General features: G+C 72.8%; 48 protein-coding genes and 1 pseudogene (1 of these 49 running past the window's edge). 17 read left to right on the top strand and 32 right to left on the bottom strand.

The features are described from left to right. The coding region (locus NUM_RS18805) for a glycosyltransferase family 39 protein (RefSeq protein ID WP_207126184.1) at positions 1–1,036 on the bottom strand (1,036 nt) is incomplete at its 3' end. Between the two features lie 195 nt (positions 1,037–1,231). Here NUM_RS18805 and NUM_RS18800 point away from each other — a divergent pair. Further along, positions 1,232–2,815, top strand: a complete 1,584-nt coding sequence (locus NUM_RS18800; protein ID WP_207126183.1) for an FAD-dependent oxidoreductase — start codon at positions 1,232–1,234, stop codon at positions 2,813–2,815. 7 nt (positions 2,816–2,822) lie between these two features. On the opposite strand, the gene glgC is transcribed toward NUM_RS18800, so the two are convergent. The 3 genes from glgC to NUM_RS18785 all read right to left on the bottom strand — a co-directional run bounded on the left by glgC (position 2,823) and on the right by NUM_RS18785 (position 4,975). Then, positions 2,823–4,049, bottom strand: coding sequence for a glucose-1-phosphate adenylyltransferase (glgC, locus tag NUM_RS18795; protein WP_207126182.1), 1,227 nt, complete (start codon positions 4,047–4,049; stop codon positions 2,823–2,825). A gap of 181 nt (positions 4,050–4,230) precedes the next feature. Next, positions 4,231–4,584: a VOC family protein gene (locus NUM_RS18790; RefSeq protein WP_225918684.1), complete on the bottom strand. Its 354-nt coding sequence runs from the start codon at positions 4,582–4,584 to the stop codon at positions 4,231–4,233. Positions 4,585–4,636: 52 nt separating this feature from the next. Continuing rightward, the gene (locus tag NUM_RS18785; protein ID WP_207126181.1) at positions 4,637–4,975 is read right to left on the bottom strand and encodes a hypothetical protein; all 339 of its coding nucleotides are present in this window, start codon (positions 4,973–4,975) and stop codon (positions 4,637–4,639) included. 142 nt (positions 4,976–5,117) lie between these two features. On the opposite strand from NUM_RS18785, the gene NUM_RS18780 reads away from it, so the two are divergent. From NUM_RS18780 to NUM_RS18770, 3 genes are read left to right on the top strand one after another with little or no spacing between them, the layout of a single operon-like run. Beyond that, complete coding sequence (locus NUM_RS18780; RefSeq protein WP_207126180.1) at positions 5,118–6,041, top strand: helix-turn-helix domain-containing protein; 924 nt, start codon at positions 5,118–5,120, stop codon at positions 6,039–6,041. Continuing rightward, positions 6,038–6,229 carry a DUF397 domain-containing protein gene (locus NUM_RS18775; RefSeq protein WP_263975133.1) on the top strand — a complete coding sequence of 64 codons (192 nt, stop codon included), beginning with the start codon at positions 6,038–6,040 and terminating at the stop codon, positions 6,227–6,229. Before NUM_RS18780 ends, NUM_RS18775 begins: the two co-directional genes overlap by 4 nt. Before the next feature lie 42 nt (positions 6,230–6,271). Beyond that, on the top strand, positions 6,272–7,147 hold the full coding sequence (locus tag NUM_RS18770) for an LLM class F420-dependent oxidoreductase (RefSeq protein WP_207126178.1): 876 nt from the start codon (positions 6,272–6,274) through the stop codon (positions 7,145–7,147). A 106-nt stretch (positions 7,148–7,253) separates the two neighbouring features. On the opposite strand, the gene NUM_RS18765 is transcribed toward NUM_RS18770, so the two are convergent. Next, on the bottom strand, positions 7,254–7,784 hold the full coding sequence (locus NUM_RS18765) for an anthrone oxygenase family protein (RefSeq protein WP_225918683.1): 531 nt from the start codon (positions 7,782–7,784) through the stop codon (positions 7,254–7,256). A 75-nt stretch (positions 7,785–7,859) separates the two neighbouring features. On the opposite strand from NUM_RS18765, the gene NUM_RS18760 reads away from it, so the two are divergent. Further along, positions 7,860–8,786, top strand: coding sequence for an AraC family transcriptional regulator (locus NUM_RS18760; protein ID WP_207126177.1), 927 nt, complete (start codon positions 7,860–7,862; stop codon positions 8,784–8,786). A 38-nt stretch (positions 8,787–8,824) separates the two neighbouring features. Here the strand turns inward: NUM_RS18760 and NUM_RS18755 are convergent, their stop codons facing one another. The 6 genes from NUM_RS18755 to NUM_RS18730 all read right to left on the bottom strand — a co-directional run bounded on the left by NUM_RS18755 (position 8,825) and on the right by NUM_RS18730 (position 17,169). After that, positions 8,825–9,268: a hypothetical protein gene (locus NUM_RS18755; protein ID WP_207126176.1), complete on the bottom strand. Its 444-nt coding sequence runs from the start codon at positions 9,266–9,268 to the stop codon at positions 8,825–8,827. Between the two features lie 122 nt (positions 9,269–9,390). Next, a complete protein-coding gene (locus NUM_RS18750) occupies positions 9,391–10,746 on the bottom strand; it encodes a radical SAM protein (protein ID WP_207126175.1) in 1,356 nt (451 codons plus the stop codon). A gap of 189 nt (positions 10,747–10,935) precedes the next feature. After that, positions 10,936–11,541 carry a class I SAM-dependent methyltransferase gene (locus NUM_RS37945; protein ID WP_370467019.1) on the bottom strand — a complete coding sequence of 202 codons (606 nt, stop codon included), beginning with the start codon at positions 11,539–11,541 and terminating at the stop codon, positions 10,936–10,938. 1,515 nt (positions 11,542–13,056) lie between these two features. Next, entirely contained in the window at positions 13,057–13,815 is a 759-nt protein-coding gene (locus NUM_RS18740; RefSeq protein WP_207126173.1) for an SDR family NAD(P)-dependent oxidoreductase, read from the bottom strand. Further along, positions 13,815–14,708 (bottom strand): DMT family transporter, encoded by an 894-nt coding sequence (locus NUM_RS18735; RefSeq protein ID WP_207126172.1) that lies wholly within the window; start codon positions 14,706–14,708, stop codon positions 13,815–13,817. The genes NUM_RS18740 and NUM_RS18735 overlap by 1 nt, the downstream gene beginning before the upstream one ends. Positions 14,709–14,712: 4 nt before the next feature. After that, the gene (locus tag NUM_RS18730; RefSeq protein WP_207126171.1) at positions 14,713–17,169 is read right to left on the bottom strand and encodes a WS/DGAT domain-containing protein; all 2,457 of its coding nucleotides are present in this window, start codon (positions 17,167–17,169) and stop codon (positions 14,713–14,715) included. 280 nt (positions 17,170–17,449) lie between these two features. Here NUM_RS18730 and NUM_RS18725 point away from each other — a divergent pair, with 280 nt between their 5' ends. Together NUM_RS18725 and NUM_RS37940 are read left to right on the top strand one after the other, a co-directional pair. Next, positions 17,450–18,730 carry a nicotinate phosphoribosyltransferase gene (locus NUM_RS18725; RefSeq protein WP_225918682.1) on the top strand — a complete coding sequence of 427 codons (1,281 nt, stop codon included), beginning with the start codon at positions 17,450–17,452 and terminating at the stop codon, positions 18,728–18,730. A 182-nt stretch (positions 18,731–18,912) separates the two neighbouring features. Further along, positions 18,913–19,168 (top strand): annotated as a pseudogene (locus NUM_RS37940) (helix-turn-helix domain-containing protein); the annotation flags it as partial. Between the two features lie 471 nt (positions 19,169–19,639). Here the strand turns inward: NUM_RS37940 and NUM_RS18715 are convergent. Both NUM_RS18715 and NUM_RS18710 read right to left on the bottom strand, forming a co-directional pair. Beyond that, positions 19,640–20,269 carry a ClpP family protease gene (locus NUM_RS18715; RefSeq protein WP_207126169.1) on the bottom strand — a complete coding sequence of 210 codons (630 nt, stop codon included), beginning with the start codon at positions 20,267–20,269 and terminating at the stop codon, positions 19,640–19,642. 2 nt (positions 20,270–20,271) lie between these two features. Further along, positions 20,272–20,892, bottom strand: coding sequence for a ClpP family protease (locus NUM_RS18710; protein ID WP_207126168.1), 621 nt, complete (start codon positions 20,890–20,892; stop codon positions 20,272–20,274). A gap of 224 nt (positions 20,893–21,116) precedes the next feature. Here NUM_RS18710 and NUM_RS18705 point away from each other — a divergent pair, with 224 nt between their 5' ends. Next, complete coding sequence (locus NUM_RS18705; RefSeq protein WP_207126167.1) at positions 21,117–21,707, top strand: isochorismatase family protein; 591 nt, start codon at positions 21,117–21,119, stop codon at positions 21,705–21,707. 76 nt (positions 21,708–21,783) lie between these two features. Here the strand turns inward: NUM_RS18705 and ctaD are convergent, their stop codons facing one another. Together ctaD and NUM_RS18695 are read right to left on the bottom strand one after the other, a co-directional pair. After that, entirely contained in the window at positions 21,784–23,517 is a 1,734-nt protein-coding gene (ctaD, locus tag NUM_RS18700; RefSeq protein ID WP_207126197.1) for an aa3-type cytochrome oxidase subunit I, read from the bottom strand. A 234-nt stretch (positions 23,518–23,751) separates the two neighbouring features. Further along, positions 23,752–24,144, bottom strand: a complete 393-nt coding sequence (locus NUM_RS18695) for a hypothetical protein (protein ID WP_207126166.1) — start codon at positions 24,142–24,144, stop codon at positions 23,752–23,754. A gap of 126 nt (positions 24,145–24,270) precedes the next feature. Here NUM_RS18695 and NUM_RS18690 point away from each other — a divergent pair, with 126 nt between their 5' ends. Together NUM_RS18690 and NUM_RS18685 are read left to right on the top strand one after the other, a co-directional pair. Further along, on the top strand, positions 24,271–25,194 hold the full coding sequence (locus NUM_RS18690) for a diacylglycerol/lipid kinase family protein (protein ID WP_207126165.1): 924 nt from the start codon (positions 24,271–24,273) through the stop codon (positions 25,192–25,194). A 308-nt stretch (positions 25,195–25,502) separates the two neighbouring features. Beyond that, on the top strand, positions 25,503–25,757 hold the full coding sequence (locus NUM_RS18685; protein ID WP_207126164.1) for a WhiB family transcriptional regulator: 255 nt from the start codon (positions 25,503–25,505) through the stop codon (positions 25,755–25,757). A 266-nt stretch (positions 25,758–26,023) separates the two neighbouring features. Here the strand turns inward: NUM_RS18685 and NUM_RS18680 are convergent, their stop codons facing one another. The 6 genes from NUM_RS18680 to NUM_RS18655 all read right to left on the bottom strand — a co-directional run bounded on the left by NUM_RS18680 (position 26,024) and on the right by NUM_RS18655 (position 33,448). After that, a complete protein-coding gene (locus NUM_RS18680; RefSeq protein ID WP_225918681.1) occupies positions 26,024–26,803 on the bottom strand; it encodes a sirohydrochlorin chelatase in 780 nt (259 codons plus the stop codon). Then, positions 26,800–27,498, bottom strand: coding sequence for a phosphoadenylyl-sulfate reductase (locus tag NUM_RS18675; RefSeq protein ID WP_225918680.1), 699 nt, complete (start codon positions 27,496–27,498; stop codon positions 26,800–26,802). Before NUM_RS18675 ends, NUM_RS18680 begins: the two co-directional genes overlap by 4 nt. Further along, a complete protein-coding gene (locus NUM_RS18670; RefSeq protein WP_207126162.1) occupies positions 27,495–27,650 on the bottom strand; it encodes a hypothetical protein in 156 nt (51 codons plus the stop codon). Before NUM_RS18670 ends, NUM_RS18675 begins: the two co-directional genes overlap by 4 nt. Next, positions 27,647–29,356 carry a nitrite/sulfite reductase gene (locus tag NUM_RS18665; protein ID WP_207126161.1) on the bottom strand — a complete coding sequence of 570 codons (1,710 nt, stop codon included), beginning with the start codon at positions 29,354–29,356 and terminating at the stop codon, positions 27,647–27,649. Before NUM_RS18665 ends, NUM_RS18670 begins: the two co-directional genes overlap by 4 nt. Before the next feature lie 415 nt (positions 29,357–29,771). Continuing rightward, a complete protein-coding gene (locus tag NUM_RS18660) occupies positions 29,772–32,504 on the bottom strand; it encodes an ATP-binding protein (protein WP_225918679.1) in 2,733 nt (910 codons plus the stop codon). 320 nt (positions 32,505–32,824) lie between these two features. Then, positions 32,825–33,448 (bottom strand): TetR/AcrR family transcriptional regulator, encoded by a 624-nt coding sequence (locus NUM_RS18655; protein WP_207126160.1) that lies wholly within the window; start codon positions 33,446–33,448, stop codon positions 32,825–32,827. A gap of 64 nt (positions 33,449–33,512) precedes the next feature. Here NUM_RS18655 and NUM_RS18650 point away from each other — a divergent pair, with 64 nt between their 5' ends. Further along, complete coding sequence (locus NUM_RS18650) at positions 33,513–33,944, top strand: VOC family protein (protein WP_207126159.1); 432 nt, start codon at positions 33,513–33,515, stop codon at positions 33,942–33,944. Then, the gene (locus NUM_RS18645; protein ID WP_207126158.1) at positions 33,941–34,939 is read left to right on the top strand and encodes an aldo/keto reductase; all 999 of its coding nucleotides are present in this window, start codon (positions 33,941–33,943) and stop codon (positions 34,937–34,939) included. Before NUM_RS18650 ends, NUM_RS18645 begins: the two co-directional genes overlap by 4 nt. A gap of 132 nt (positions 34,940–35,071) precedes the next feature. Here the strand turns inward: NUM_RS18645 and NUM_RS18640 are convergent, their stop codons facing one another. The 4 genes from NUM_RS18640 to NUM_RS18625 all read right to left on the bottom strand — a co-directional run bounded on the left by NUM_RS18640 (position 35,072) and on the right by NUM_RS18625 (position 40,544). Beyond that, on the bottom strand, positions 35,072–37,312 hold the full coding sequence (locus NUM_RS18640) for a hypothetical protein (RefSeq protein WP_207126157.1): 2,241 nt from the start codon (positions 37,310–37,312) through the stop codon (positions 35,072–35,074). Then, on the bottom strand, positions 37,312–38,430 hold the full coding sequence (locus tag NUM_RS18635) for a CU044_5270 family protein (protein ID WP_207126156.1): 1,119 nt from the start codon (positions 38,428–38,430) through the stop codon (positions 37,312–37,314). Before NUM_RS18635 ends, NUM_RS18640 begins: the two co-directional genes overlap by 1 nt. 1 nt (position 38,431) lies before the next feature. After that, on the bottom strand, positions 38,432–38,986 hold the full coding sequence (locus NUM_RS18630; RefSeq protein ID WP_207126155.1) for an RNA polymerase sigma factor: 555 nt from the start codon (positions 38,984–38,986) through the stop codon (positions 38,432–38,434). A 79-nt stretch (positions 38,987–39,065) separates the two neighbouring features. Then, positions 39,066–40,544: a sensor histidine kinase gene (locus NUM_RS18625; RefSeq protein ID WP_207126154.1), complete on the bottom strand. Its 1,479-nt coding sequence runs from the start codon at positions 40,542–40,544 to the stop codon at positions 39,066–39,068. A gap of 140 nt (positions 40,545–40,684) precedes the next feature. Between NUM_RS18625 and NUM_RS18620 the strand changes: the two genes are divergently transcribed. From NUM_RS18620 to NUM_RS18610, 3 genes are read left to right on the top strand one after another with little or no spacing between them, the layout of a single operon-like run. Next, entirely contained in the window at positions 40,685–41,515 is an 831-nt protein-coding gene (locus tag NUM_RS18620) for a DUF2785 domain-containing protein (RefSeq protein WP_207126153.1), read from the top strand. Positions 41,516–41,572: 57 nt separating this feature from the next. Then, on the top strand, positions 41,573–42,340 hold the full coding sequence (locus NUM_RS18615; protein ID WP_207126152.1) for a dioxygenase family protein: 768 nt from the start codon (positions 41,573–41,575) through the stop codon (positions 42,338–42,340). 34 nt (positions 42,341–42,374) lie between these two features. Continuing rightward, a complete protein-coding gene (locus tag NUM_RS18610; RefSeq protein ID WP_207126151.1) occupies positions 42,375–43,082 on the top strand; it encodes a hypothetical protein in 708 nt (235 codons plus the stop codon). A 65-nt stretch (positions 43,083–43,147) separates the two neighbouring features. On the opposite strand, the gene NUM_RS18605 is transcribed toward NUM_RS18610, so the two are convergent. Genes NUM_RS18605 through NUM_RS18590 form a run of 4 tightly spaced genes read right to left on the bottom strand, consistent with a single transcriptional unit; the run spans position 43,148 to position 46,788 of the window. Continuing rightward, a complete protein-coding gene (locus NUM_RS18605; RefSeq protein ID WP_207126150.1) occupies positions 43,148–44,116 on the bottom strand; it encodes a glycine betaine ABC transporter substrate-binding protein in 969 nt (322 codons plus the stop codon). An 8-nt stretch (positions 44,117–44,124) separates the two neighbouring features. Next, positions 44,125–44,916: an ABC transporter permease gene (locus NUM_RS18600; RefSeq protein WP_207126149.1), complete on the bottom strand. Its 792-nt coding sequence runs from the start codon at positions 44,914–44,916 to the stop codon at positions 44,125–44,127. Beyond that, positions 44,913–46,088, bottom strand: a complete 1,176-nt coding sequence (locus NUM_RS18595; protein WP_370467018.1) for an ABC transporter ATP-binding protein — start codon at positions 46,086–46,088, stop codon at positions 44,913–44,915. The genes NUM_RS18600 and NUM_RS18595 overlap by 4 nt, the downstream gene beginning before the upstream one ends. A 52-nt stretch (positions 46,089–46,140) precedes the next feature. Beyond that, complete coding sequence (locus NUM_RS18590; RefSeq protein ID WP_207126148.1) at positions 46,141–46,788, bottom strand: ABC transporter permease; 648 nt, start codon at positions 46,786–46,788, stop codon at positions 46,141–46,143. Between the two features lie 384 nt (positions 46,789–47,172). On the opposite strand from NUM_RS18590, the gene NUM_RS18585 reads away from it, so the two are divergent. Continuing rightward, positions 47,173–48,171 carry an ABC transporter substrate-binding protein gene (locus NUM_RS18585; protein WP_207126147.1) on the top strand — a complete coding sequence of 333 codons (999 nt, stop codon included), beginning with the start codon at positions 47,173–47,175 and terminating at the stop codon, positions 48,169–48,171. 21 nt (positions 48,172–48,192) lie between these two features. On the opposite strand, the gene NUM_RS18580 is transcribed toward NUM_RS18585, so the two are convergent. Both NUM_RS18580 and NUM_RS18575 read right to left on the bottom strand, forming a co-directional pair. Beyond that, a complete protein-coding gene (locus NUM_RS18580; protein WP_207126193.1) occupies positions 48,193–49,233 on the bottom strand; it encodes an SIS domain-containing protein in 1,041 nt (346 codons plus the stop codon). 332 nt (positions 49,234–49,565) lie between these two features. Continuing rightward, complete coding sequence (locus NUM_RS18575; RefSeq protein WP_207126192.1) at positions 49,566–49,787, bottom strand: biotin/lipoyl-binding carrier protein; 222 nt, start codon at positions 49,785–49,787, stop codon at positions 49,566–49,568. Between the two features lie 229 nt (positions 49,788–50,016). Between NUM_RS18575 and NUM_RS37935 the strand changes: the two genes are divergently transcribed. After that, a complete protein-coding gene (locus tag NUM_RS37935; protein ID WP_369814844.1) occupies positions 50,017–50,091 on the top strand; it encodes a 50S ribosomal protein bL37 in 75 nt (24 codons plus the stop codon). Between the two features lie 123 nt (positions 50,092–50,214). Here the strand turns inward: NUM_RS37935 and rsrA are convergent, their stop codons facing one another. Continuing rightward, positions 50,215–50,236: the final stretch of a mycothiol system anti-sigma-R factor gene (gene rsrA / locus NUM_RS18565; protein WP_207126145.1), read on the bottom strand. The gene runs 251 nt beyond the window's last position; only the last 22 of its 273 coding nucleotides appear in the window; its start codon lies off the right edge, out of view — the gene reads right to left on this strand; the stop codon is at positions 50,215–50,217.

The following is a 50,236-nucleotide window of genomic DNA, read 5'->3' as shown; positions in this document are numbered from 1 at the left end:
CGGGCCGGCCCGCGGTGTCGGCGCCGTCGGCCGGCGAACCGGACGACCGGGCACCCGCGGGTTCGAGGCCGGCGGGGTCGGGGTCGGGGTCGAGCACGGCGCAGCCGATCGCGAAGAACGCGACGACCAGCCCGATCACGTAGTCGGGCCGGCCCCCGCCGAGCAGCGCGACCAGCCCGGCGGCCGGGTACGCGACGACCAGGCAGCGCACCGGGCGCCAGGCGGGGCGGCGGGCGAGGGCGCGCAGCCCCGCCCACCAGATCGGTACCAGCAGCGGTCCGAGCAGGACCAGCTGGAACGGCACGAACTCGATCCGGTTCTCGGTCCCGTCGTGGGCCGACAGCGCGGACGCCATGGCGAGCTGCGGGAACCCGTGGGTGAGCTGGTAGATGATGCTCGGCGCGCCGAGCACCGCGGCCACCGCGACCCCGAGCCACAGGTACCGGTCGCGCAGCGTACGGCGCGGGCCGACCACGGCGAGGCCGACCGCGAGGCCGATCGCGAGCAGCACGATCAGCTGCTTGTTGAGTAGGCCGATCCCGGCCACCACGCCCACCGCGAGCCACCAGCGCCGGTCGCGCAGCAGCGCCCGTACCGAGCACAGGACGGTGCCGAGCCAGATCGGCAGGTCGATCGACGAGGTGAGCAGCACGTGCCCGCTGATCAGCGGGAACACCCCGGTGGCGGTACCGATCGCGGCGAGCAGTTGGCCGCGGCGGCCGGCACCGAACTCGGCGGCGAGCGCCGCGGCGAGCAGTGCGGTACCGGCGGCGGCGAGGGCGGCCGGCAGCCGCAGCGCGACGAGGTTGTCGCCGAACACCGCGGTGGCCACCCGGGCAAGCGCCGGGGTACCGACGGGCTGGTCGACGTAGCCGAGGGCGAGATGCCGGCCGAGCAGCCGGAAGTAGAGCTCGTCGCGGTGGTAGCCGTACCGGGTGGCGAGCGCGAGCAGCGCGGCGACCAGTACCAGGGCGATCGGCAGCAGGGCCCGCCAGTACAGCGGGGTCGGCCGCGGCAGCGGCGGCGCACCGTCCATCCGCGGATCGTAGGGCGCCGGGCGGCCGGCGTCCGACCCGCACCGCAGACCCCCGCAAACCGGGACGCGGCGCGCCGGCCCCACCGCGCGCTCGACGGCGCGGGGCGTGGACGCCGGCGGGGAGCGGCAGCGGGCTGCCAGCGCTGTCAGGCGACGGTGCGGGTGCTGCCAGCGGTGGGCCGCAGGCTACGACGCATGACGAACGCAGACGTGGTGGTGGTCGGTGGCGGTCCGGTCGGCCTGATGGTGGCCGGCGAGCTGCTCACCCGAGGTGTGTCGGTGACGGTGCTGGAGCGGTTGACCGAGCCGAGCGAGACGATCAAGGCGGGCTCGATCAGCGGCCGTACCGTCGAGGTGCTGGAGCGGGCCGGGCTCGGTGCCGAGCTGGCGGAGATCGAGCAGCGGATCATGGCGACGGTGGCGAAGCCGGCCCGGGGCGGGGGCACGCCGGGCGGGGGCAGGCCGGGCGCGCGCGGCCACTTCGCCGGCATCTTCAAGCTCGGGTTCACGCCCGAGGAGCTGCCGATGGCGATGGAACTGCTGGAGCTGCGGCCGCGCGGGCTGTTCGAGGCCGGCGAGGCGGGTCGGGCGTCGATCGGCCGGCCGATGATGATCATGCCGCAGCTGGAGCTGGAGCGGGTGCTGGGCCGGTGGGTCGCCCGGCTCGGCGGTACGGTCCGGCGCGGCGCCGAGGTCACCGGCGTCGTCGCCGACGACGACGGGGTGACCGTCACGCTGGCTGGCGGCGAGCCGGTGCGGTGCCGGTACCTGGTGGGTTGCGACGGTGGTCGCAGCGCGGTGCGGCGGCTCACCGGCTTCGCGTTCCCCGGTACGGCGCCGACCATGACCGGGCACCAGGCGATCGTGGAGCTGACCGGTGCGGACGGGCTGGCGATGGGCTGGAACCGCAACGACACCGGCCTGATGGTGTACGGGCCGTTCCCCGGCCGGGTGCTCACGGTCGAGTTCGACGGGCCGCCGGCGGACCGGGACGCGCCGGTCACCGCCGCCGAGGTGCAGGCGAGCATCCGCCGGGTCAGCGGCGTCGACGTCACGGTCACCGCGATGCGCACCGGCACCCGGTTCACCGACAACGCCCGGCTGGCCGACGGGTACCGGCGGGGCCGGGTACTGCTCGCCGGCGACGCCGCGCACGTGCACTCGCCGTTCGGCGGGCAGGGGCTGAACCTGGGGCTGGGCGACGCGGCGAACCTGGGCTGGAAGCTCGCCGCGGTGCTGGCCGGCGACGCCGACGAGACGCTGCTGGACAGCTACAGCGCGGAGCGGCACCCGGTCGCCGAGCGGGTGCTCGCGAACACCCGGGCGCAGCTGGCGCTGCTGCGGCCGGACCCGCAGTCGGACGCGTTGCGCGCGCTGTTCACCGAGCTGATGGACCTGGAGCAGGTCAACTGGTACCTGACCTCGATGATCGGCGGGCTGGACGTGCGGTACGCGAGCGACGGGCATCCGCTGCTCGGCCGGTTCTGCCCGGATCCGGGCCTGGTCACCGCGGACGGCCCGGTGCCGCTGGCGGAGCTGACCACCGACGGCCGCGGCCTGCTGCTGGACCTGGCCGACGACCCCGCGGTCGTCGCGGCCGCGACCGGGCACGCCGACCGGGTCCGGGTGGTCACCGCGCCGGCCAAGAACCTCGGCGACGTCACCGGCCTGCTGGTCCGCCCGGACGGCCACCTGGCCTGGGTCGCCGACGCCGCCGCGCCGGCCGACCTGGACGCCCTGTCGACCGCGCTGGCGACCTGGTTCGGCCCGGCCCGCTGATCGGCGGTCAGCGGTGCTGGTGGACCGGTTCGCCCTTGCCGAGCACGACGATGCCGGAGTCGGTCACGGTGTGGAACTCGCGGTCGCGGCCCAGGTCGGTACCGAGGTGGGCGCCGGCCGGCACGACGACGTTCTTGTCCAGGATGGCGTGCTGGACCACCGCACCGCGGCCGACCCGTACCCCGTCGGAGAGCACCGAGTCCTCGACCCAGGCGCCGTCCTCGACCATCACGTCGGGCGACAGCACCGAACGGGCGACCGTACCGGTGACGATGCAGCCGGCGGACACCAGCGACTCGTACGCCCGGCCACCGAGCACGAACTTCGCCGGTGGCAGCGGCGGCACGTGCCCGCGGATCGGCCAGTCGCTGTTGTACAGGTTGAACACCGGGTGCAGCGAGACCAGGTCGAGGTGCGCGGCGTAGTACGCGTCGATGGTGCCGACGTCGCGCCAGTAGCCGCGGTCGCGTTCGGTGGCGCCGGGCACGTCGTTCGCGGCGAAGTCGTACACGGCGGCGTCGCCCTTGTCGACCAGCATCGGGATGATGTTGCCGCCCATGTCGTGCGCGGACGCCGGGTCCTCGGAATCGGTGCGCAGCGCGTCGATCAGCGCGTCCGCGGTGAACACGTAGTTGCCCATCGAGGCGTACGCGTGCGCCTCGTCGCCGGGGATGCCGGGCGGCTGCGCCGGCTTCTCCAGGAACCGGGTGATGGTCTTGCCGTCCTCGCCGGTCTCGATCACCCCGAACGCCCGCGCCTCGTCCCGCGGTACCCGGATGCCGGCGACGGTGGCGGCGGCCCCGGAGGCGATGTGCGCCTCGACCATCTGCCGCGGGTCCATCCGGTACACGTGGTCGGCGCCGAACACGATGATGTAGTCGGGCCCCTCGTCGTACACCAGGTTGAGGGACTGGAAGATCGCGTCCGCCGAGCCGGTGTACCACCGGGGGCCGAGCCGCTGCTGTGCCGGCACCGGGGTGATGTACTGCCCGAGCATCGAGCTCATCCGCCAGGTCTGCGAGATGTGCCGGTCCAGCGAGTGCGACTTGTACTGGGTCAGCACGCACAGCTTGAGGTAGCCCGCGTTGACCAGGTTGGACAGCACGAAGTCGATCAGCCGGTACTGCCCGCCGAACGGCACCGCGGGCTTCGCCCGGTCGGCGGTCAACGGCATCAGCCGCTTGCCCTCGCCACCGGCGAGAACGATGCCCAACACCCGTGCCCCGCGCGCCATGTCCGAACCATAGTCGCGATCGCGCTCCGCGGCACCCTGGGACACAGCCTGTTAACGCGTTCCTGATCCGCTCGCCATCCCGGGCAGCCCCGGGACACCCGCTTCCGGCGGCGCCGGTCACCCACTCCACCCGTGCCCGCCGCCGGCGTGGACGCCCTTCCCGGCCCCGCCGCCTGACGCCTCAGGCCTCGTGGGAGCCGACGCAGAACTCGTTGCCGGCCGGGTCGGCGAGCACCGTCCAGTGCAGGCCGGGCATGGTGTGCTCGGCGAGCTTGCTGGCGCCGATCGAGACGAGCCGGTCGACCTCGGCCGGGACGTCGTCGGTCCGCAGGTCCACGTGCACCCGGTTCTTCCCCGCCTTGGCCTCCGGTACCTGCTGCAGGCCCAGCTCCGGTTCGCCGTCGCCGGCCGCGCCGAGCAGGACGAACTCGTCGGACTCGAACACCGCCGCCACGTCCAGCGCCGCCGACCAGAACCGGGCGAGCGCGCGCGGCTGCGCGCAGTCGATGGTCACCATCCCGATGTGCACTCCCATACCGGCACGGTAGGTCGGCGCCGGGCGCCGCACCGGGGATATCAGCGAGCGTTCAACCGCCGGCGGGGATCAGCTCGCGGTCACCGTCCCAGTCGATCACCTCGTGTCCGAACCGCTCGTCGAGGTCGCCGTCCCGGTCCCGCACCCCCATCGCCACCTCGTACCGGCCGAAGCCGTACCGGCCGGCCGCGAGGGTGGCGAGCGCCCAGCCGCGCATGCCCGGCTTGACCTGCTCGACCGTCTGTTCCTCGGCGACCACCTGCACGCTGCCGATGACGCACTCGTCCAGGTCGACCGGATCGTCCCCGACCAGCCGGGTCAGCGTGAAGCAGTACGCCTCCCGGTCCTGGTCGTCGATGTAGTGCATCCCCCGCGCCGTCCCCACCCACATGACTCTCAGCTCCTGTCTCATGACGAATTGCGTTGACCGCACGATACAACAGTCATGGTTATAGAACCAGACCATCCACATTCATTGCACCACCGACGATGACGGCATAACGTGTTCCCGGTATGACCGACAAGGAGTACCGATGAGTACGGCAACGTCGCCCGTCGTCAAGGGCTGGGAGCTGGGCCTCCGGCTGCGCGAACGGCGCGAGCAACTCGGCCTGACCGCCACCGCCGTCGCGAAGCGGATCCCGTGCACCCAGACGTTCATCTCGATGACCGAGGCCGGCCGACCGAAGCTCACCGCATCCCGGCTCGCCCAGCTCTGCCGGATCTACGACATCGACACCGAGGAGGCCGCCGAGCTGGAACAACTTCGCCTGGGCGCCAACGAGAAGGCCTGGTGGCAGGAGTACTCGGGCCTGTTCAGCGCCGAACTCCAGCGCTACTTCGGCTTCGAGGCCGGCGCCGAGACCTGTCTGTCCTACGAAGGTTGCCTGGTGCCGGGAATGCTCCAGACCGAGTCGTACGCACGAGCCGTGATCGCGGATGGATCGCCCTACATCCGGCTCACCGAAGTCGATCAGCGAGTCGAGTGCCGCCTCCGACGCCAAGCGCGAGTCTCGTCGCCCCCGAATCTCAAACTGGTGGTGATCCTGGGCGAGGGCGCCCTCCATCAAGAGGTGGGCGGGCGTGCTGTCATGCACGAGCAGCTCGACCGGGTCGCCCGGCTTGCTCGGGAAAGCGAGCACGTCGAAGTGCGCGTCCTGCCGTTCACGGCCGGTGCACATCCGGCGCTCGGTGGCCCCTTCCACGTACTTTCGTTCGCATCCCCACGACTCCGCTCCATCGCGTGGTGTGAGACGCTCACATCGACGGCGATCACTGATGACCCATCACAGGTTCGCGAATACTCGATGGCTTTCCACTACGCGATCGAGCGGACGTTGACCGTCGAGGATTCGCTCCAGCTGATCGGTCAGCGTGCGAAGGAGCTGCAATGCCCCCGATCGGTCGATGGTTCAAATCCAGCCGCAGCACGAACAACGCGGCGTGTCTCGAAGTGAAGTTCGAGCGGACGGGCGAATGGTTCAAGTCGAGTCGCAGCTCGAGCAACGCGTCTTGTGTGGAAGTGCGGTTCGCGGGGGCGGTGGGGGTGCGAGACTCCAAGGATCGCAGTGGGCCGACGCTCGACGTCGATGCCGCCGCGTGGCGCGCGTTCGTCACCACGGTGCGGGCCGGCCAGTACGACTGAATCCACTGTGGACTGTCCACGGTGGAGTTGTGAGGGGTGGGCATGAAACTCGGGTTGCACTACTGGACCTACTCGGCGCCGGGCGACGTCCGGTCGATCGCGCCGACGCTGGAACGTTCCGCGTTCCTCGCCGACCAGGCCGGGTTCGCCAGCTTCACGGTGATGGACCACTACTTCCAGATGGAGCATCGGGGCGAGGCCACCGAGCCGATGCTGGAGGGCTACACCGCTCTCGGCTACGTGGCCGGGCACACCAGCCGGGTCACGCTGGGGCTGATGGTGACCGGCGTGATGTACCGCTACCCCGGACTGCTCGCGAAGATCGTCACCACCCTGGACGTGCTGTCCGAGGGGCGGGCGCGGCTGGGCATCGGCGCCTCCTGGTACGAGCGGGAGCAGCGCGCGCTCGGCGTGCCGGTGGTGCCGGTCGCGGAGCGGTTCGAGCGGCTGGAGGAGACGCTGCAGATCTGCCGGCAGATGTGGAGCGACGACGACGGCCCCTACCAGGGCAAGCACTACCAGCTGGCGGAGACCATCTGCTCGCCGCGGCCGATCTCCCGGCCGCACCCGCCGATCCTGGTCGGTGGCGGCGGTGAGCAGAAGACGCTGCGGCTGGTCGCGAAGTACGGCGACGCCTGCAACCTGTTCGCCAGCAGCCCGGACGACATCGCGCACAAGCTCGACGTGCTGCGTACCCACTGCGGCAACGAGGGCACCGACTACGACCGGATCGCGAAGACCGCGCTGGCCACGGTCGATCCGCTGACCGACCCGGACGGGTTCGTCGCCGCGGCCGAGCAGTACGCCAAGCTCGGCATCAGCGAGCTGGAGGTCATGCCCAACCCCGGCCAGAACCCGGTGGAGTTCACCGAGAAGGTCGCCCAGCAGATCCTCCCCCGCCTGTCCGCCATCGGCTGACCCCGCCAGCCGCCCCGGCGGCTGCCCGGCCGCACGAGCCGGTGACCATCGCGGTGCGCCTCGGCGTCCGACCACCGGATGCCGAGGCGCCGCACCGCACCCCGGGTCACGCCGCCCGGACCAGCGCGACCACCAGGCAGGCGAAGGCGCCGGTCGAGGTGAGCGCGCGCACCACGTTCCAGCGCACCCAGACCCCCTCGAACGCCCGCCGCACCGCGGCCGGGTCGGCCGGGTCGCCGGCCGCGTCCAGTTTGTTGTTCAGCGGCACGTTCACCCCGCCGGTGATCAGGAACATCACCAGGTAGAGCAGCAGGCCGGCGAGCACCCACGGAAGCACCGCACGGCCGCCGGCCGGGACGTGCAGCGCCGCGGCGGCCACCGCCGGCAGCAGCACCCCGACGTACACCGACAGGAACCAGCGGTTCAGGATCGCGGTGTTGATCCGCTGCATCACGTCGACGAACGTCCGGTCGGCGGCCCCGCGCAGCGCCGGCATCACCGCCACCGCGAACGCGTAGAACAGCCCGGCCATCAGCCCGAACCCCAGCGTGGCCAGCCCCAGCGCCACGTCCCGCACCGCACCCATCAGCGTCTCCCCCTCGCCGAGCACCTCCCGCCGGTGCTCCCCGTCGTCCACCAGCAAACCCGAGCCGGCCCCGAACGGCCATCGCTCGAACGCTCAGCGACATCCGCGTACGTCTACCCTCGACGCATGGACACGCTGGTCGACCTGCTCGACGGGCCGCGCGCGAAGGGCGCGTTCCTGCTGCGCACGGTGCTCGACCCACCGTGGTCGATCCGGATCGAGGACGAGGCGCCGCTGACCCTGGTCGCCGTCGCCCGCGGCGCCGCGTGGCTGCTGCCCGACCACGACCCGGCGGTACGGCTGGCGCCCGGCGACGTGGCGATCGTGCGCGGGCCGGCGCCGTACACGGTGGCCGACGACCCGGCGACCGAGCCGCAGGTGCTGATCGGCCCCGGCCAGCAGTGTCACACGCTGTGGGGCGAGGACCTCGGCCACCGCTGGGACCTCGGGGTACGCACCTGGGGCCACGATCGGGACGCCGCCGACATGATGCTGACCGGCACGTACCAGACCTGCGGGGAGATCAGCCGGCGGCTGCTGGACGCGCTGCCGACGGTGCTCGTGCTGCACCGGGACGAGTGGGACTGCCCGCTGGTCGACCTGCTCGGCGCCGAGATCGGCCGGGACGACCCCGGGCAGGAGGCGGTGCTGGACCGGCTGCTCGACCTGCTGCTGATCGCCGCGCTGCGCGCGCACCTGGCCCGCCCCGACACCGCACCCGGCTGGTACCTGGCGCTCGCCGATCCGGTGGTCGGCCCGGCGTTGAAGCTGCTGCAGACCGATCCGGCGCACCAGTGGACGGTGGAGCTGCTGGCCCGGCAGGTCGGCGTGTCCCGGGCCGCGCTGGCGCGCCGGTTCACCGCGCTGGTCGGTGAGCCGCCGATGGCGTTCCTGACCGGCTGGCGGCTCGGCCTCGCCGCCGACCTGCTGCGCAGCGGTGCCACCCTGGCCGCCGTCGCCCGGCGGGTCGGCTACGGCAGCCCGTTCGCGCTGAGTACCGCGTTCAAACGGGTGCACGGGGTCAGCCCGCAGCAGTGGCGCGAGGCCGGCTGACCCGCGGCCGCGGCGTCCACAGTGGAGCCCGTGACCGGCTACCGGCCGGCGCCGACCTCGGGGACGTCCGCCGGCGTCTCGGCCGAGATAGGGCGGCGGCCGGCCCGGGCGCCGAGCGTGAACCCGACGACCGTCGTGAGGATCCCGGCGGCGGCGAGGCCCAGGTGGAACGCCGGCCAGAACGGCCGCTGGTACGGCGGGCCGGCATGGCCCAGGAAGGCGACCGCCCAACCCAGCGCGTACAGGCCGAACAGCGACACGGCCAGCTGCGGCGGGCGAGCCCGAAGCGCCGCGGTGCCCAGCCCGGCGGCGGCGAGCGCCGGCGGCGCCACGCACAGCTGCACCGCCTCCGCGGTACTCCACAGGTGCGAACCGAGCACCCCGCCGGCCGCTTCCGCCGCCACCCCGATCAGGATCGCCAGCACGCACCGGCGGACGGCGGCCCAGCGGCCGAGCACGTCGGCCCGCTTCGCTTCGGTCACCCGCGCACCCTACCGCCGTCGAACCTTCGGCGACGCCCGCCGCCGACCCGCTCCGGGCGGCGGCTCGACGCGGTCCGAGGCCCGACCGCTGGACGCCGACGGCACCGCGCCGGCGGGCGTGGCTACTTGGCCGGCTCGGGCGGCAGGGTGTCCATGAACGAGCTGACCGAGAAGACCGCGTTACCGGCGCCGGGCGGGCCGTACCCGGGCGGCGCGCTGAGCTTGTTGCGCTCCATCGTCTCCCGGTAGGCGGTCAGCAGCCGCAGGTGGTACTCCAGCGGCGCACCCTGCGGGTTCGCCTTGCCCAGCGGGGTGGTCGGCTCCGGGCACCAGGTGGTGAACCGCGGCGTGATACCGCGGGACATGAAGTACTCCAGCCCCTCGGTGGTCGACTCGATCGCCGCGTCCACCTCGGTGAAGCCGTGCGGCGCGGCCATCTCGATGCCGGCGACGAAGTTCGGGATCACGTTGCGGGCGCCGAACACGTCCGCGGCGTCGAGGATGCGGCGGTGCCACTCCTCCCGGCCCACGTAGCGCTCCTTGCCCGGGCAGTACAGCTCGAACAGCCGCTTGTCCCACACCTCGTAGTTGGGGTGGTAGATGCGGATGCCGTAGTCGAAGAACCGCTGCACGTCGGCCTTCGGCAGCGCCTGCGCGACCACCTTGCCGATCCAGCGACCCGGGAAGCGCTCCTCGATCGCCTTCGCGTACCGGCCGTAGAAGTCGGCCTCGGCCAGCCCCTCCACGGTCTTGGTGACGCTGCCACCGGTCAACGTGTACGCGGTGGACAGCTTCGCCGTGTCGTACTCGTCGATGATCGCCAGCGCCTCCAGCACCTCGTCCACCGGCTTGACCCCGGTGTACGGCCGGCCGGCCTTCTTGTGCTGGCGCCAGTTGTGGTTGATGTCGCAGTACTGGCACTCCTCCTTGGCGCCGAAGTACTGGCAGACCCGGAAGACGGTCAGGTAGATCAGGTAGCCCCACTGGATCGTCGGCGCCACCTCCATCACCTGCTTGCCGTTGCCGAGCGCGTGCCGGTAGTACTCCGGCATCGGCGGCAGCCCGACATCGGCGATGGCGCGGCCGTCCACGTGCAGCCGCAGCAGCCCGTCCTCGCCGGCCGCCACCCGGTACGGCGAGGCCGGGTTGACCCGCACCGACACCACGGTGCGGCGCAGCCCCCACGGTCCGCCGGTCAGCACGACCTCCTCCGGCGGCCGGCGCAGCGCGGCGGTCCCCAGCTCGGGCAGCTCCCGGTGGTCGAACGAGAAGATGAAGTACGACTTCGGCTTGACCTCGCCGTCCTCGTTGTCGGTCAGCGCCGAGTCGTCGAACGCCATCCCGGTCCGCAGCAGGTCTTCCTTGAGGATCGCCTCCGGTGGCAGGTGCGCGAACCGCTGCATCGCGTCGTCCAGCAGCTCACCCCGCGGCAGCCGCTCCGCGCGCGTCGCGCCGAGACTCACCCCGACCTCAGCCATCGCCACCCCTCCCGGCGTCCACTCTCCCCGCCACCGTACGCCGCCCCGATCTTCCGGCCCCGCCCGATCCCGCGTGACGCGTCCCATCCCGCCCGTCCACCCGGTTGATCATGGTCTCGCCCTCGGGTGCGGCCGGAAACGCCGCGGGCCACACCCGGTGGGGTGTGGCCCGCGGCGCGGAAGGGCGGATCAGCGGTGGACGGCGACCACGCGGTAGAGCTCCGGGTCCTCGTCCTTGTAGACCGACAGGCCGCGACCCTCCTGCTCGTGCAGCAGGTCGAAGCCGTACCTGTCCTTCAGCGCCTGACCGAACGCCGGCCCGTTCTGGTAGCGGCGGAAGTGCTTGCCGTACGTCTTCTCCAGCGCCTCGTCCTTGTCGGTGCGGAACTCGGCGGCGAACATGTCACCGGTGCGGGCGCACTCGCTGAGCACACTCATCAGCGTGTCCTGCACCTCCTCCGGCAGCGAGTGCAGGAAGAACCGCATGTAGAACAGCACCGGCCCGTCCGCGGCGGCGAGCGCCTCGGTCAGGTTCTTGCGCAGCGCCGGCTCGTCGGACACGTCGCAGGCGGTGAACCGGACCCGGTCGCCGATGCCGAACTCCTCGGCCTTGGCGGCGGCGTGCTTGACCCCGACCTGGGAACGGTCCATGCCGAGCACGGTGCGGCCAGCCTTGCCGAACGCGTACGAGTCGCGCCCCTGGCCGCAGCCGATGTCGATGATGTTCTTCGGGGTGTCCTCGCGCGCGTTGATCGCCTCGAAGAACGTCGAGCCGCTGTCGAAGTTCGCGCGCATGTAGAAGTTCGACCAGTAGACCTCTTCGCCGTACGACAGCGGCATCACGCCGGACTGGTCGCTCTTGACCCGGTCCCGCGCCCACTTGAAGCCCGGCTTCGGGGTGCGCCAGTTCTCGCCGTAGAGGTGCTCGGCCATCTGCTCGGCGTTGACCGGCAGCAGGCCCCGACCGCCGCAGAAGTCGATCTCCTTGGTGCCCTGCCAGTCGCTCTTGCGCACCTCGGTGGTGCCCGCGACGCCGAACGGGAACTGCAGCAGCCCCTCGTCGTTGAAGTACGTGTGGAACAGGTCGATCCGGGTGTCCGGGTCCTTGGTGTCGTGGATGTGCAGCGCGGTGCGCTTGCACTCCACGTCCAGGCCGGTCTCCACCAGCCGGAAGGCGATCTCCTGGAGCTCGTCGGCGGAGACCTTGCCGTCGCTGTGCCGGGACACGTACGCGGCGTCGAAGTCGACGTCGTGGCCGATCACGCCGCCCTCACGAACCGCACCGAGCAGGGTGCCGTAGACGAAGAAGACGTCGTACCCGTACACCTCCTTGACCAGCTCGCGGACCTGGCCGTACAGGCCCATGACCTTGTCCTGCCACTCGGTGTCGAGCTTCTTGGACAACTGGAGTCGGCCGGTCTGGCCGAAGACGTGACCGTTGGACATCCGACGCTTCAACTCTCCTAGACTGTGTTGCCCGTTGTTGCCGGGGCGCAGGTACATGCCCTGCTTGGTGATGGGCAGGGCCACGTCGTCGACGCTGACGGTCAACTTGTCGTTGGTCGTCACGTACTGCCAGATGTCCCGGATCCGGAAGTGGAAGCGCCGTGCCTCGCCGTAGTTGCCCCGCTTCACCGGGTCGCTCGCCCAGGTGGCGGCGACCTCGAAGCCGCTGATCTGCAGGCTCACCCGCACCGGGTCGGCGCCCCGCGGCACCGACACCCACCCGTTCACCTCGCTGCCGCTGAACTGCTCCACCAGGCCAACCATGCCCGTCTTGAGCCCGCGCAGCCGATCCGCCCGCACGAACCGGTAACCGGTCGTTCTCTCGACCAGGCCGTTGACGCGCTGCTTGAGCTGACCCATGTGTTCTCCCGATAACGTCTCTCGTTATTCGCAAGGTGACGCAGTATCGCACCACTGATGAATAACTCGAAAGTCCCTGTACGGTTGCCGGACGCTGCCTGTTCACTTCGGGTGTCGCTGACCGGCCGCCGCATTGGCCGCCCACCGGGCCTCGCTGGCCGTACGCATGCCTCAGCGCACCGTCGGGCACGGTGCCGCGCTCGACTCGGTACCGCATAGACACGCGCGGGCCACCCCCACGGTGTCGACTGATCGGCTCATTCGACGCCGGCCGCGTAAGCAAACCGACGATGAAGGGAGGGTTAAGGCCCGGCGAACCGCACCGGATGGAGAGACCTTACCGGAGAATCGCCGCCGCGCCGCGTCAGGTTTCCCGGTCGGGACCGGGCCGTGACGTTCTGGCCAACCGGAGCCACGCACCCACCGTGCGTGACCGGGCGGGGCTCAGGAACTGCCGAACCGCCCGGCCAGTCGCCGGTACGTGGTCGGTGCGAGCGCGCGGACCGCCACCGGCAGCCGCAGCCAGGAGGGCGTGAAACTCTCGTCGCGCTCGGTCACGATGCCCCGGACCAGCGCGTCGGCGACCCGCGCCGCCGGCAGCGGCCGCGGGCGTTGCCGCTGGTAGGCGGCCCCACGCCGGTCGAAGAAGGCGGTCCGGACGACGCCCGGTACGAGCACCCCGACCCGCACCCCGGAGCCGGCCAGCTCGAACCGCAGCGACTCGGCGAACGCGTCCACGCCGGCCTTCGCCGCCGAGTAGACCGCCTCGCCGGCCACCCCGGTACGGCCGGCGATCGACGTGACGAACGCCACGTGACCGGTGCCCCGGGACACCATCCCGGGCAGCAGCACCCGGGTCAGCTCGATCGGCGCCGACAGGTTCACCGCCACCAACCGGGCGACCTGGTCGGCGCTCATCGCGGTGAACCGGCCGGCGTGCCCCTCGCCGGCGTTGTTGACGAGCAGGTCGACCCGACCGGCGGCGTCCAGCGCGGTCCGCGCCAACCGGGTGACCGCACCCGGCTCGGACAGGTCGGTGGCGAGCGGGGTACCGCCGGTCATGGTGGCGAGCATCGCCAACCGCTCGGTGTCCCGGCCGGTCAGGATCAGCCGGGCGCCCAGCTCGGCCAGCCGCAGCGCGGTCGCCCAGCCGATCCCCGAGGACGCACCGGTCACCAGCGCGACCGCGCCACGTACCCGCATCAGTCACCATCCCCCACCTGCTGCCCGGCCGCGACCAGATGCGGCGCCCGGGTCGCCAACACGGCGATGCCGAGGGCCATCACCGCCAACGCGATGATCTCACCCGTCACCTCGGCCACCCCCACCGCGATCGTGCCATCCAGCCAGAGCAGACCCACCCCGATCGAGATCAGCGGATCCACCGTGGTGATGATCGCGAGCGCCGGCGAACCCAACCGGCCCGCCTGGAACGTGTTCTGGTTCAGCAGCACGCCGAACGGGCCGAGCACGCAGATCGCGTACAGCTGCCAGTGGTAGAGCAGTTCCGGGAAGCCGTCCGCGAACCGGTCGGACAGGCTGCGCACCAGACCGGCGGTCACGCCGTAGCAGATGCCGGTGGCCAGCGCGAGCGGCAGCGGCCGCCACCGCTTCGACACCGTCGCCGCCGCGATCAGGCAGGCGGTGAGCAGCACCGCGAGGCCGACCGCCAACGGCAGGATGGTCGCCGGCGTCAGGTCCTTGCCGCCGGTGTCGGTCGGCCGCGCCACCAGCAGGAACGCCACCAACCCGGCCAGGGTCAGCAACGCGCCGCCGATGCGTACCGCGTCCGGGCGGCGGCCGGCGAGCACCGGGGTGAGCAGCACGTAGAACAGCAGGCTGCACACCAGCAGCGGCTGCACCAGCATCACCGGCCCGAACCGCAGCGCCAGCACCTGCAGGCCGAAACCGGTCAGCGCCAGCACGATCGACAGCCGCCACATCCTCGTGTGCATGAGGTCGGCGAGCAGCGCCGGGTCGCCGGCACGCCGGGTCGGCACCTGGTGCGTCGCGCGGTACTGCAGGTTCGACGACATGCCGAACGACAACGCGCCGACCACCGCCGCCGGTACGGCGATGAACAGTCCGGGCGGCATCGCCTCACCGCTCCAGCGCGTCGGCGAACGCCGAGCGCAGCGCCTCGGCCAGCGGCTCGGCGATGCCGCGCAGCGACTCGTCGTACAGCACGCAGACGCCGGTGACGCCGGCGTAGCGCATGATGCCGATCCCCAGCGGGACCCCCTCGGCCAGCGCCACCACCGGGTACACCGCGGTCAGCCGGTGCCCGGCGATCCGGCGCTGCTGCAACGGACCCGGGATGTAGGACGCGATCATGTTGAAGAACTGGCTGTTGTACACCCGCTGCGACATCCAGGCGTGCACCGGCGCCGGGAACATCCCGAGCGCCCGCATCACGAACGCCGCCGCGTGCGGCTCACCCAGATCCATCCGCCGGTGCAGGTCGCCGCGGATGCGCTGGATGCGCTCGGTGACCGTCATCGGCCCCACCGGCAGATCCACCGACACCACCCCGGTCTGGTTGCCGGCGGTACGGGCGCCGTTCGCCGAGGCCATCGCCACCGGCAGCATCGTCCGCAACCGGTCCGGCGCGCCGACCCCGTCCGCCACCCCGGCCCGGTGCAACGCCTCGGCCAGCACCCCGAGCAGCACCTCGCTGCTGCGCACCCGGTACCGGCGGGCGGCGGCGCGCACCTGCTCGGTCGGCAGCGGCACGGTGACCACGCCGCGCCGGTTCGCGGTCAGTTCCCGGTTGAGCGGGTGCCGCGGTGCGCCGGCGTTGGTGCCCAGCTCCCACATCCCCCGCACCACCCGGCTGGCCGCGAACGCCATCCCCTTCAGCGTGCGGGACCGCTGCCGCGGGGCGCCCCGGCGGCGCAGCGCCCGGCGGCCCGGCGTCTCCAGGATCCGGTCCAGGGTGCCGATCAGCGACAGCCCGTCGCCGATCGAGTGGTGCATCTTGAACGCCAGCGTGCAGCCGCCCGCACCGCCCGACCCGGCACCGGACGCCGACCCGGGCACGGCGGCCGGTGCGCCGCCCCCGTCGGACCGGCGAACCAGCAGCAGCTCCCACGGCGGGCGGCGCAGCGAGACCGGCTCGGACCAGAACCGGTCCAGCGCCGCGGCCCGCTCCGCCTCGCCGGCCACCACGACCTCGTGTACGTGGTCGGCCACCCGGATCGTCGGGTCGACCACCCAGCCCGGCCGCAGCCAGCCGCCCCGCGGAACCACCCGGCGGCGCAGCGTGGTCAGCACCGGCAGCGCCGCGGCGATCCGGTCCACCAGCACCTCGGCGGTCAGCGGCGCGGCGCCCGGCTCCGGCTCCGCGGTGATCACCGCACCGACCTGCTGGGTGATCGACCGGGTCTGCACGTGCAGGAAGAACGAGTCCGGCGGCCGCAGCGGCCACGCCCGCCGGACCGGACGGATCCGCCCGGACGGGGTGGGCGCCGGCGGCGCCGGCGGGGTGCTCGCGGCGAGCGCCGGCAGGTCCAGCGCCGGGTCGTGCCCGTCCAGGTACTCCTTGACCGCCGTGCTCTCCGCGCCGCCCGACCCGCCGGCCGCCGCGTGCGCCGACACCAGCGCGGTCAGCTGCGCCGCCGTCGAACACGTCTCGGCCAGGCCGGACACGCTCATCAGCGCGGCGTTCGCGGCGCCGTGCGCGGCGATCGGCCGGAACATCACCACCGGGCGACCGGTGGCCAGCGCCTCCAGCGACGTCGCGCCGCCCGCGTTGGTCACCACCAGGTCCGCGGCGCGCACCAGCGGCGCCGTGTCCGCCACCCAGCCCAGCGGCAGCAGCCGCTCCCCGGGCAGACCACGGGCGAGCAGCGTGTCCCGCAGCCGCTCGTTGCGGCCGCAGGCGACCACGACCTGGACCGCGCCGGACGCGGCGAGCAGCGCGTCGACCGCCTCGGTGATGGCGCCGAACGCGTACGCACCGCAGCTCACCAGCACCACGAAGCGGTCCGCGGGCAGGCCCAGCTCGGGCCGCTCCAGCTGCGGGTCACCCGGGTGGTACCGGCGCTCCACGGTCGGCACCGTCGCCCGCGCCGCGATGCCCGGTTCGGCCAGCTCGGCGGCCGGCAGCGCGGCGGGATGCATCACGAACGTCGCGTCCAGGTCTCGGTAGAGCCAGAACGGATGCGGCGCGAAGTCCGACACCCAGGCGCCCACCGGCACCGGGAGCAGCCGGCGACGCCGCAGCCAGGACATCCCGGCCGAACCGATCGGATAGGTCGACAGGATCAGGTCCGGGTCGAACCGCTCCACCTCGGTGGCGAGCCGCCGACCCGACCAGGCGGCCAGCGTCGCCTTGGACGCGGTGGCGAACCAGCGGTGCCGCCACAGCGCCGAGTAGAAGAACTCGTACATCCAGGGGGTGGTCTGCACGTTCGCCACGTAGATGCGGCGAAACAGCGGACCGACCCAGCTGCCCATCGCGTCGAGCGTGTCGACCCACCGCACCTCGCTGCCCGGCCAGTGCCGCTCGACGCTCTCCTCCAGCGCCCGCCCGGTCGCGTGATGCCCCCCGCCCATGTCGGCAGAGACCACGAGCACTCGGCGCGGTGTCCCGTCAGCACCCGGGCCCATCCACCGTCCCCCAGCGTTCGGCGATCTTCCGCCAAAACGTTACGCCGGTTTGACGCCCGCTGTGCGCCATTGTTCCGTCCCGCACAGCCGGTGCCCGCCGGTCGTGCCCGCCACGATCGGCGGCGCGCCCGTCGGTGGCCGACCGGTGCGCGGCTAGTCTGACCGCGACCCGGAGGCGTGCCGTGCGTACGGCAGCGTCCCAGCCAGCGACGATGCGGGAGACGGCGTGGAATCCACCGCACTGCTCACCGACCAGTACGAGCTGACCATGGTGCGGGCCGCACTGGCCGACGGCACCGCCGACCGGCCGTGCGTGTTCGAGGTCTTCGGGCGGCGGCTGCCCAACGGCCGGCGCTACGGGGTGGTCGCGGGCACCGGACGGCTGGTCGAGCTGATCCGCGAGTTCCGGTTCACCGACGAGCACCTGGACCTGCTGCGGCGGCAGGACGTGCTGGACGACCGGACCGCCGGCTGGCTCGCCGACTACCGCTTCACCGGCGACATCGAGGGGTACGCCGAGGGCGAGCTCTACTTCCCCGGATCACCGATCCTGACGGTCACCGCCCCGTTCGCGGTCGGCGTGCTGCTGGAGACGCTGCTGCTGTCGGTGCTCAACCACGACTGCGCGATCGCGTCCGGCGCGGCCCGGATGGTCACCGCCGCGCACGGCCGCCCGATCATCGAGATGGGCTCCCGGCGCACCCACGAGCAGGCCGCGGTGGCGGCCGCCCGCGCCGCCTACCTCGCCGGGTTCGCGTCCACCTCCAACGTCGCGGCGGGCGTGCGCTACGGCGTGCCGACCGCCGGTACCGCGGCGCACGCGTTCACGCTGTTGCACGACTCGGAGGCGGACGCGTTCGCCTCGCAGATCGAGGCGCTCGGGGTCGGCACGACCCTGCTGGTCGACACGTACGACATCAGCCAGGGCATCCGGACCGCGATCGAGGTGGCCGGGCCGCAGCTCGGCGCGATCCGGATCGACTCCGGCGACCTGTCGGTGATCGCGGTACAGGCGCGCGAGCTGCTCGACTCGCTCGGCGCCCGGGACACCCGCATCGTGGTCTCCGGCGACCTGGACGAGCACTCCATCGCGGCGCTGGCCGCGGCGCCGGTCGACGCGTACGGCGCGGGCACCGCGGTGGTCACCGGCTCCGGCGCGCCGACCGCCCAGCTGGTGTACAAGCTGGTCGAGGTGGACGGCCGGCCGGTGGTGAAGCGCTCGGAGAACAAGAGGACCGTGGGCGGGCGCAAGGTCGCGGTGCGCCGACACAAGCCGACCGGCACGGCGGTGGAGGAGGTCGTCGCGTCGCGCTGCCGGCCGAGCGCGGAGCCGCACGACCGGGCGCTGCAGCGGCCGTACCTGGTGGGCGGCGAGCCGGCCGCCGACCTGCCGGACCTGGCGAGCAGCCGCGCGCACCTGGCCGAGTGTCTGGTGTCGATCCCGTGGGACGGGTTGAAGCTGTCCGCCGGCGACCCGGCCATCCCGGTCACCATGATCAGCAACTGACTGCCGGGCCGTGGCCCCGGCGCCGCCGGCATTCGTTACGCCGGTGGCGAAATGGCGCCCCGGCCGGTACGCGGAGCGGGTATAGGTGAGGGATCGGTATCCACCAGCGCCTGTCGGACGGGATCGGGTTCGTCGCCAACTCCCCGGCACGCGGACTCCGAACCTGCCCCGAGGAGGCGTCGATGGCCCAACCGGATGCGGTGCCCGCGCAGCGCGACCGCCCGGCACCCGAGCTGCTGCGGCGGGTGCTGGGCCGGGTGTTGCGCCGGGCCCGCCAGTTCCAGGACCGGACGCTGAGCGAGGTCGCCGGCGCGGCGCAGATCTCCATGGCGTACCTGTCCGAGCTGGAGCGCGGCCGCAAGGAGGCGTCGTCGGAGGTGCTGGCCGCGGTATGCGCGGCGCTGGGCATCGACCTGACCGAGCTGCTGACCGAGATGCTGTGGGACCTCAGCGCCGACCGCGTGCTCCCCGGGCCGGGCTGGCGCCCGAGCCGGGCCCGGCCGGACGTGCGCCTCGGCCTGCGTGACGAGCTTGCCCCGCTGCCGCACGATCCGGCTGGGTCGTGGGCCGATCCGACCGCCTCGCTGGTCGCGCCGACCAGGCTGCGGATGTTGCGGCTGGCCGGGGGCGGTGCGTCGCGTCGCTTCCCGGTCACCCCGCCGCGGATCCCCGACGTGCAGTGCAGCGCCGCCTGACCAAGCAGCCCGCCTGACGGCGCCGCCTGACCGAACAACGCCCGCCCAGCCGTGCCGACCGCGCGCCGGCACGGCCGGCACGGCGCCCGGTCAAGGAGCGGCGCGGCCGACATGGCGCCCGGTTAAAGTGCCGGCGCGGCCGGCACGGCGCCCGGTCAGAGGGCCGGCGCGCCGGGCTCGGCGCCGGGTGCCTGGCCGACCCGGCGCCGAGCGGCTACCAGCTCGTCCCCGGTGGTGCGGGACGGACGGTGAGGATCTGGTCGGCGATGCCGTAGTCGACCGCCTGCTGCGCCGTGAACGTCTTGTTCCGGTCGATGTCGGCGGCGATCTTGCCGGTGTCGTGGCCGGTGTGCCGGCTCAGGATCGTCTCCATCTCGGACCGCAGCCGCACCACCTCCTTGGCCTGGATGGCCAGGTCCGGCAGCGTGCCCTGGGCGACGTCGAAGGACCCTTCCGCCGTGGACGGCTGGTGCAGCACCACCTTGGCGTGCTCCAGCACCGCACGCCGACCCGGTGTACCGGCGGCGAGCAGCACGGCGGCGGCCGACGAGGCGCGGCCGACGCACAGCGTGGCGATGTGGGGCCGAACGAACTGCATCGTGTCGTAGATGGCCGTCAACGCGCTGAACGAGCCGCCCGGCGAGTTGATGTAGAGGTTGATCTCCAGATCGAGGCTCTCCGCCTCCAGGTGCAGCAACTGGGCGATGACGACGTTGGCCACGCCGTCGTCGATCGGGGTGCCGAGGAAGATGATCCGCTCGGACAGCAGCCGCGAGTAGATGTCGAACGCCCGCTCCCCCAGCGCGGTCTTCTCCACCACGGTCGGAATCGTGTACGTGGACATGGTCAGACTCCGATCCGTCGCTTGCCTGAGGTGGGTCGCACGTCGTCGACGTGCTCCAGGATGTGGTCGATCAGCCCGTACTCGCGCGCCTCCGCGGCGGTGAACCAGCGGTCCCGCAGGCCGTCCGCGGCGATCGTCTCCGCGGACTGGCCGCTGTGCTCGCCGGTCAGCCGGTGCATCAGCGCGCCGAGCCGCTCCAGCTGGCTGGCGTAGATCTCCACGTCGGCGGCGGTGCCGCCGAGCCCAGCCGAACCCTGGTGCATCAGCACCTGCGCGTTGGGCAGCGCGTACCGCTTGCCGCTGGTCCCGGCGGTCAGCAGGAACTGGGCCATGCTGCCGGCCATGCCGAGCGCCAGCGTGCTGACGTCGTTGGGGATCAGGCGCATCACGTCGTAGATCGCCAGGCCGGCGAGCACCGACCCGCCCGGCGAGTTGATGTACAGGCTGATGTCGGCGCGCGGGTCCTCGGCCGACAGCAGCAACAGCTGCGTGCACAGCCGGTTGGCGACCTCGTCGTCGACCTCGCTGCCGAGCACGATGATCCGCTGGCTCAGCAGCCGACCGGCCAACTGGTCGTCCATCGATCCGATCGCGGTCAGCGATCCACCCGTGAACGCTTGCATGCCCACTCCCGCTCGTGGTCCGGCGCGCCGGTTGCGGCGCCTTCGGGACCAACGGTGCGGCAGTCCAGGGTCGCTGGACAGGGTTCTTTGCCGTCAGCAGACGGAATCAGCCGCCAGCGAAGCGGGCCGGGCGGCCGACTCCCCGATGTGTGCCGGCTGACTGCCGGATCGGCCGGATCGGGGCGTCCGGCGCGCAAGAATCGAAGCGACGAAGGAGGGGTCCCGTGGCAACCGGACTGATCGTGGTGGACGTACAGAACGACTTCTGCGAGGGTGGCTCGCTCGCGGTGGCGGGCGGCTCGGCGATCGCACGGCGGCTGACGTCGCTGTTCGCCGCCAACGAGGCGGCGGCCGAGGCGGACCGCTGCTGGGCGCACGTCGTCGCGACCCGCGACCACCACCTCGACCCGGGCGACCACTTCAGCGCCGATCCCGACTACGTGCACAGCTGGCCGCCGCACTGCGTCGCCGGGACGGTCGGCGCCGACCTGCATCCCGATCTCGACCGCAGCCGGCTGGAGGCGCTGTTCGACAAGGGCGCCTACGCCGCGGCGTACTCGGGGTTCGAGGGCAAGGCGCACGGGGTGCCGCTGGCGGAGTGGCTGCGACGGCACGACGTGGACGCGGTCGACGTGGTCGGCATCGCCACCGACCACTGCGTGCGAGCGACCGCGCTGGACGCGGTACGGGAGGGGCTCCGGACCCGGGTGCTGCTCGACCTGACCGCCGGCGTCGCCCGGCCGACCGTGGACGCGGCGCTGGCCGAGCTGGCCGGCGCGGGCGTCGAGCTGACCGGCACCCCGCACGTGGAGTGACCGGACGTCGCCCCGCGGCACGAACGACGGCGGCCCGCACCGTGCTCGGTGCGGGCCGCCGTGGTGTCGGGGTCGGTCAGTCGTCCTTCTCGGCACTGGCGTTGATCGCCGGCGCCGGCGAGACCGGCGCGGGCGGCAGGTTGCCGTGGTGGTCGACGCCCTCCAGCTCCGGGTACTTGAGGTCGAAGGCGGGGCGCTCGCTGCGGATGCGCACCATTCGGTCGAAGTTGCGCAGCGGCGGCGGGCAGCTGGTGGCCCACTCGAGCGAGTTGCCGTAGCCCCACGGGTCGTCGACCTCGACGACCGGGCCGCTCTTGTACGACTTGTACACGTTCCACAGGAACGGCAGCGTCGAGATGCCCAGGATGAACGCGCCGAGGGTGGAGATCGTGTTCAGCGTGGTGAACCCGTCCGCGGCCTGGTAGTCGGCGTACCGGCGGGGCATGCCCTCGGCGCCCAGCCAGTGCTGCACCAGGAACGTCCCGTTGAAACCGATCACGGTGAGCCAGAAGTGCAGCTTGCCGAGCCGCTCGTCCATCATCCGGCCGGTCATCTTCGGGAACCAGAAGTAGACCCCGGCGTAGACGGCGAACACGATGGTGCCGAACAGCACGTAGTGGAAGTGCGCCACGACGAAGTACGTGTCCGAGACGTGGAAGTCGATCGCCGGCGAGGCCAGCAGCACCCCGGACAACCCGCCGAACAGGAACGTCACCAGGAAGCCGATGGAGAACAACATCGGCGACTCGAACGTCAACTGGCCGCGCCACATGGTGCCGATCCAGTTGAAGAACTTCATCCCGGTCGGCACCGCGATCAGGAAGCTCAGCAGCGAGAAGAACGGCAGCAGCACCTGCCCGGTGGCGAACATGTGGTGTGCCCACACCGTCATCGACAGCGCGGCGATCCCGATCAGCGCGCCGACCATGCCCTTGTAGCCGAACAGCGGCTTGCGGCTGAACACCGGGATCACCTCGGAGATGATCCCGAAGAAGGGCAACGCGACGATGTACACCTCGGGATGGCCGAAGAACCAGAACAGGTGCTGCCAGAGCATCGCGCCGCCGGTGGCGGAGTCGTACACGTGGGTGCCGAGGACCCGGTCGGCGACCGCGGCCGCGAGCGCGGCGGCGAGGATCGGGAACACCAGCAGCGCGAGCAGCGCGGTGACGGTGAGCGCCCAGGTGAACATCGGCAGCCGGAACATCGTCATGCCCGGCGCGCGCAGCGTCAGCACCGTGGTGACCAGGTTGACCGAGCCGAGGATCGTGCCGAGACCGGAGATCATCAGGCCGACGAACCACAGCGTGGCACCGGCGCCCGGCGAGTTGGCGGCGCCGGCGAGCGGCTGGTAGGCGAACCAACCGAAATCGGCCGCGCCGCCCGGGGTGATGAAGCCGGCGACCACCAGGGTGCTGCCGAACAGGTACAGCCAGTACGCGAACGCGTTCAGCCGCGGGAACGCCACGTCGGGTGCGCCGATCTGCAGCGGCACGATGTAGTTGCCGAACGCGAAGACGATCGGCGTCGCGAACATCAGCAGCATGATCGTGCCGTGCATGGTGAACAGCTGGTTGTACTGCTCGGGCGACAGGAACTGCATGCCCGGCCGGGCCAGCTCCGCCCGCATCAGCAGCGCCAGCAAGCCGCCGACCAGGAAGAACGCGAAGGCCGTGACCATGTACATGATCCCGATCTGCTTCGCGTCCGTGGTGCGGATCGTGCGCGCCAGCCACGAGCCCCGCGGCGTCTCGTGCACCGGCCACGGCCGAGTCACGATCGGCTTCGGTGCGCTCGGCTGCTTCGGCACCGGCGGCCTGGGAGCGACGGTGGTCACGAAAGCCCTCCTGTTGCTGTCCACGCCGACGGGGGGCGCCGGCGCACGTGCGGCCCGGACGGTTCGGCAGTCACCTGCCCAGCCCGAGCCACACCCTCGCGCAGAATAGTCCCCCGACCGGGGCGCTCCGGCGTCGGGTGTCGCGGCCGCAATGCCTGGTGGGCGCCCCGATCGGCGGCCCGGAGAGCCGGCCGGCGCGTGGCCGGGTCAGTGGATGCCGAGGCTCTCGCGGCTGGCGGGGGCGATCAGCAGGCCGGCGACGACCAGGCCGAGCGCGATGACGAGGACCCCGGCCCACACCACCCCGGCACTGATCATGAAGTAGCCGATGGCGAGCAGCATCAGTTGCAGCACGATGACCGGGCCCCGGGCCCAGGCGTGCCGGCGGACCAGCAGGTAGCCGAGGACGCCGAGCAGCAGCCCGAGCACCACGGTGACGACCGCCTCGGTGATGCTCGCGGCACGGTCGGTGGGCCGGCCGGTGAACGAGGCGACCACGAGCCAGATGCCCAACGCGAACAGCGCGACGCCCTCCGCCCAGAGCAGCCCGACGGCGATCTTGAGGGTGGCCGGCAGCACCCGGCGCTCCGGTTCGGACACGCCCCACAGGGTACTGACGGGTCGCGGCACGGCGGTGCCCGGCAGGCCGCCACGCCCCGACCGTCCGGCGGCGGACCGCGGTGCGCGCCGACCGGTGCGGTACTGCGGTTGGGTAGATTGCTGGTCATGCGCGCGCTGCTGGTGGTGAACCCGAACGCCACCACCACCACTGAGCGCAGTCGTGACGTGCTGGCCCGGGCGCTGCGCAGCGAGGTCGACCTGGAGGTCGGCTACACCGAGGGCCGGGGCCACGCGGCGCAACTGGCCCGCGAGGCGGCGCGCGGTGACGTCGAGGTGATCGTGACCCTCGGCGGCGACGGGACGGTCAGCGAGGTCGTCAACGGCATGTTGACCGACGGGCCGGGGCCGCAGGTGCCGGCACTCGCGGTCGTACCGGGCGGGTCGACGAACGTGTTCGCCCGCGCCCTGGGGCTGCCGGCCGACTGGGCCGAGGGCACCGGCGTGATCCTGGAGGCACTGCGGGAGAAGCGGACCCGCACGATCGGGCTGGGCCGGGCCGACGACCGCTGGTTCACCTGCTCGGCGGGGCTGGGGTTGGACGCGGCCACGATCCAGCGGGTCGAGCAGGCGCGCACCCGGGGGCACACCGCGACCAAGGGGCTGTACGTACGGTCCGCGTTGTTGCAGTACCTCACCGGCACCGATCGGCGCACGGCGCCGATCACGCTGTCCCGGCCGGGCGCGGAGCCGCAGCGGCACCTGTCGCTCGCGATCGTGCAGAACACCGCGCCGTGGACCTACTTCGGCAGCCACCCGGTGAATCCCAACCCGGACGCCGCTTTCGACACCGGACTGGACGTGCTTGCGCTGCGTGGTCTTCCGCTGGCCGCATCGTTACGAGTGGTGCAGCAGACACTGTCGTTGCGGGCCAGGCCACGCGGCAAACGGGTGGTCGCCCTGCACGATATCTCCGAATTCACGCTGAGTTGCCTGACACCCCTGGCGTTTCAGGTCGATGGTGATTACCTTGACGAGCGCGACGAAATCACGTTTCGCTCCGCACCGGAGGCTTTGCGCGTAGTCTGCTGACGGTGAGACGTGGGTGTGCGTGCCTGGGGCACGGACATCAGGGGCTACGAACAGAGCGGTTGCTTGCACCGCGGGTGCGTTTCACGGAGTCGCCAAATCAGGGCGGTAAATCCGGACAAGTCCGAACATATGTGCGGTGACGTTACTCACCGCGTTCGACTTTCTTCCGGTTTCCCCTTGACATCGCGTGAGTTCGTGAAAGTATTCACAAGCGAGTGACACGCCTGTCGGCGCGTGCCTGGGGCGGCACGCGAGACAAACCACAAAGCCACCGGTAGCAACTACACGACCCGAGGAGTGTTGCCCTCATGGACTGGCGCCATCGTGCCGTCTGCCGCGACGAGGACCCGGAGCTGTTCTTCCCGATCGGCACCTCCGGTCCGGCCCTGCTGCAGGTTGAGCAGGCCAAAGCGGTCTGCCGGCGTTGCCCGGTCTCCGAAGCCTGCCTGCAGTGGGCTCTGGAGTCCGGCCAGGATGCCGGTGTGTGGGGCGGAATGAGCGAAGACGAGCGACGTTCGCTGAAGCGCCGTCGCGGCCTGCACGTGCAGGCTCGGACCGCCTGACACCCGAAGACGCAAAGCGCGCCGATGCCCCGGACCGATCAGGTCCGGGGCATCGTGCTGTCCGCATCATGTTGGTGCGTCACGCATCTCCGCGCCGGTCGTTAGCCTTGCGTACCAGCGGTGCCGGAACGGCGGGAGTCGAGCGACCGCCGTCGGGGCCACCGACGAGCTTCCGCCGGGTGTGCGATGCCCAGCCCCGCACCGCATCCGCGGCGGCGGCCGACTCCGGGTCGGCCCCCGTCCACAATGGAGGATGACACGGTCGGTCAGTGGGCCGACACCGACAGCGCGGTTCGCTGCCGGGGAACGGAATCCCAGGCCCGGTCGGCCCGGCGCAGCACGAGCTCGGCGACCGGCCCGGTGTCCGCGAACGGTGCGCTCACCGGCACCCCGCAGCCCCGTGCGCCGGCCACGATCCGGTCGTGCAACCGGCCCGGGGCAAGGAAGTACGACAGCACCGCGATCCGGCGCGCGCCGGTCGACCGCAACCGGCCCACCGCGGTCGGTACGTCCGGGCCGGCGCCGGCCGCGAACGCGACCGCACCGGGAACCCCGCGGCGTGCCGCGAACTCCGCCGCCACCTGGGCGATGCCGTGCCGCGCCGCCCGGTCGCTGGTACCGGCCGCGGCCAGTACCAGTCCGTCCACACCGGACACACCGAGCTCGGCGAGCCGGTCGGCCAGCGCGGCCGACAGCAACCCGTCCGGGCCGAGCACTCCGGTACGGGCGATCGGCAGGTGCGGCAGGCTCGCACGGATCTCGGCGGTGACCGCGGGCACGTCGACCGTCGAGTGGTACGCGTCGGTCAGCAGCAGCGGCACCGCAGTGATGCCGGCGGCGCCGGCGGCGGCCAGCTCCCGGGCGACCGGTACCGGTCGGAGACCGCGATGTTCCAGCGACGCCACGGCCACCCGGGTCCCCGGCCGGGCCGCCGCGACCCGCGCCGCCAACGCCTCGATCGCCGCGCCGGAACGCGGATCCCGGCTCCCGTGCGCCACCAGCAACAGCGCGGTGTCCGCGAAGCCGCCCCGAACCGGCGGGGTCACGAGTGGATCCCGCACTCGACCTTGTCGAACAGTGGCCAGCGGCCGGCCCGCGGGTCCTCCCCCGGCGCGGTGCGGCGGGTGCACGGCCAGCAGCCGACCGACGCGTACCCCTGCCGGATCAGGTCGTTGACCGGCACGTGGTGCCGGGCCACGTAGGCGTCCACATCGGACTGTGTCCAGGCCGCGATCGGCGCCACCTTGACCATGTTGCGGTTCGCGTCGTAGTCGACCACCTTGGTGTCGGCGCGGGTCGGCGACTCGTCCCGGCGCAGCCCGGTGGCCCACGCGTCGTACGGTTCCAGCGCCTCGGCGAGCGGCTCCACCTTGCGCAGCCCGCAGCACGAGTCGGGGTCGCGCTCGAACAGCCGCGGCCCGTACTCGGCGTCCTGCCGGCCCACGGTCAGCGCCGGCCGGATCGAACGGACGTTGACCGCCATGTCCCGCGCCACCCGGTCCCGGACGTCCAGCGTCTCGGTGAAGTGCAGCCCGGTGTCGAGGAACACCACGTCGACACCCGGCTTGACCCGGGACACCACGTGCGCCAGTACCGCGTCGGCGAACGAGGACGTGACGCAGAACCGGTCCCCGAACTCCTCGACCGCCCAGGCCACGATCTCCTCGGCCGGCGCCCCCTCCAGCTCCCGCCCGGCCCGCAGCGCCACCGCGCGCAGCGCCGCCGGGTCCCGGCCGCTCACCGGACGTCCTCGGCGGCGAGCAGGCCGACGAAGCGCACCGCGAAGACCCGGGCGCACTCCCGGCACTCCCACTCGCCGTGCTGCGTCCCATGTGGACGGATGTCCTCGCCCGCGCAGTACGGGCAGTGGTACGGAACGATTCGTTCGGTCACGTCAGGTCCTCCTCGTCGGCGCGGACCACCCACTGGGCGAACCGCTCGTCCGGCTCGCGGTCGGACAGGTAGCGACGGGCGAGCCGCTCCACGTAGTCGGGCAGCTCGGTCGCGGTCACCTTCAGGCCGCGCAGTTTGCGGCCGAACCCGGCGTCCAGGCCGAGCCCGCCGCCGAGATGTACCTGGAAGCCGCCGACCTGCCGGCCCTCGGCGTCGAGCACCAGCTGGCCCTTCAGACCGATGTCGGCCACCTGGGTACGGGCGCACGCGTTCGGGCAGCCGTTGACGTGCACCGTGATCGGTACGTCGAGCTCCGGCACCCGCCGTTCCAGCTCGGCGATCAGGTCGGCGGTCAGCTGCTTGGTCTCGACGATCGCGAGCTTGCAGAACTCGATCCCGGTGCAGGCCAGCGCGGAACGCTGCCAGTACGACGGGGTCGCCGACAGCCCGATCCCGGCCAGGTCGGTCACGAGGGAGTCCACTTCGGACTCCGGCACGTCCAGCACCAGCAGCTTCTGGTACGGGGTGGTCCGCACCCGGCCCGAGCCGTGCGCGGCGGCCACGTCGGCGAGCTTGCCGAGCAGCGTGCCGGACACCCGGCCCACCGCCGGCGACACCCCGACGTAGAAGTTGCCGTCGGCCTGCCGGTGCACGCCGACGTGGTCGATCGGCGCGGTGCGCGCCGGCGCCGGGCCGTCGGCGAGCGGTCGCTTCAGGTACTCGGTCTCCAGCACCTCGCGGAACCTCGCCACGCCCCAGTCGGCCACCAGGAACTTCATCCGGGCCCGGGCCCGGAGCCGGCGGTACCCGTAGTCGCGGAAGATGCTCGTCACGCCCCACCAGACGCGCGGCACGTCGGCCAGCGGTACCCAGACGCCGAGCCGCTTGGCGAGCATCGGGTTGGTGGACAGCCCGCCGCCGACCCACACGTCGAAGCCAGGCCCGTGTTCGGGGTGCTCGACACCGAGGAACGCGATGTCGTTCGCCTCGTACGGGGTGTCGGCGAGCCAGGACACCGTCGTCTTGTACTTGCGTGGCAGGTTGGAGAACTCCTTGCTGCCCAGGTACCGGTCGGTGATCTCGCGGATCGCCGGGGTGGCGTCGATCTTCTCGTCCGCGGCCACGCCGGCGACCGGGCTGCCCAGGATGACCCGCGGCACGTCGCCGCAGGCCTCGGTGGTGGACAGGCCGACCGCCTCCAGCCGGCGCCAGATCTCCGGCACGTTCTCGATCTCCACCCAGTGCAGCTGGATGTTCTGCCGGTCGGTCAGGTCGGCGGTGTCCCGGCCGAACTCCCGGGAGATGCCGGCGATCGTGCGCACCTGGTCGAGGTCGAGCTGCCCGGAGTCGACCCGGACCCGGAGCATGAAGTACCGGTCCTCCAGCTCCTCGGGTTCCAGCACCGCGGTGCGGCCGCCGTCGATGCCCGGCTTGCGCTGCGTGTACAGCCCCCACCAGCGGAACCGGCCGCGCTTGTCGGCGGGGTCGATCGAGTCGAAGCCGCGGTGCGCGTAGATGTTCTCGATCCGGGCCCGGACGTTCAGCCCGTCATCGTCCTTCTTCTGCTGTTCGTTGCCGTTGAGCGGCTCCCGGTGCCCGTTGGCCCACTGGCCCTGGCCCTTCGGCCGGGCCGGCCGGGCGGTACGGGACGGTCGGGCGGTGCCCGGCGCGGTGGGAACGGTACTGGTGGTGGTGCTGGCCGGCATATCGGTCCTTTCCGGCGCGGAGTGCGAGCAGACGGACCGCCGCACATCACCCGCAGCAGGGAGGACGTCGGTGTGCTCCCGGGTGGCACGGCACGGCGGATCGGATCAGAGGATTGGCCGTACGGCGACCGGGCGGTGCTGCTGCCGGGGCGGCTGTGCCGACACGCGGCAACCGAGCCGAGGAACCCGGGCGGAACGCCGCGCAGCGGCGGCAGCCACGGTCGCTCAGACGACCGGGCAACAGATGGCGCTGTGCACGCGGCAGTGGTCGACGTGACGTCGCACCACCAACCTGCGCTGCACCGCGGCACTCATACCGCAAAGCTTCCCATGCCGAACATTCGCCGGAAAGTCCACAGTGACCCGCGTCTCTGCCGGCGTCACCGGCCGAGCGCCGTTCGCGACACGGCGCGGGTCAGCCATCGGAGCCACCGAGCCGGGCGGCGACCTCGGTGCGGGAGGACACCGCCAGCTTGCGCAGGATGTTCGACACGTGCACGGCCGCCGTCTTCGGCGAGATGTGCAGCGTGTGGGCCAGTTCGGCGTTGGTCAGCCCGGCCGCGATCAGCCGCGCCACCTCGCGCTCCCGGCGGGTCAGCGCGTCCGCGGAGTCGGCCGTGGCGGTCACGGATCCGGTCAGGCCGAGCTCGGCGCGTACCGCGGTCAGCTGGCCGACCCGCCACCCGCCCCAGCGGCACAGCTTCCGGCCCGCCACCTCGGCCTCCCGGCGCGCCTCGTCCGGCCGGCCGAGCGCGAGCAGGCAGCGGGCGGCGCCGACGTTCGCGGTGGCACCGACCGACGGCAGCAGCAGCGGCGCGTCGGCGACCGCCCGGTAGCCGTCCAGCGCCTGGGCGTACCGCTGGTGCGCCTCGTCCACCTGCGCGTCGACCAGCTGCCGGTGCGGCGGCCACGACTCGGCGGTGAACAGGTCGGCGTGCAGCTGGTCGACCCGGGACAGCGGCAGGTCGGCGAACAGCGCGGCCGAGATCAGGTCGTGCGCCTGCTCCCCGTCCCGCCAGGACTGCTTGGTCAGCGCCACCTGGTACTCGTCCAGCCACGTGTTCAGGTCCGGATCACCGCGCCGGGCGGCCAGGTGGAACGCCAGCCCCGGCACCGCGGTGGCCACCATCTGCGGCTGTGCGCGCAGCTCACCGAGCACCGCGGCGGCGTCGTCCAGGCGCCCCGCCTCCAGGTAGAGCCCGGTCAGGAAGTGGCCGTGGTAGTCGGCGCGGCGGCCGCGTCGCCGCCAGCCGCGGTTGAGCCGGCGGCCCGCCTCCAGCGCCTCGATCGCACCGGTGAGGTCGCCCTCGCGGGTGGCCAGCCGGGCCCGGCCGGAGTAGTACGCGGCGACGGCCATCTGCTCGAAGCCGGCGCGCTCGGCGTCGATGCGCATCCGCTCCAGCAGCCGGCCGTGGTCGGCCGGCAGCGACGGCGGCAGGTCCTGGATCAGGTAGTTGAGCGCGCGGGCGGCCAGCACCCACTCGCCGCACTGTTCCGCCTCGTCCACCAGGTCGGCGAGGATCGCCCAGCCGTCCGGGGCGGTGTCGGCCCGGTCGGTCATGGTGGCGCCCTTCTCCACCAGCGCGGCCAGCCGCAGCCTCGGCAGGTCCAGCTCGGTGGCGAGGGCGATCGCCCGGTCGGCCCACTCGATGGTCGCGGCGTCGTCCTGGACGGCCGCCATCGCCTGCGCGAGCGCCGTCATCGCCCGGGCCGCCTCGGGGCCCGGCGCCAGGCCGGCGACGAGCTGCTCGACCTGGCGGGCCGCCTCCCGCGTCTCGGCGATCTCGCCGGCGTCAAACGCCGCCCGGGTCAGCAGGTGCAGCGCGTCGATCCGGTCGGTGACCGTGACCGCATGGTCCCGCCACGCGCGGGCGTACCGGACCGCCTCGTCGAGCAGGTTGACCAGCCAGGCGGCGCGGGCGGCGTAGGACAGCAGCTCGACGTCGTCGGGTACCTCGTCCAGCCCGGTCTCGGCCAGTTGCAACGCCTGGTAGGCGGAGCCGATCGACAGGTACAGCGGGGCACCGCGGCGGGCCGCGGCGACGACGTCGTCGTACCGGCCGGCGGCGGAGGCGTGGTGGGCGATCAGCGCCGGGTCCGCGTCGTCGTCGGTGAGCAGCACCTCCAGCGCCGACTCGTGCATCCGGCGACGCTGCCGGGCCAGCATCGCGCCGGTGATCGACTCGCGCACCAGGGCGTGCCGGAAGCTGAACTCGTCCTCTCCGGACTCGACCAGTACGCCGGACTCGACCAGCTCGCGCAGCGCGCCGATCAGCGTGTCCTCGTCGGTACCGGTGACCGCGGCGAGCAGGTCGAACGGGATCCGGTAGCCGAGCACCGCGGCCGCCTCGACCAGGTGCCGGGCGTCGGCCGGGAGCGCCTCGACCTGCCGGCGCAGCGCCTCGGCGAGGCTCCACGGCAGCGGCGCGTCACCGAGCGACTCGACGTCGTCGGGCGCCGACCGCAGCAGCTCCTCCAGGAAGAACGGGTTGCCGCCGGTGCGGTGGTGCAGCGCGGCGATGGTCCGGTACGAGGCGGGGCGGCCGGCGGCGGAGGCGACGAACGCGGCGGTGTCGGCCTCGGTGAGCCGGCCCAGCCGAAGGTGGGTGAGGGTGTGCCGGCGCTCCATCCGGGCCAGCAGGGCGCCGATCGGCTGGCGCACCGACACCTCGTCCGGCCGGTACGTGCCGATCAGCAGGCGCGGGCCGTCCTGCTCGGCGAGCCGCTCGAACAGGGCGGCGCTCTCCGAGTCGGCCCAGTGCAGGTCCTCGAAGACGATCACGGCGGGCGCGTCGCCGATCTGGCCGGAGAGCAGGGTCAGGCCGGTGTGCAGCCGTTCCACCGGGCTGCGGTGCGGGTCGGTCAGCTCGTCCAGCATCGCCTCGGACACGCCCGGCCGCCCGTCGATCGCGTCCAGCAGCACCTCGTAGGGCCGGGACAGCGAGCCGGGCTCGGCGTGCCCGATGAAGATCTTGGTGTCGGTCGGCAGGCCGAGGGTCAGCTCGGCGACCAGCCGGGTCTTCCCGATACCGGGCTCCCCGGCGATGACGACCACCTCGGACCGGCCTGCTGTGGCGAGCTCCGCCAGCCGACGAAGCTCGCCGTCCCGGCCGACCATCATCGGACCGTTGCCATCCCACCCGCGCACGGATCCACAGTAGCCGTGCTCCGCGCCGCCGGCTGCCGGCGCGTACGACGGTGAGCGCCCCGCTTGCGCGCGGCGAACAGACGGGCCCGGCCGGCGGCCTCCAGATGATCCTGCTGGTAGCCGTTGGCCAGGTCGAGCAGTACTTCGGGGTTGCTGTACATGGTTCCTCCCACCAGTCATCAGGTACGTGTCGATCCTGCGCTGGTAAGGAGCCACCCACATCGGCATCGATTACCTATCTTTGCCCCGGCCAGATACCTAGATCCACACCACGACGCCGCTAGGCATACCTACCGCCACCCGCCGAGCCCTAGGTATACCTAGCCGCCCGGATACAACGTCGAGATCCACACGTGGTGCAGCGTGTCGACCAGCACCGCACGGTCGTCGAACGGTGGCACGCCGCACGCGGCCAGGTAGTACAGCCGCTCGCCCAGCCAGGTGAGCGAGGCGGCGACGGCGGTCACGTCGGTACCGGCGAGCCGGCGCATCGCCTCCGGATCAGCCTGGATCCGCTCCGCGGCGGCGGCGGTGAACGTCGCCATCTGGCCCAGCCACAGCTCGCGCAGTTGCGGGTCGGAACCCCAGCTCTCGACGATCGCGCGGAGCACGCCGGCGTTGTCCAGCCACAGCGTGGCGCCGGCGTCGATCCCGGCCCGCAGCGCCGCCCGCGGGTCGACCGGTGCGGCAGTGCCGGGCTCGGTCCAGGGTTGGGCGGCCTGGTGGCCGGCGCCGACCGCGCGGCGCACCAGTTCGGCCAGCGCCGCCTGCTTGCCGGCGAAGTAGAAGTAGAAGCTCGCCCGGGAGACGCCGGCCGCGGCGATGATCTCGGCCACGCTGAGCGACTCGAAGGTGCGCTCCCGGAGCAGGTCGCGGAACGCGTCGAGGACGCGTTCACGAAGCTCGGGCGCGTTGGCGGCGGGTTCGTCACGGCGGGCACTCACCCCGGCAACCCTACCGGATCGTACGTCTGGACATCATGACTGAACACTATGTATGGTCATCGCCATGACACAACTAGCCGTACATCTCGTGGTCGACGATCCGCAGGCCGCGGCCGAGTGGTACGGGCAGGCGCTCGGCGCGCACGAGACGAGCCGGGTCGACCTGCCCGACGGCCGGCCGCTCACGGTGGAGCTGCGACTGGGCGACACCGTCCTGGCCGTCGCGGGCGAGGCGCCGGCCGCCGGCATGCGCACGCCGGCGGCGCTCGGCGGTACCCCGACCGCGTTCCACCTGGCGGTGCCCGACGTGGACGCCGCCTGGCACCGGGCGCTGGCCGCCGGCGCGACGGAGTTCGAGGCGCCGCACGATGCGTTCTGGGGCGACCGGACCGCGCAGTTCCTCGACCCGTCCGGGCACCGCTGGGCCCTCGACCAGCACCTCCGGGACGTCCCGGCGGACGAGCTCGCCGCGCACGTGGCGGCGATGTTCGGGTGAGGTACCGCACCTTCGGCCCGACCGGGCTGCGCGTCGCCGAGCTCGTACTGGGTGCGATGACGTTCGGCGAGCAGGGCGGCGTCGGCGCCCCGCCGGCCGAGTGCCGCCGGATCCTCGACGCGTACGCAGACGCCGGCGGCAACGTGATCGACACGGCGATCAACTACCGGGGTGGCGCCAGCGAGCAGATCGTCGGCGAACTCCTGGCCCGGCGCCGGGACCGGTTCGTGCTCGCCACGAAGTACACCGTCACCCGGGACGCCACCGACCCCAACGGCGGCGGCAACCACCGCAAGAACCTGCGGCTGTCGCTGGAGACCAGCCTGCGCCGGCTGCGCACCGACCACGTCGACATCTACTGGGTGCACCTGTGGGACCGGCACACGCCGATCGAGGAGACCGTGCGTGCCCTGGACGACGCGGTCGCCGCCGGCAAGGTGCTCTACGTCGGCATCTCCGACGCGCCGGCCTGGGTGGTCGCCCGCGCGAACACCCTGGCGCAGTGGCGCGGCTGGACCGGCTTCGCCGGCCTGCAGGTGCCGTACAGCCTGCTCCAGCGCGACGCCGAACGCGAGCTGCTGCCGATGGCAGCGGCGTTCGGGCTGGCCGTGACCGCGTGGAGCCCGCTGGGCGGCGGGGTGCTCTCCGGCAAGTACGACGCGCCGGAGGCGCCGGCGCGGGGCCGGCTCGACCCGGGCTCGATCGACCGGCACGACCTGGACGTCGCGCGGGTGGTGCGGTCGGTGGCCGACGAGCTGGGGGCCACCCCGGCGCAGGTCGCGCTGGCCTGGATCCGCCAACGCTCCCCCACGGTACTGCCGATGATCGGCGCCCGCACCACGGAGCAGCTGGTCGACAACCTCGGGTGTCTCGACGTCTCGCTCGAACCCGAACAGCTGCGACGGCTGACGGCCGCGACCGGGTTCGCGCCCGGTTTCCCGACCGAGTTCATCGAGCAGACGACGCCGTGGGTCTTCGGCGCGGCGGCGATCTGACGAGACCGCGGATCGCCCGCCAGGGCTCCCGGGCACCTCGACGGCTGAGCGCCCGCCAGGACTCCCCGGGCGCCTCGACGGCTGAGCGCCCGCGGGGCTCCCCGGCCGCCTCGACCGGGGAGCGCCGCGGCCTCAGCCCACCCGGTACGCGTCGGTGACGGTGCGGGTGAGGGTCGATCCGGCCGCGTCGGCGGTGGCCAGCCGCAGCGAGACCGCGGTACCGCTGGCGGCGGGTGGCAGCGTGACCCGGTAGCGGCCGTGGCCCAGCGCGGTGACCGGTGCCGACCGGTAGCTGGCGCCGTCGACGCTGGTCGCGGCGGTCAGGCCGGTCGCCGGTACCGCGGCCACGCCGGACACGTGCCCGACCGTGACGACGGCGGTGGCGCCACCCGTGGCGACCGTGCCCGGCAACCGCGCGGTGAGCGTCAGCAGCGGCAGTACCGTCGGGTCGGCGCCGGCCGCGTCGCAGCTCCAACCGGCCGGCAGCGGTCCGCCGGCACCGGCGGCCGAGGCCACCGTGTAGGTCGACCGCACGGTGCTCGCGGTCGTGAAGCCCAGCGCCGCCCGCCGCACCGTCTGCTCGATCCGGTACCGGTGTGCTGGCGCCGGCACCGTCGCGGTCACCGACCCGGTGTCCGCCACGTCCGCCACCGGCACCCCGTCCGCGGTCACCGTGAGGTGCTCGTAGCCGGTGGTGTCACCGGGCGAGACGGAGCCGCTGTGGTCCGGGTCGGCGTCGAGTTCCTCGGCCAGCGACAGCGACAGCTGGTCGGCGGTGCGGCAGGCCACCGCGTACGGCCGGGGGAACGGGCTGCCTGCGGCGAAGCCGGACCCGAGCGCCGGCGCGAACCACCGCACCGGGTAGCGGCGGCCGGCCCGGTAGCGCACCGGCACCGAGTCCATCCCGTCGCCGGTGCCGGTCGTGGCGTCGGCGGTGCGGTACACGCTCGCCACCCACCGCACGTCGGCCGGCCCGTACAGGTGGTCGACGTGCCGGGTGGCGGCGACCGGCGGGTCGATCTCCTCGGCGCCGCGCAGGTCCGGGTAGACCGGGCCGCGACCGTACGAGACGCCGCCGGCGCTGCCGTCGGCCGGCACAGTGTCGACCACCGTGGCGAACTCGTCGCGGGCGGGCGCGCGATGCAGGTCGGCGGGTACGCCGCGCAGCCACTCGGCGGTCAGGTGGTAGTCGTCCCCGCCGGCGCCCGTCCGGTGCTCGTACGCGTCGAGCTCCAGCACGCCGTGCGCGGGCCGCGGCGTCGGCTGCACCCGTACCTGCCCCTCCTCGGCATACGAGTACGCGATGCCGGGCGGGGCCTCGTGCGTCCCGTCGGTGGTGACCACGTCCATCCCGACCGACACCAGGGTCGAGGCGTCCGGGGTGGTGAAGCCGGCGGTCGCGGTGGCGTCGTCCGCGTCCAGCGCCGCCGTCTGGCCGTCGCCGGTCACCGCGTAGTCGGCGGCGATCGGCACGTACTCGGCGCCGAACCCACCGGACGCGTTCGCGGTCACCACGTCGCCGACCATCAGGTAGTGGCCGGCCGGTACGGAGATCTTCGCGTCGGCGTTCGGGCCGATCGGCACGTACCGGCTGAAGGCACGGCTGTCGTCGGCGTCGGTGACCAGTACCGCCATGCCGAGTACGGTGCTGCCGGCTGGCGGGGTGAGCCGCACGGTCAGCGTGTGCATCGGGAAGTGCGGCTCGGCGACCGCACCGGCGACGTCGGAAAGCGTCATCCGGCGCAGCCCCGGTACCGGGGTCCCGGCGGCGCGCGCGCCGGCCGGGTCGCGCCGGATCGCGGCCCGCAGCGCGGCGCCGAACGTCGCCGGTGAGCGCAGCTCGCCCCGGGTGGCGGAGTCGGCGTGCACGCCGGGCACCGCGCGGCGGGTACCGGTGAAGCTCAACGTCACCGGCAGCGCGGCGGCGCCGCGCCGGGCCAGCGCGGCCACGTCGAACAGGCTCAGGTCGAGCCCCCGGCCCAGGTAGGGCGTCGCCTCCGGCGGCACCGCGTACACGTGGCCGCCGGCGGTGACGACCGACAGCGGGGTGTGGTCGCCGGGCAGCCGGCTCACCCGTGACAGGCCGCCGGTGCGGCGCACCCGGATCCGTTCCCCGGTCGGCAGCTGCACGATCGTCCCGGCCGCGGTCGACGCCGCCGCGGACCCGGCGCGCGCCGGCCCTGCGGTCGGGGCGGGTTCCCGGGTCGCGGTCGGGGTGGGCGCCGCCGAGGCGGGACCGGCCCCGACCGCGGCGGCCGGTACCGTCGCGGCGAGGGTGGCGGCGATCGCCACGGTGAGCCGGACCGGCGCCACGCCGACCGATCGCGGCCGCCGGCCGGGCAGCATCCCGGCCGGCGTCATCGGACGCGACATCAGAACAGCTTCGGGTTGCCGGTGACGTCGACGGTGACCGCCGTCGACCGGTACAGGCTGCCGACCGGCAGGTGCTTCGCGTCCCCGATCGACTTGTGCACGGTCTGCCGCTCGCCGAGGAACTCGCCGGTCCGGGCGTCGAAGACGATCTCCTGCTGCATGATCCCGTACGGGCTGAGCTTGGACACCGAGACGCCCTTGCGGCCGTTGATCTCGGCGCTCGTCGAGGTCAGCGTGATGCCCGGGATCAGCTTCACCGCCCGGTAGAGCGACGCGCGCAGGTCGGCGGGCACGATGCCGCTGGCCAGCGCGTCCGCGATGGACAGGAACGCCAGGGTCGGCCGGTCCGCCTTGGCCAGTGAACTGTCCTGCTGCGCCGCCTCGATCGCGGCGAGCAGCTTCCGCGGGTCCCGGGGCTGCTTCGCCAGGAACGCCGGCGTGGGCAGGTCCCACTCGGGCTGGTGGGAGGACACCGCCGGTTCGCCGGGCGGGGTGGTCTCCCGCTGCCCGTAGTGGCCGCTGGCCAGCGAGACCTCCTTGTGCAGCGCGTCCGGCTCGGCGGCGCGCACCTTCCGCTCGTCCGCGGCGCTGGGGAACTTCCAGTCCAGCGGGCCCGCGTCGCGCCACCACCAGACACCGTCCGCGCTCGCCGGCTGCCAGAGCTCCACCCGGATCTTGACGAGGAAGCGCACCCCGGCGACGGTCTCGGCGTTCCAGCTGTCGGTGGTCACGTGCCGGTACTGGCCGCGGCCGAGAACCGGGTCGCCGGCCTTGGCGGTGTGGTCGGCGGCGAGGCTCAGCGCCGCCCCCGGTGTCGTCACCGTCGCCGTACCGGCGGAGTGGCTGCCGGCCGCGCCGGGCGGCGGCGTGGACCCGTGGTTCGCGCCGGTCGCGACGACGACGCCGGCACCGACGGCCACCGCGGCGGCCCCGGCGACACCGATCGCGAGCCGCCGGACCAGCGCCGAGCGCCAGGACAGCGACCGGCGCGGGCGGGCCGGCGCGGGATCCGCGGCGGCGATCCGGCTGGTCAGCAAGGTGCGCGCGGCGCTCAGCGCCTGCGGCGTCGGGTCGGGCAGCTCGGCGCGCAGCCGCCGCAGTGGGTCGAGGTCGTCCATCTCAGTCTCCTTGTGGGGTGGGGGCGGCGGCACGGATGCGGGCGCGGGCGCGGTGCAGCCGGGACCGCACCGTGCCGACCGGGATGTCCAGCGCCGCGGCGACCTCGGGGTAGCTCAGCTCGCCCCAGGCCACCAGCAGCAGCACCTCCCGCTCGGGGTACGCCAGCTGGGCCAGCGCCCCGGCGAGCCGGCTCGCGGCGACCCCGGCATCGACCGCGTCGGCGACCCGGCCGGCGTGGTCCGCGGCGACCGGGTCGACCCCGGTCCGCGCCCACGCCTGGTACTGCCGGGTCTCCTCGCGGTACCGCCGGCGCAGCAGGTTGCCGGCGATGCCGTACAGCCAGGGTCGGGCGTCGGGCCGGGTGCGGTCGTAGCTGCCGCGCCGCTCGTACGCGACCAGGAAGGTCTGCGCGAGCAGGTCGTCAGCGGGACCGGTACCGGCCCGGCGGGCCAGGTAGCGGTGCAGTGCGACGGCGTGCCGGTCGAACAGCGCGGCGAAGTCGGCCAGGATCAGGTCGGCGTCCGTACGCTCCGCTGCCGGTTGCGACACCCCCACGCGGGCATCGTGCTCCAACTCGTGTCGTGACGTCACACCTGCTGTTGCCCGAACCCGCGGAAACGGTTCCCGGCGGCGGTCAGCGCCGGGGCAGCGGGATGGCGAGCGCCGCCTCGGTACCGGGGCCGGGGGTGCGCGGACGCAGCTCGATGGTGCCGCGCAGCTCGCCGGTGACCAGGGTACGGACGATCTGCAGGCCGAGCCGGTCGCTGCCGTCCAGGACGAACCCGTCCGGCAGCCCGGCGCCGGCATCGCAGACCGTGACGTCGACCTGCCGACGACGCCGCCGCGCGGACACCACCACCTCGCCCGACCCGCCGGCCGGGTAGGCGTGCTCGGCGGCGTTCTGCAGCAGCTCGTTGAGCACCATCACCAGCGGCGTGGCCACCTCGGCCGGCAGTACCCCGAAGCTGCCCTCGCGCCGGAACACCACCTTGGACTCGGCCGCGGCGACCTCGCCGGCCATCGACGCGACCCGGTCGACGATCGTGTCGAACTCGACCGCCTCGTCGGAGGTGAACGACAGCGTCTCGTGCACCAGCGCGATCGACGCGACCCGGCGTACCGACTCCTCCAGCGCGGCGCGGGCCTGCGGCACGGACCGCCGGGCCTGCAGGCGAAGCAGCGCGGCGACGGTCTGCAGGTTGTTCTTCACCCGGTGGTGGATCTCGCGGATGGTGGCGTCCTTGGTCAGCAGCGCGCGGTCGCGCCGGCGTACCTCGGTGACGTCGCGGACCAGCACCAGCGCGCCGGCCGGGGTGCCCTCGGGCAGCAGCGGCAGCGCCCGCATCAGCACGCTCGCGCCGCGCGCGTCGATCTCCTTGCGGGCCGGGCCCTGCCCGTCCAGCGCGGTCAGGATGCGTTCGGTGGCCTCGCTGCCCTCCAGCGGATCGTCGGCGAGCCGGCCGGTCAGCGCCGCCAGGTCCTCGCCGATCAGGTCGCCGGGCAGCCCCATCCGGCGGTACGCGGACTGCGCGTTCGGGCTCGCGTACACCGCCTTGCCCTGCTCGTCCAGGCGGACCAGCCCGTCACCGATCCGCGGCGCCGAGGTGGTCTCGCCCGGATGGTGGGTGGGCGGGAACGTGCCCTGGGTCAGCATCAGCGCCAGGTCGTCGGCGAGCCCCAGGTAGTTGAGCTCCAGCTTGCCGGGCGTACGCGCATCGGACAGGTTGGTGTCGCGCCCGACCACCGCGATGATCTCGTCGCTGCCGAGCCGGCGCACCGGGATCGCCTCGTGCCGGGCCGGGGTGTCGCCGTACCAGACCGGGTCGCCCTCGCGCCAGATCCGGCGCTCGTCCCGGGCGATGCCCAGGTGCGCGAAGTCCGGCGCGCCGGCCTCCCGCCCCACCTGGTCGTCCTGGTACGCGGTGGGCGCGGTCGTCGGCCGCACCTGCGCCACGCACCGGAACCGGCCGTGCGCGGTCGGTACCCACAGCAGCAGGTCGGCGAAGGACAGATCGGACAGCAGCTGCCAGTCACCGGCCAACCGGTGCAGATGCTCGATGTCCGCCGGCGCGAGGTCGGTGTACTCCTCGACCAGGTCTCGCAGTGTCGACACGCGACCAGCCTAGGGCGTGCGCCGGCTCACCCGCCGCGCCCACGCGTCGCGGGCCGGGCTCGGGGCGGCCGTACGGCGCCTACGGGCGGGGCCGGGCGATGCCTGCCGGTGGCCGGCGCGCCGGTCGGTAGGGTCGCCGCATGACCGACTGGGCTGCCGTGGTGACGGCCGACTTCCCCGTACCCGACGATCTCGACGCGGCCGTCGCGGACCTGCTCGAACTGCTCGCCTCCCCCGATCCGGAGGTACGCGACTGGCAGGCCCGCGAGGTGCTGCGGCGGTGGATCGAACGCGGTGTGCTGGACGACCGGCTGGCCGTGATCGGCGACGCGATGGTCGAGCGGTTCGCCCATCCGCAGGTACAGGCGCGCACGTTCGCGCCGCTGATCCTCGCCAACAGCGTCGACCGGGCCAGCACGGCCGGGCTGCTGGATGCGGCCACCCTGGCGCGCTGGCGCTCGGCGTTCGCCGGCTGGTGGCTGACCGAGCCCGACGTACGCGGCTGGGACGACGAGCTCGGCTGGCTGCACGCCGTCGCGCACGGCGCCGACGTGGTGGTCGCGTTCGGGCGATCGCCCCGGACGACGGCGCCGGAGCTCGCCGAGCTGCTCACGCTGGTCGCCGAGCGCACCGTGGCGGCCACCGACTACCGGTACGCGCAGCAGGAGGAGGACCGGCTGGCCCGGGCGCTGGCCAGCACGCTGACCCGGCCGGAGCTGACCGAGGCGCAGGCGACCGGCTGGCTGGCGCCGATCGACCGGCTGTTCGCCACCGGCGAGCCCGGCCCGCTGCCGATCGACGCGGCGAACACGTTCGCGGTACTGCGGGCGGGCTACGTGATGGTCGACCGGCGGCCGGTGCCGCACCGGGCGGCGGTGTGCGATGCGATCGCGGCCCGGCTGCACGAGGTCTTCCCGCCGTACCCGGCGGTCCGGGAGCCGCTGGAGCCGGGTGTCGCCACCGACCGCTGACCGCGGCCCGGGAATAGTTGCGAGATCAACGACTTTGTGTGGGGTATGAGCGAACGCATGCCCGTGCTGTACCTGGGGCACGGCGCCCCGCCGCTGGCCGACGACCCGACCTGGACCGGCCAGCTCGCCGGCTGGTCCGCGACGCTGCCCCGGCCCACCGCGATCCTGATGGTCTCGGCCCACTGGGAGCAGGCGCCGCTGACGCTCGGCGCCACCAGCACGGTGCCGCTGACCTACGACTTCTGGGGCTTCCCCGAGCGCTACTACCAGGTGCGCTACGCCGCGCCGGGCGCGCCGGACCTGGCCGCGAAGGTACGCCGGCTGGTCGGTTCGGCCTACCCGACCCGGGACGAGCCGGAGCGGGGCCTGGACCACGGCGCGTACGTGCCGCTGGTCGAGATGTACCCGGACGCCGACGTGCCGGTACTGCAGATCTCGATGCCGACGCTGGACCCGCGCCGGCTGTTCGAGGTCGGCCGGCTGCTCGCGCCGCTGCGGGAGGAGGGCGTGCTGATCGTCGGCTCCGGCTTCCTGACCCACAACCTGTCCTGCGTGGACTTCGGCGCCGGGGTGGACGCACCGCCCGCCTCGTTCATGACCGAGTTCGACGACTGGGCGGCCCGCGCGCTGGACGCCGGCGACGTGGACGGGCTGCTGGACTTCGCGCACCGGGCGCCGGCGCCGCGGCTCGCGCATCCGCGCAGCGAGCACTTCGCCCCGCTGTTCGTCTCGCTCGGCGCCGCCGAGGACACGGTCGCCGAGCACCGCACCCCCGTCGACGGCTTCTGGTACGGCCTGTCGAAGCGGTCCGTGCAGTTCGACTGACCGCCGGTTTGCCCCGTCTCCGTACGCTCGGCGCGTGCCCGTCCTCGCCGATCCGGCGCCGCCCGACCCGCTGCTGCTGCTCCAGCTGCTGTCGGGTCTGCTGCCGGTCGCGCTGCTGGTGGTGGGGATCGTCCTGTTGCGGCGGTGGGGAATCCGCCGGCAGCGGCGGCGCACCGAGGACCGGGCCGGGCGGCTGGCCCCGTGGGCCCGCTCGCACCGGTTCACCCTGGAGCTGGGGCCGCGGCCGGACCTGCCCGGCCGGTTTCCGGGCGTGCCGTACGTCGGCGACTCGCTCGCCGCGGTGTCCAGCCGGGTGGCGTGGCTGGTGGTGTCCGGGTGGCTGCACGGCCTGCCGCTGCACCTGTTCGAGCTGCGCTGCCGGGTGTGGCACGGCACCAAGGCCCGGCCGTACGTGTTCGCCGTCGCCGCGCTGACCCTGCCCCAGCCGGTACCGACACTGGTGATCAAGCCACGCTGGCTGCCGAACGCGCTCGGACCCGAGATGCCGCTGCCGCAACGGTTCTTCGCCGCGTTCGAGGTGCAGGTCACCGACCCGGCGTTTCGCGCCCGGGTGCTCACCCCCGGCCTGATGACCTGGTTCGTCGCCGCGCTGGCCACCGGCCACGAGCCGTGGCTGCGGTTCGAGGCGCGCCGGGTACTGTGCTGCGCGGTCGGCACGCTGCGGCCCGACTGGGCCGACGCGATGCTGTCCATGCTCCGCGGCGTGCACCGCACCCTCTGACCCGACGGAGGCCGGGGTGCGGGTCGACCGCACCCCGGCCGCCTCGATCGCCGGCTTCTCCGGTACTACTCGATGAGCCCCTGGGAGCGGAGCCAGTCGCGGGCCACGAGCACCGGTTCCTGTCCCTCGACGTCGACCTTGGCGTTGAGGGTGCGCATCACCCGGGTGGACAGCCGGGAGGCGATCTGCTTCTCGATCGTGGCGATCTGCGGGTACTTCTTGATGACCGACTCGCGGATGGTCAGCGCCGGGTTGTAGATCGGGAAGAAGTGCCGGTCGTCGGTCAGCGTGGTCAGGTGCAGCGCCGGGATCCGGCCGTCGGTGTCGAACACCTCGCCGAACAGGCAGGTGCCCTTGGCGGTCGCGTCGTACACCACGCCGGTGTCGAGCTTGTGCACCTGGTTGGCGGGTGGCTTGGGGATGCCGTAGGCCTTGAGCATTCCGGCGAAGCCGTCCACCCGGGAGTAGAACTCGGTCTCCACGCAGAACGACCGCTTCGCCGGCGGCACCTTCTTCATGTCCGACAACGACTTCAGGCCGTACTTCTTCGCGTTCGGCCCGGTGGCCGCCATCGCGTAGGTGTTGTTGAAGGTGGCGTACGACAGCCACTCGATGTGGTTGCGGGCCAGGTCCCGGGCCTTGACCGCCTGGTACTGCTTGCGCGGGTCCGGGATCGGCTTCGACTGGCCCATGTAGGTGATCCAGGCGGTACCGGTGTACTCCCAGCCCATGTCGGCCTCGCCGCGCTCGATCGCCTTGCGCGAGTTGATCGAGCCCTGCACGTTCGTCTTGTCGACGACGTCAGCGCCGGCGGCCTTGAGGGCCAACACGGTGATCTTGCCGAGCAGGATCTGCTCGGTGAAGTTCTTCGACGTCACCGACAGCGTGGCGCCGTCCAGGCTGCCCGCCTTGATCTTCTTGCCGGTCACGTCCGGCGCGAACTGGGACGCCGGGTGCAGGCCGCAACCGGTGGCGAGCAGCCCGCAGGCGGCGAGCCCGGCCGCCAGCAACCCGAGCCTGAACAACTTCGACACGGTGCCTCCTAGATCCCGCGCGGGCGCAGGTAGCGTTCGGCCAGGCTGGCCAGCCAGTCGACGAACAGGGCCAGGCAGGCGACGAGCACGCTGCCGGTGACGAGCACGTTGTAGCGCTGCAGCTGCACGCCGGTGCTGATCATCTCGCCCAGCCCGCCGGCGCCGATCAGCGACGACAGCGCCGCCACCCCGATCAGCAGCACCAACGTGGTGCGGATGCCGGCGAGGATGACCGGTACCGCGAGCGGCAGCTCGACCTTGAACAGCACCGCGGCCGAGGACATGCCGATGCCGCGGCCGGCCTCCTTGAGCGCCGGGTCGATCTGCTGCAGCCCCACCATGGTGTTGCGCAGTGACGGCAGCACCGCGTAGATCACCAGCGCCACCACCGCGACGGTGAACCCGGTCTGCCACAGCACCGCGAGCAGCACGATGATGCCGATCGCCGGCGCGCCCTGGCCGATGTTGGCCAGCGCCAGCACGATCGGCATCGCGAACCGCGCGCCGCGCCGGGACAGCAGCACCCCCAGCGGGATCGCGATCAGCAGCACGAACACGCCGGCGACCACGGTGAGCTTCAGGTGCTCCAGCAGCTTGGTCCCCAGGTACGAGAACTGCAGCGTGGTGCGCGCGTTCGCGTCCGGGTGGCTCGCGCGCACGTAGAGCCAGTCCAGCAGCAGCGCCACCACGATCAGCGCGGGCGTGCCCACCAGGTACCACTTGCGCCGCGGCTTGGGCTTGACCGCGGCGTCCGGCGCCAACTCGCCCGGGCCGGTGCGGGCGTCGGGTGCGAGTGTCATGCGCCGTCCTCTCCCGCCGCCACGCTGGCGTGCTGCTTGGCCTGCTCGCGCAGCTGCTGGATGGCGCCCTGCACGGTGTTCAGCGACACCAGCCCGATGTAGCGGCGGCGCCGGGTGACCGGGACGAAGTCGGTGTCGGAACCCAGCAGCGCCTCCAGCCCGGCCTGCAGGTCGGCCCGGCCGGAGATGGTGGTGGTGATGGGGGTGCCGTAGTCGGACACCGGGCCCTGCTTGCCGGCCAGGTCCTCGACCGTGGCCCACTGCACCGGACGCGAGTTCGCGTCGAGCACCACCGCCCACGGTTCGTCCGCTTCGGACAGTCGGGTGTGGACGGTCGAGGCGTCGTCACCGGTCTGCGCGGTGACCCCGGCGCCCAGTTCGACGTCGGCGATGCGGGTCACGTGCAGCAGCTTCATCGCCCCGCCGGTACCGATGAAGCCCCGGACGAAGTCGTTCGTCGGCCGGGCCAGGATCTCCGCCGGCTCGGCGTACTGCACGATCTTCGATCCCTCGGCGAGCACCGCGATCCGGTCGCCGAGCTTCACCGCCTCGTCGAAGTCGTGCGTGACGAACACGATCGTCTTGTGCAGCTCCTCCTGCAGGTGCAGCAGCTCGTCCTGCAGCCGGCCGCGGGTGATCGGGTCGACCGCGCCGAACGGCTCGTCCATCAGCAGCACCGGCGGGTCGGCGGCGAGCGCCCGGGCGACCCCGACCCGCTGCTGCTGACCGCCGGACAGCTGCCGCGGGTACCGGTCCCGGAACTGCGCCGGATCCAGCCCGACCAGCTCCAGCATCTCGTCGACCCGCTCGGTGATGCGGGGCTTCGCCCACTTGAGCATCTTCGGTACCAGCGCCACGTTCTCGGCGATGGTCATGTGCGGGAACAGCCCGCCCTGCTGGATGACGTAGCCGACGTGCCGGCGCAGCTGGTCGGCGGGCTGCTTGCGGGCGTCCTCGCCGCCGATCAGGATCTCCCCGGAGGTCGGTTCGATCAGCCGGTTGATCAGCTTCATCGTGGTGGTCTTGCCGCAGCCGGACGGGCCGACCAGCGCGACGATCTCGCCGGCCGGGATCGTCATCGTCACGTCCGAGACCGCCGCGCGCGACTGGCCCGGGTACTTCTTGGTCAGGTTGCGCAGCTGGATCTCGACGCCGTGCGTCGCGTTGTGCAGACCGGAGTCGTCCGCGGCCGCGGCGGCCTGCGTCGTACCGGTCGTGATGTCGTCAGCCACGGATGCCCCTCGATGTGGTGAACCGTCCGATGAGGACGAAGAAGCCGTCGAAGATGAGCGCCAGGATGATGATCCCGACGGTGCCGGCGAGCGCCGAGTTGACCGCGTTGGCGCCACCGAGGCGGGCCAGGCCGGAGAAGATCTGGTCGCCCAGGCCGGGCCCGGACACGTACGCCGCGATCGCGGCGACGCCCATGACCAGCTGCGCGGAGACCCGGATGCCGGTCAGGATCACCGGCCAGGCCAGCGGCAGCTCGATCTTGAACAGCACCCGCAGCCGGCTCATCCCCATGCCCCGCGCGGCATCGACCAGCGACGGGTCCACATTGGACATTCCGACCACCGCGTTGCGGACGATCGGCAGCAGCGAGTAGAGCACCAGCGCGATCACCGACGGCGTGACGCCCAGCCCGAACACCGGAATGAGCAGGCCGAACAGCGCGAACGACGGGATCGTGAACAGCACCGAGGCGATGCCGGTGGCGACCGCGGAGGCGGTCTTGCTGCGGTACGTGATGATCGCGATGATCAGGCCGATCGCGGTGGCGAGCACCAGGCACTGCAGCACCATGCTGGCGTGTTGGTAGGTCTCGAACCACAACAGCTCTTGGCGGTTGCGCACGTACTCCCAGAAGCTCAAGCGGTCACCGTCCTCCCTCGACGGCCGCGGCCCGCCGGGCGGGTCCGCGGGGATCCGATGGCCGGCGGCGCGTCACGGGGCGCGCGTACCGGCCGTTCGCGGCCCGTTACCGCGGCCGGCCGGCGCGGGGGCGCGACAGGTACCGGGCGCCGGCGCAACGGACCTTAACGGACGGCATACCGGGCATTTTCCTCATTTAACGCGGGAGCGCGTCGGCGCGGGCGAATCTTCGTGCCGGGACCGGCATTTCGTTACCGCCGTGTGACTTGGTTCACGACGGAAGAAACCTTCTTCAGTACCCGGAGAGCACGCGCACCAAACCTCGCCGGCGACCGGCACCAGCCGCCGCAACTCGCGATGATAGGTTAGCTTTACCTAAGTTAGATGATCTTGGGGAGGATCCCGGTGTTGCGTCGACTCGTCGTGACGCTGCTGGCGGGCACGTTGCTGCTGGCGGCCGGATGCACCAGCGACCCGGGGTCCGCCGCGTCGCCCAGCCAGCCACCCGCCGACCCGTCGTCCCACTTCCCCACCACCGTGCACACCACCCACGGCCCGGTCACCGTCGACCGGCAACCGCAGCGCGTGGTGGTACTGGAGGACCAGTTGCTGGAGACCTCGATCGCGGTCGGCGTGCACCCGGTCGGCGCGCCGGCCCCGACCACCCCGCTCGGACCGTGGACCCAGGGCCGGATCGAGCGCGCGGTCCGCACCCTCCCGATGACCGACGGCGTACCGGTGGAGAAGGTGCTGACGCTGCACCCCGACCTGATCGTCGCCCGCGACTACCTGGTCGACGCCGACACGTACGCGCAGCTGAAGAAGATCGCGCCGACGCTGGTCCTCGGCGTCGACGGCGACGGGTCCGACACCCCGGCCTGGGAGACCGACGCCCGGACGATCGGCCAGGCGACCGGGCACGTCACCGCGGCCCGGCGGGTGATCGGCTCGGTCCGCGCGAAGATCGGCCAGGCCAGGAAGGACCACCCGGCGATCGTCGGGAAGAGCTTCCAGCTGGGCAACCTGCAGAGCGCGTCCCAGTTCGTCTGCACCAACAGCGACCGGACCTCATCCGCGCAGTTCCTGCGCGCGCTCGGCCTGAAACTGGCGAAGCTGGGCGGCGCCGGCGCCGACAACCGGGTCGTGCTGTCGAAGGAACGGTTCGCCGACCTCGACGACGTCGACCTGCTGATCATGGGTTCCAGCGACGCGAAGCTCGCCCGGCAGCTCGCCGCCGACCCGCTGTTTCGCCGGGTCGGCCCGGTCCGGCAGGAGACCCTCGACCAGGTCGACCTGACCTGGGTGACCGCGTTCAACATCCCGACCGCGCTGAGCATTCCGGCGCTGCTGCACAACCTGACGCCGTACCTGCAGCGGCTCTGAGCCGACCCGGCCGCGGCGGGGTCAGAGCGTCTCGGTGACCTTCTTCAGGCCACGCGGCGCGTCCGGGTCCTCGCCCCGGGCCAGCGCCAGGGCCAGCGCCAGCCGCTGCATCGGCACGATGTCCAGCAGCGGGGAGAACCGCTCGTCGACCGCCGGCGTACCGATCCGGACCGCGTGCGCCGGCAGCCCGGCCGCCTCGCCGTTGCCGACCACCAGCACGTCGGCGCGTCGCTCGGCGAGCCGGCCGAGCACCTCGGACATCGACCGCCCGCCGGGGCCGTCGCCGACCATCGCGAGCACCGGCACGTCCGGATCGGTCATCGCCAGCGGGCCGTGCAGCAGGTCGGCACCGGAGAACGCCAGCGCGGACAGGTAACTGGTCTCCATCAGCTTCAGCGCCGTCTCCCGTGCCGTCGGGTACGCGTAGCCGCGGCCGGTGGTCACCAGCCGGTCGGCGAACCGGTACCGCGCGGCGAGCTGTGTCGGCGTCGGGTCCTCGATCAGGGTGCGGGCCAGCTCCGGCAGCCGGTCGAGCTCGGCCCGGTCGGCCGCGTCCAGCTGACCGGACCCGGTCCGCATGCCCTCGACGAACAGCAGCAGCGCGAGCAGCTCGGCGGTGTAGGTCTTGGTGGCGGCGACCGCGCGCTCCTTGCCGGCGAGCACGTCGAGGTGCAGCTGCGCCGCGTCGGCCAGCGGCGAGCCGGGGTTGTTGGTGACCGCCAGGGTGTGCGCGCCGGACTCGCGGGCCACCCGGACCACCTCGGTCAGGTCCGGCGAGCCGCCGCTCTGGCTGACCCCGACCACCAGCGCGTCGCGCAGGTCGGGCCGCGCCCCGTACACGGTGATCGAGGACGGGGAGGCCAGACCGGCGGGGATGCCGAGCCGGATCTCGGTCAGGTACGCGGCGAACAGCGCGGCGTGGTCGCTGGTGCCGCGCGCGGTGAACAGCACGAACCGCGGCGACAGCTCGGCCACCTGGCGGGCCACCGCCGCGATCGGGGCGAGCCCCTCGGTGAGCAACCGCTCGTACCCGGCCGCCTGCTCGGCGATGTCGGCGGCCATGCCGGCGCCGGCCTCCCGCGCGGTGTGCTCCACCATGTTCGCTCCTTCCGTGCCCGGTTTCCCGGTGCCGGTGCCGGGTCCTTCCCGCAGCACGCAGTTCCTGGTACGGATTGTGCACGAGGCCGCTCGAAGTTGCCAACTATCGCGCTGGATCGTGCAGTGATCCTTCACCTTGTGCGCGCAGCCGCCGCGCGCATTCGGCCGCCGAGCGCGCACCGCGACGCGCGCGCCGGTCCGGCCCGCGGGCCCGCCCGTGCCGGACCCGACCGCCGGACACGACGAAGGGCCCCGCAGATGGCGGGGCCCTTCGTCGATCGTCGGCGTGCGGAGAGCTACTCGATCACGGCGATCAGGTCGCCCTCCTGCACCACGTCGCCCTCGTTGACGTCGATGCTGGCGACCGTGCCGGCCGACTCGGCCAGCACCGGGATCTCCATCTTCATCGACTCCAGGATCACCAGCGTGTCGCCGTCGGCCACCGCATCGCCGGCGGCGGCGACCACCTTCCACACGTTCGCCACCATCTCGGCGCGGATCTCGTCGGCCATCGCCAGAACCTCCCGGTTGAACGCCCTTGTCCGACCCGCCCGCGAGCTGCCCGCCCGCGGCGGTCCCGCCGTATCAAACCACGCCCACGCGCCAGTGGTGGCACCGGCGACACGTCGCCGGGGGCGGTACGGCTCGGGGTGCGCTGCGCCACCCGGCACGGTGGTCGGGATGGCGGCGCCGGTAGCCTTACACGCCGTACCGGTACGAGGGCCGGCTCGCCGGCGAGGAGGAGACATGGCCAAGAAGTCTCGGAAGAAGAAGGCCCGGAAGAAGAGCGCCGCCAACCACGGCAAGCGCCCCAACTCCTGACCCGTCCGGCCCGGCGCGCACCGGCGCCGGACCGGCCGAGAAGCCGCGTGACCCGGCGGGATTCGCCCGCCGGTCCCGGCGGTCCCGACCACGTCGGGTGGCCAGTTGCCGCCGGATCGGTCGTCAGCTGGCGGTGTCGGGCTCG

Source organism: Actinocatenispora comari (genome assembly GCF_017312725.1).
In the GTDB taxonomy this organism is placed as follows: Bacteria; Actinomycetota; Actinomycetes; order Mycobacteriales; family Micromonosporaceae; genus Actinocatenispora; species Actinocatenispora comari.
This window is presented reverse-complemented; position numbering and strand designations above follow the sequence as displayed.

Bases quoted from the DNA above. Each gene is read 5' to 3' on its own strand.
- NUM_RS18800 (WP_207126183.1), top strand. From the start codon at position 1,232: ATGACGAACGCAGACGTGGTGGTGGTCGGTGGCGGTCCGGTCGGCCTG.
- glgC (WP_207126182.1), bottom strand. From the start codon at position 4,049: ATGGCGCGCGGGGCACGGGTGTTGGGCATCGTTCTCGCCGGTGGCGAG.
- NUM_RS18790 (WP_225918684.1), bottom strand. From the start codon at position 4,584: ATGGGAGTGCACATCGGGATGGTGACCATCGACTGCGCGCAGCCGCGC.
- NUM_RS18785 (WP_207126181.1), bottom strand. From the start codon at position 4,975: ATGTGGGTGGGGACGGCGCGGGGGATGCACTACATCGACGACCAGGAC.
- NUM_RS18780 (WP_207126180.1), top strand. From the start codon at position 5,118: ATGAGTACGGCAACGTCGCCCGTCGTCAAGGGCTGGGAGCTGGGCCTC.
- NUM_RS18770 (WP_207126178.1), top strand. From the start codon at position 6,272: ATGAAACTCGGGTTGCACTACTGGACCTACTCGGCGCCGGGCGACGTC.
- NUM_RS18760 (WP_207126177.1), top strand. From the start codon at position 7,860: ATGGACACGCTGGTCGACCTGCTCGACGGGCCGCGCGCGAAGGGCGCG.
- NUM_RS18750 (WP_207126175.1), bottom strand. From the start codon at position 10,746: ATGGCTGAGGTCGGGGTGAGTCTCGGCGCGACGCGCGCGGAGCGGCTG.
- NUM_RS37945 (WP_370467019.1), bottom strand. From the start codon at position 11,541: ATGCGCGCGAACTTCGACAGCGGCTCGACGTTCTTCGAGGCGATCAAC.
- NUM_RS18740 (WP_207126173.1), bottom strand. From the start codon at position 13,815: ATGCGGGTACGTGGCGCGGTCGCGCTGGTGACCGGTGCGTCCTCGGGG.
- NUM_RS18735 (WP_207126172.1), bottom strand. From the start codon at position 14,708: ATGCCGCCCGGACTGTTCATCGCCGTACCGGCGGCGGTGGTCGGCGCG.
- NUM_RS18730 (WP_207126171.1), bottom strand. From the start codon at position 17,169: ATGGGCGGGGGGCATCACGCGACCGGGCGGGCGCTGGAGGAGAGCGTC.
- NUM_RS18715 (WP_207126169.1), bottom strand. From the start codon at position 20,269: ATGTCCACGTACACGATTCCGACCGTGGTGGAGAAGACCGCGCTGGGG.
- NUM_RS18710 (WP_207126168.1), bottom strand. From the start codon at position 20,892: ATGCAAGCGTTCACGGGTGGATCGCTGACCGCGATCGGATCGATGGAC.
- NUM_RS18690 (WP_207126165.1), top strand. From the start codon at position 24,271: ATGCGCGCGCTGCTGGTGGTGAACCCGAACGCCACCACCACCACTGAG.
- NUM_RS18685 (WP_207126164.1), top strand. From the start codon at position 25,503: ATGGACTGGCGCCATCGTGCCGTCTGCCGCGACGAGGACCCGGAGCTG.
- NUM_RS18665 (WP_207126161.1), bottom strand. From the start codon at position 29,356: ATGCCGGCCAGCACCACCACCAGTACCGTTCCCACCGCGCCGGGCACC.
- NUM_RS18650 (WP_207126159.1), top strand. From the start codon at position 33,513: ATGACACAACTAGCCGTACATCTCGTGGTCGACGATCCGCAGGCCGCG.
- NUM_RS18640 (WP_207126157.1), bottom strand. From the start codon at position 37,312: ATGTCGCGTCCGATGACGCCGGCCGGGATGCTGCCCGGCCGGCGGCCG.
- NUM_RS18635 (WP_207126156.1), bottom strand. From the start codon at position 38,430: ATGGACGACCTCGACCCACTGCGGCGGCTGCGCGCCGAGCTGCCCGAC.
- NUM_RS18620 (WP_207126153.1), top strand. From the start codon at position 40,685: ATGACCGACTGGGCTGCCGTGGTGACGGCCGACTTCCCCGTACCCGAC.
- NUM_RS18615 (WP_207126152.1), top strand. From the start codon at position 41,573: ATGCCCGTGCTGTACCTGGGGCACGGCGCCCCGCCGCTGGCCGACGAC.
- NUM_RS18600 (WP_207126149.1), bottom strand. From the start codon at position 44,916: ATGACACTCGCACCCGACGCCCGCACCGGCCCGGGCGAGTTGGCGCCG.
- NUM_RS18585 (WP_207126147.1), top strand. From the start codon at position 47,173: ATGATCTTGGGGAGGATCCCGGTGTTGCGTCGACTCGTCGTGACGCTG.
- NUM_RS18580 (WP_207126193.1), bottom strand. From the start codon at position 49,233: ATGGCCGCCGACATCGCCGAGCAGGCGGCCGGGTACGAGCGGTTGCTC.